The sequence below is a fragment of the Actinosynnema sp. NPDC050436 genome (genome assembly GCF_040655415.1).
GTDB lineage: Bacteria > Actinomycetota > Actinomycetes > Mycobacteriales > Pseudonocardiaceae > Actinosynnema.
Window position 1 is genome coordinate 1 of the sequence record NZ_JBFAJV010000014.1, and the last position, 56,637, is coordinate 56,637.

53 protein-coding genes (1 of these 53 only partly in view) are annotated in these 56,637 nt (G+C 73.0%); 38 read left to right on the top strand and 15 right to left on the bottom strand.

Going from position 1 to position 56,637, the window contains the following annotated elements:
* Positions 1 to 265 precede the first annotated feature (265 nt).
* From AB0I60_RS28670 to priA, 3 genes are read left to right on the top strand one after another with little or no spacing between them, the layout of a single operon-like run.
* Positions 266 to 637 carry a hypothetical protein gene (locus AB0I60_RS28670; RefSeq protein WP_360735043.1) on the top strand — a complete coding sequence of 124 codons (372 nt, stop codon included), beginning with the start codon at positions 266 to 268 and terminating at the stop codon, positions 635 to 637.
* Between the two features lie 9 nt (positions 638 to 646).
* On the top strand, positions 647 to 1,285 hold the full coding sequence (gene hisH, locus AB0I60_RS28675) for an imidazole glycerol phosphate synthase subunit HisH (protein ID WP_360735045.1): 639 nt from the start codon (positions 647 to 649) through the stop codon (positions 1,283 to 1,285).
* A gap of 44 nt (positions 1,286 to 1,329) precedes the next feature.
* Entirely contained in the window at positions 1,330 to 2,061 is a 732-nt protein-coding gene (gene priA, locus AB0I60_RS28680) for a bifunctional 1-(5-phosphoribosyl)-5-((5-phosphoribosylamino)methylideneamino)imidazole-4-carboxamide isomerase/phosphoribosylanthranilate isomerase PriA (RefSeq protein WP_360735047.1), read from the top strand.
* Here the strand turns inward: priA and AB0I60_RS28685 are convergent.
* The 3 genes from AB0I60_RS28685 to AB0I60_RS28695 form a co-directional block, all read right to left on the bottom strand.
* The gene (locus AB0I60_RS28685) at positions 2,027 to 2,749 is read right to left on the bottom strand and encodes a Clp protease N-terminal domain-containing protein (protein WP_360735049.1); all 723 of its coding nucleotides are present in this window, start codon (positions 2,747 to 2,749) and stop codon (positions 2,027 to 2,029) included. The genes priA and AB0I60_RS28685 overlap by 35 nt on opposite strands.
* A 32-nt stretch (positions 2,750 to 2,781) precedes the next feature.
* On the bottom strand, positions 2,782 to 3,165 hold the full coding sequence (locus AB0I60_RS28690; protein WP_360735052.1) for a PPOX class F420-dependent oxidoreductase: 384 nt from the start codon (positions 3,163 to 3,165) through the stop codon (positions 2,782 to 2,784).
* 129 nt (positions 3,166 to 3,294) lie between these two features.
* A complete protein-coding gene (locus AB0I60_RS28695; RefSeq protein ID WP_360735054.1) occupies positions 3,295 to 3,498 on the bottom strand; it encodes a cold-shock protein in 204 nt (67 codons plus the stop codon).
* Between the two features lie 368 nt (positions 3,499 to 3,866).
* Between AB0I60_RS28695 and hisF the strand changes: the two genes are divergently transcribed.
* Genes hisF through hisI form a run of 3 tightly spaced genes read left to right on the top strand, consistent with a single transcriptional unit; the run spans position 3,867 to position 5,358 of the window.
* Entirely contained in the window at positions 3,867 to 4,640 is a 774-nt protein-coding gene (hisF, locus tag AB0I60_RS28700) for an imidazole glycerol phosphate synthase subunit HisF (protein ID WP_360735056.1), read from the top strand.
* 2 nt (positions 4,641 to 4,642) lie between these two features.
* On the top strand, positions 4,643 to 5,008 hold the full coding sequence (locus AB0I60_RS28705) for a hypothetical protein (protein ID WP_360735058.1): 366 nt from the start codon (positions 4,643 to 4,645) through the stop codon (positions 5,006 to 5,008).
* Positions 5,005 to 5,358: a phosphoribosyl-AMP cyclohydrolase gene (gene hisI / locus AB0I60_RS28710; RefSeq protein WP_360735060.1), complete on the top strand. Its 354-nt coding sequence runs from the start codon at positions 5,005 to 5,007 to the stop codon at positions 5,356 to 5,358. Before AB0I60_RS28705 ends, hisI begins: the two co-directional genes overlap by 4 nt.
* A 1-nt stretch (position 5,359) precedes the next feature.
* On the opposite strand, the gene AB0I60_RS28715 is transcribed toward hisI, so the two are convergent.
* On the bottom strand, positions 5,360 to 5,977 hold the full coding sequence (locus AB0I60_RS28715; RefSeq protein ID WP_360735062.1) for a TetR family transcriptional regulator: 618 nt from the start codon (positions 5,975 to 5,977) through the stop codon (positions 5,360 to 5,362).
* Between the two features lie 130 nt (positions 5,978 to 6,107).
* Here AB0I60_RS28715 and AB0I60_RS28720 point away from each other — a divergent pair, with 130 nt between their 5' ends.
* The 8 genes from AB0I60_RS28720 (at position 6,108) to AB0I60_RS28755 (ending at position 13,591) form a co-directional block, all read left to right on the top strand.
* Positions 6,108 to 7,649, top strand: coding sequence for an anthranilate synthase component I (locus tag AB0I60_RS28720; protein WP_360735064.1), 1,542 nt, complete (start codon positions 6,108 to 6,110; stop codon positions 7,647 to 7,649).
* Entirely contained in the window at positions 7,642 to 8,121 is a 480-nt protein-coding gene (locus AB0I60_RS28725) for a Trp biosynthesis-associated membrane protein (protein WP_360735066.1), read from the top strand. Before AB0I60_RS28720 ends, AB0I60_RS28725 begins: the two co-directional genes overlap by 8 nt.
* A 209-nt stretch (positions 8,122 to 8,330) precedes the next feature.
* Positions 8,331 to 9,140, top strand: coding sequence for an indole-3-glycerol phosphate synthase TrpC (gene trpC, locus AB0I60_RS28730; protein WP_360735068.1), 810 nt, complete (start codon positions 8,331 to 8,333; stop codon positions 9,138 to 9,140).
* A gap of 11 nt (positions 9,141 to 9,151) precedes the next feature.
* Positions 9,152 to 10,375 carry a tryptophan synthase subunit beta gene (trpB, locus tag AB0I60_RS28735; RefSeq protein ID WP_360735070.1) on the top strand — a complete coding sequence of 408 codons (1,224 nt, stop codon included), beginning with the start codon at positions 9,152 to 9,154 and terminating at the stop codon, positions 10,373 to 10,375.
* On the top strand, positions 10,372 to 11,157 hold the full coding sequence (gene trpA, locus AB0I60_RS28740) for a tryptophan synthase subunit alpha (RefSeq protein ID WP_360735072.1): 786 nt from the start codon (positions 10,372 to 10,374) through the stop codon (positions 11,155 to 11,157). Before trpB ends, trpA begins: the two co-directional genes overlap by 4 nt.
* A gap of 152 nt (positions 11,158 to 11,309) precedes the next feature.
* Positions 11,310 to 11,873 (top strand): Uma2 family endonuclease, encoded by a 564-nt coding sequence (locus AB0I60_RS28745; RefSeq protein ID WP_360735074.1) that lies wholly within the window; start codon positions 11,310 to 11,312, stop codon positions 11,871 to 11,873.
* A gap of 35 nt (positions 11,874 to 11,908) precedes the next feature.
* Positions 11,909 to 12,916, top strand: a complete 1,008-nt coding sequence (gene lgt / locus AB0I60_RS28750; RefSeq protein ID WP_360735341.1) for a prolipoprotein diacylglyceryl transferase — start codon at positions 11,909 to 11,911, stop codon at positions 12,914 to 12,916.
* A 6-nt stretch (positions 12,917 to 12,922) separates the two neighbouring features.
* Positions 12,923 to 13,591 carry a response regulator transcription factor gene (locus AB0I60_RS28755; RefSeq protein ID WP_360735076.1) on the top strand — a complete coding sequence of 223 codons (669 nt, stop codon included), beginning with the start codon at positions 12,923 to 12,925 and terminating at the stop codon, positions 13,589 to 13,591.
* A 9-nt stretch (positions 13,592 to 13,600) separates the two neighbouring features.
* Here AB0I60_RS28755 and AB0I60_RS28760 read toward each other — a convergent pair whose 3' ends face one another.
* Positions 13,601 to 14,119, bottom strand: a complete 519-nt coding sequence (locus tag AB0I60_RS28760) for a hypothetical protein (protein WP_360735078.1) — start codon at positions 14,117 to 14,119, stop codon at positions 13,601 to 13,603.
* A gap of 192 nt (positions 14,120 to 14,311) precedes the next feature.
* Here AB0I60_RS28760 and AB0I60_RS28765 point away from each other — a divergent pair, with 192 nt between their 5' ends.
* Positions 14,312 to 15,685: a HAMP domain-containing sensor histidine kinase gene (locus tag AB0I60_RS28765; protein WP_360735081.1), complete on the top strand. Its 1,374-nt coding sequence runs from the start codon at positions 14,312 to 14,314 to the stop codon at positions 15,683 to 15,685.
* On the opposite strand, the gene AB0I60_RS28770 is transcribed toward AB0I60_RS28765, so the two are convergent.
* Positions 15,675 to 16,604, bottom strand: a complete 930-nt coding sequence (locus AB0I60_RS28770) for a TAXI family TRAP transporter solute-binding subunit (RefSeq protein WP_360735083.1) — start codon at positions 16,602 to 16,604, stop codon at positions 15,675 to 15,677. The two genes, AB0I60_RS28765 and AB0I60_RS28770, sit on opposite strands and share 11 nt — an antisense overlap.
* A 212-nt stretch (positions 16,605 to 16,816) precedes the next feature.
* Here AB0I60_RS28770 and dctA point away from each other — a divergent pair, with 212 nt between their 5' ends.
* The 3 genes from dctA to AB0I60_RS28785 all read left to right on the top strand — a co-directional run bounded on the left by dctA (position 16,817) and on the right by AB0I60_RS28785 (position 24,693).
* Positions 16,817 to 18,184: a C4-dicarboxylate transporter DctA gene (dctA, locus tag AB0I60_RS28775; RefSeq protein WP_360735085.1), complete on the top strand. Its 1,368-nt coding sequence runs from the start codon at positions 16,817 to 16,819 to the stop codon at positions 18,182 to 18,184.
* Positions 18,185 to 18,650: 466 nt separating this feature from the next.
* Positions 18,651 to 23,195 carry a glutamate synthase large subunit gene (gltB, locus tag AB0I60_RS28780; protein WP_360735087.1) on the top strand — a complete coding sequence of 1,515 codons (4,545 nt, stop codon included), beginning with the start codon at positions 18,651 to 18,653 and terminating at the stop codon, positions 23,193 to 23,195.
* A complete protein-coding gene (locus AB0I60_RS28785) occupies positions 23,188 to 24,693 on the top strand; it encodes a glutamate synthase subunit beta (protein ID WP_360735089.1) in 1,506 nt (501 codons plus the stop codon). The genes gltB and AB0I60_RS28785 overlap by 8 nt, the downstream gene beginning before the upstream one ends.
* Before the next feature lie 37 nt (positions 24,694 to 24,730).
* Here AB0I60_RS28785 and AB0I60_RS28790 read toward each other — a convergent pair whose 3' ends face one another.
* A complete protein-coding gene (locus AB0I60_RS28790; protein ID WP_360735091.1) occupies positions 24,731 to 25,108 on the bottom strand; it encodes a helix-turn-helix domain-containing protein in 378 nt (125 codons plus the stop codon).
* A 96-nt stretch (positions 25,109 to 25,204) separates the two neighbouring features.
* Here AB0I60_RS28790 and AB0I60_RS28795 point away from each other — a divergent pair, with 96 nt between their 5' ends.
* Positions 25,205 to 25,609 carry a RidA family protein gene (locus tag AB0I60_RS28795; RefSeq protein WP_360735093.1) on the top strand — a complete coding sequence of 135 codons (405 nt, stop codon included), beginning with the start codon at positions 25,205 to 25,207 and terminating at the stop codon, positions 25,607 to 25,609.
* Between the two features lie 2 nt (positions 25,610 to 25,611).
* On the opposite strand, the gene AB0I60_RS28800 is transcribed toward AB0I60_RS28795, so the two are convergent.
* A complete protein-coding gene (locus AB0I60_RS28800) occupies positions 25,612 to 25,749 on the bottom strand; it encodes a hypothetical protein (protein ID WP_360735095.1) in 138 nt (45 codons plus the stop codon).
* A 59-nt stretch (positions 25,750 to 25,808) separates the two neighbouring features.
* Here AB0I60_RS28800 and AB0I60_RS28805 point away from each other — a divergent pair, with 59 nt between their 5' ends.
* Both AB0I60_RS28805 and AB0I60_RS28810 read left to right on the top strand, forming a co-directional pair.
* Positions 25,809 to 26,456: a DUF5753 domain-containing protein gene (locus AB0I60_RS28805; RefSeq protein WP_360735097.1), complete on the top strand. Its 648-nt coding sequence runs from the start codon at positions 25,809 to 25,811 to the stop codon at positions 26,454 to 26,456.
* 17 nt (positions 26,457 to 26,473) lie between these two features.
* Complete coding sequence (locus AB0I60_RS28810) at positions 26,474 to 26,659, top strand: DUF397 domain-containing protein (RefSeq protein ID WP_360735099.1); 186 nt, start codon at positions 26,474 to 26,476, stop codon at positions 26,657 to 26,659.
* A 5-nt stretch (positions 26,660 to 26,664) separates the two neighbouring features.
* Here the strand turns inward: AB0I60_RS28810 and AB0I60_RS28815 are convergent, their stop codons facing one another.
* Both AB0I60_RS28815 and AB0I60_RS28820 read right to left on the bottom strand, forming a co-directional pair.
* Positions 26,665 to 27,438 (bottom strand): maleylpyruvate isomerase family mycothiol-dependent enzyme, encoded by a 774-nt coding sequence (locus AB0I60_RS28815; protein WP_360735101.1) that lies wholly within the window; start codon positions 27,436 to 27,438, stop codon positions 26,665 to 26,667.
* Positions 27,439 to 27,543: 105 nt separating this feature from the next.
* Positions 27,544 to 29,493, bottom strand: a complete 1,950-nt coding sequence (locus AB0I60_RS28820) for a helicase-associated domain-containing protein (protein WP_360735103.1) — start codon at positions 29,491 to 29,493, stop codon at positions 27,544 to 27,546.
* Between the two features lie 81 nt (positions 29,494 to 29,574).
* On the opposite strand from AB0I60_RS28820, the gene AB0I60_RS28825 reads away from it, so the two are divergent.
* Positions 29,575 to 30,234 (top strand): DUF2461 domain-containing protein, encoded by a 660-nt coding sequence (locus AB0I60_RS28825; RefSeq protein ID WP_360735105.1) that lies wholly within the window; start codon positions 29,575 to 29,577, stop codon positions 30,232 to 30,234.
* Here the strand turns inward: AB0I60_RS28825 and AB0I60_RS28830 are convergent.
* Positions 30,206 to 30,523: a VanZ family protein gene (locus AB0I60_RS28830; protein ID WP_360735107.1), complete on the bottom strand. Its 318-nt coding sequence runs from the start codon at positions 30,521 to 30,523 to the stop codon at positions 30,206 to 30,208. The genes AB0I60_RS28825 and AB0I60_RS28830 overlap by 29 nt on opposite strands.
* A gap of 105 nt (positions 30,524 to 30,628) precedes the next feature.
* On the opposite strand from AB0I60_RS28830, the gene pyk reads away from it, so the two are divergent.
* Genes pyk through AB0I60_RS28845 form a run of 3 tightly spaced genes read left to right on the top strand, consistent with a single transcriptional unit; the run spans position 30,629 to position 33,597 of the window.
* Positions 30,629 to 32,053 carry a pyruvate kinase gene (gene pyk, locus AB0I60_RS28835; protein ID WP_360735110.1) on the top strand — a complete coding sequence of 475 codons (1,425 nt, stop codon included), beginning with the start codon at positions 30,629 to 30,631 and terminating at the stop codon, positions 32,051 to 32,053.
* A 60-nt stretch (positions 32,054 to 32,113) separates the two neighbouring features.
* The gene (gene tesB, locus AB0I60_RS28840; protein ID WP_360735343.1) at positions 32,114 to 32,989 is read left to right on the top strand and encodes an acyl-CoA thioesterase II; all 876 of its coding nucleotides are present in this window, start codon (positions 32,114 to 32,116) and stop codon (positions 32,987 to 32,989) included.
* A 47-nt stretch (positions 32,990 to 33,036) separates the two neighbouring features.
* Entirely contained in the window at positions 33,037 to 33,597 is a 561-nt protein-coding gene (locus AB0I60_RS28845; protein WP_360735112.1) for a Uma2 family endonuclease, read from the top strand.
* Positions 33,598 to 33,652: 55 nt separating this feature from the next.
* On the opposite strand, the gene AB0I60_RS28850 is transcribed toward AB0I60_RS28845, so the two are convergent.
* The gene (locus AB0I60_RS28850) at positions 33,653 to 35,035 is read right to left on the bottom strand and encodes an aminotransferase class I/II-fold pyridoxal phosphate-dependent enzyme (protein WP_360735114.1); all 1,383 of its coding nucleotides are present in this window, start codon (positions 35,033 to 35,035) and stop codon (positions 33,653 to 33,655) included.
* Between the two features lie 131 nt (positions 35,036 to 35,166).
* Here AB0I60_RS28850 and AB0I60_RS28855 point away from each other — a divergent pair, with 131 nt between their 5' ends.
* Positions 35,167 to 36,351, top strand: a complete 1,185-nt coding sequence (locus AB0I60_RS28855) for a serine hydrolase domain-containing protein (RefSeq protein ID WP_360735116.1) — start codon at positions 35,167 to 35,169, stop codon at positions 36,349 to 36,351.
* Positions 36,352 to 36,434: 83 nt separating this feature from the next.
* On the opposite strand, the gene AB0I60_RS28860 is transcribed toward AB0I60_RS28855, so the two are convergent.
* Positions 36,435 to 36,944 carry an Lrp/AsnC family transcriptional regulator gene (locus AB0I60_RS28860; protein ID WP_360735118.1) on the bottom strand — a complete coding sequence of 170 codons (510 nt, stop codon included), beginning with the start codon at positions 36,942 to 36,944 and terminating at the stop codon, positions 36,435 to 36,437.
* A gap of 59 nt (positions 36,945 to 37,003) precedes the next feature.
* Here AB0I60_RS28860 and AB0I60_RS28865 point away from each other — a divergent pair, with 59 nt between their 5' ends.
* From AB0I60_RS28865 to AB0I60_RS28885, 5 genes are all read left to right on the top strand, one after another.
* Entirely contained in the window at positions 37,004 to 37,600 is a 597-nt protein-coding gene (locus tag AB0I60_RS28865) for a LysE family translocator (protein WP_360735120.1), read from the top strand.
* Positions 37,601 to 37,660: 60 nt separating this feature from the next.
* Entirely contained in the window at positions 37,661 to 38,827 is a 1,167-nt protein-coding gene (locus AB0I60_RS28870; protein ID WP_360735122.1) for an MFS transporter, read from the top strand.
* A gap of 65 nt (positions 38,828 to 38,892) precedes the next feature.
* A complete protein-coding gene (gene gndA, locus AB0I60_RS28875) occupies positions 38,893 to 40,332 on the top strand; it encodes an NADP-dependent phosphogluconate dehydrogenase (RefSeq protein ID WP_360735124.1) in 1,440 nt (479 codons plus the stop codon).
* Positions 40,333 to 40,356: 24 nt separating this feature from the next.
* Positions 40,357 to 40,971 carry a rhomboid-like protein gene (locus AB0I60_RS28880; protein ID WP_360735126.1) on the top strand — a complete coding sequence of 205 codons (615 nt, stop codon included), beginning with the start codon at positions 40,357 to 40,359 and terminating at the stop codon, positions 40,969 to 40,971.
* 354 nt (positions 40,972 to 41,325) lie between these two features.
* On the top strand, positions 41,326 to 43,530 hold the full coding sequence (locus AB0I60_RS28885; protein ID WP_360735128.1) for a bifunctional SulP family inorganic anion transporter/carbonic anhydrase: 2,205 nt from the start codon (positions 41,326 to 41,328) through the stop codon (positions 43,528 to 43,530).
* Between the two features lie 258 nt (positions 43,531 to 43,788).
* Here AB0I60_RS28885 and AB0I60_RS28890 read toward each other — a convergent pair whose 3' ends face one another.
* Entirely contained in the window at positions 43,789 to 44,106 is a 318-nt protein-coding gene (locus AB0I60_RS28890; protein ID WP_360735130.1) for a hypothetical protein, read from the bottom strand.
* Between the two features lie 172 nt (positions 44,107 to 44,278).
* Between AB0I60_RS28890 and AB0I60_RS28895 the strand changes: the two genes are divergently transcribed.
* The 4 genes from AB0I60_RS28895 (at position 44,279) to AB0I60_RS28910 (ending at position 49,720) form a co-directional block, all read left to right on the top strand.
* Positions 44,279 to 45,139, top strand: a complete 861-nt coding sequence (locus AB0I60_RS28895) for a helix-turn-helix transcriptional regulator (RefSeq protein ID WP_360735345.1) — start codon at positions 44,279 to 44,281, stop codon at positions 45,137 to 45,139.
* The gene (locus tag AB0I60_RS28900; protein ID WP_360735132.1) at positions 45,129 to 45,338 is read left to right on the top strand and encodes a DUF397 domain-containing protein; all 210 of its coding nucleotides are present in this window, start codon (positions 45,129 to 45,131) and stop codon (positions 45,336 to 45,338) included. The genes AB0I60_RS28895 and AB0I60_RS28900 overlap by 11 nt, the downstream gene beginning before the upstream one ends.
* A gap of 418 nt (positions 45,339 to 45,756) precedes the next feature.
* Complete coding sequence (locus tag AB0I60_RS28905; protein ID WP_360735134.1) at positions 45,757 to 46,410, top strand: DedA family protein; 654 nt, start codon at positions 45,757 to 45,759, stop codon at positions 46,408 to 46,410.
* A gap of 457 nt (positions 46,411 to 46,867) precedes the next feature.
* Positions 46,868 to 49,720 carry a BTAD domain-containing putative transcriptional regulator gene (locus AB0I60_RS28910; protein ID WP_360735136.1) on the top strand — a complete coding sequence of 951 codons (2,853 nt, stop codon included), beginning with the start codon at positions 46,868 to 46,870 and terminating at the stop codon, positions 49,718 to 49,720.
* Positions 49,721 to 49,774: 54 nt separating this feature from the next.
* Here AB0I60_RS28910 and AB0I60_RS28915 read toward each other — a convergent pair whose 3' ends face one another.
* Entirely contained in the window at positions 49,775 to 50,914 is a 1,140-nt protein-coding gene (locus AB0I60_RS28915) for a glycosyltransferase 87 family protein (RefSeq protein ID WP_360735138.1), read from the bottom strand.
* A gap of 1,134 nt (positions 50,915 to 52,048) precedes the next feature.
* Here AB0I60_RS28915 and AB0I60_RS28920 point away from each other — a divergent pair.
* The 3 genes from AB0I60_RS28920 to AB0I60_RS28930 form a co-directional block, all read left to right on the top strand.
* On the top strand, positions 52,049 to 54,400 hold the full coding sequence (locus AB0I60_RS28920; protein ID WP_360735347.1) for a glycosyl hydrolase family 18 protein: 2,352 nt from the start codon (positions 52,049 to 52,051) through the stop codon (positions 54,398 to 54,400).
* 157 nt (positions 54,401 to 54,557) lie between these two features.
* Complete coding sequence (locus tag AB0I60_RS28925; protein WP_360735140.1) at positions 54,558 to 54,746, top strand: hypothetical protein; 189 nt, start codon at positions 54,558 to 54,560, stop codon at positions 54,744 to 54,746.
* Positions 54,747 to 54,757: 11 nt separating this feature from the next.
* Positions 54,758 to 56,637: the 5' portion of an AAA family ATPase gene (locus AB0I60_RS28930; protein WP_360735142.1), read on the top strand. It continues 1,087 nt past the right edge of the window; 1,880 of the gene's 2,967 nt are visible here — the first part of the coding sequence; the start codon lies at positions 54,758 to 54,760; its stop codon lies beyond the right edge, outside the window.

A 56,637-nucleotide genomic window follows, 5' to 3' on the forward strand; every position in this document is an offset into this window, starting at 1 on the left:
GGTGTGCAAGCGAAGGGCGTGCTTGCACACCCTGGCAAAGCGCGGTTCGCTGCGCGCAGGCCACACGGGGAGAACACGACTCTGCGGGACCCTTGAGCGTGTGGGGGTGTGGTCGGTCGGGGTGGGGTGGGCTGGGGCATGATCTCCGGTCGTGAGCGTGCCGAGAACACTCATCTGGACACACGCGCCTGCCGCTGAGTTGCAGTTGGCGTTGCACCGGGCCGTGGCCGGGCCTGCTGCGCTGGTTCCGGTCGAGTCCGGGACGGTGTTGTTGCCTCCCTGGGGGATCCGGTTCGCCGCCGCGCAGCGGTTCGCCACCCGGGTGCGGGAGGTGGCCGGGGGCAGCGGGCTGTTGGTGCGGTGGGACGACCTGCGCGGTGGGGTGGTCTGGTCGGACGGCGCGGCCAGCGGGTTCAGCGGGTCTGCTCGGCGGTTGGTCGGGGTGGTCGGGTGGTGGCGGCTGAAGGCCGTCGCCGGGGAGGTGCCGTTGCCGGGGGACGTGGCCGAGGTGCGGTCCCTGGTCTCCCAGGGGCGGGCCGACACGTGGGTGCGCGCGTTGCCCGATCGGGCGGGTCTGGCGATCAACACCGTGTTGCCCGTGGTGCCGGTGACGCAGGGTGGGGCTCCGTTGGCCTAGCCTGGTGGCGTGGCACCACGAGTCGTCGTACTGGACTACGGATCAGGCAACCTGCGTTCCGCCGAGCGCGCCCTCCAACGGGTCGGCGCTTCGGTCGAGGTCACCTCGGACCGGCAGGCCGCGCGGGAAGCGGACGGGCTGGTGGTGCCCGGTGTCGGTGCCTACGCCGCGTGCATGGAGGGGCTCAACGCGGTCAAGGGTGGGCGGATCGTCGGCGAGCGGCTGGCCGGTGGCAGGCCCGTCCTGGGGATCTGCGTGGGGATGCAGGTCCTGTTCGACCGGGGTGACGAGCACGGCGTGCTGACCGACGGGTGCGGCGAGTGGCCGGGGACCGTCGAGCGGCTGGCGGCCCCCGTGGTCCCGCACATGGGCTGGAACACGGTCCGGGCCCCGGAGGGGACCAGGCTGTTCGCCGGGCTGTCCGAGGACACCCGCTTCTACTTCGTGCACTCCTACGCGGTCCGGCGCTGGGAGTTGGAGCCCTCCGACCTCATTCGGCCGCCGTTGGTGACGTGGGCCGCGCACGGGGGCGACGACTTCGTGGCGGCCGTGGAGAACGGGCCGTTGTGGGCGACCCAGTTCCACCCCGAGAAGTCCGGCGACGCCGGGGCGCACCTGTTGGAGAACTGGGTGAACAGCTTCCGGTGACGGGGGCGTGCGGTCGGGCGGCCCGGGGCAACTAGGCTGTTCGCGTGACTTTCACGTTGCTGCCGGCCGTTGACGTGGCCGCCGGTCAAGCTGTCCGACTCGTGCAGGGCGAAGCCGGCACGGAGACCTCCTACGGTTCGCCGCTGGACGCCGCCCTGGCGTGGCAGCGCGACGGCGCCGAGTGGGTGCACCTGGTGGACCTCGACGCCGCGTTCGGGCGTGGCAGCAACCGTGAGCTGGTGGCGCGGGTCGTGGGCGAGCTGGACGTGCGGGTGGAGCTGTCCGGTGGCATCCGGGACGACGCTTCGCTGGCCGCCGCGCTCGGCACCGGGTGTGCCCGGGTGAACCTGGGCACGGCGGCGCTGGAGGACCCCGTCTGGTGCGCCAAGGCGATCGCCGAGCACGGTGAGCGGGTCGCGGTCGGGCTGGACGTGCGGATCACCGAGGCCGGGCACCGGCTCGCGGCGCGCGGGTGGACGCAGGACGGCGGCGACCTGTGGGAGGTGCTCGACCGGCTCGACCGGGACGGGTGCGCCCGGTACGTGGTCACCGACGTCGGCAAGGACGGGACGTTGCAGGGGCCGAACGTGGACCTGCTGCGCGAGATCTGCGACCGCACCGACGCGCCGGTCATCGCGTCCGGCGGTGTGTCCAGTGTGGACGACCTGGTGGCGTTGGCCGCGCTGTCCCGGGACGGCGTGGAGGGCGCGATCGTCGGCAAGGCGCTCTACGCGGGGGCGTTCACGCTTCCCCAAGCGCTCGCCGCCGTGCGGTGATCACCCGGGTGAACTCGCCCGTGACGTGAGCTTCGGCTGCGGCCCTGGTGATGCCCGTGGTGGCCATCACCTTGGCCGCGGTCCCGTCCTCCTCGGCCAGCAGGCCGAGCAGGACGTGCTCGGTGCCCACGAACGCGTGACCCAGCCGCAGGGCTTCGCGGGTGGTCAGCTCCAGGGCCTTCTTGTAGTGGGCGCTGAACGGTTGCGGGTCCGGGCGCTCGCGGCTGGTGGTGTCGAGGGCGTTGAGGACCGCCAGCCGGGTGGTGCCCTCGGCTGCTTCCAGCTTGGCGATCGTCTTGGCACCCATGCCGCCGGACTCGTCCAGCAGCCCGAGGAGCAGGTGCTCGGTGCCGACCCGTTCGCTGAACCTGGCGTGGTGGCGGGCCAGGACGACGACCCTCCGGGCGCGGTCGGTGTAGCGGTCCAGGCTCGGTTTGAGGTCGGGGGACGCCTTCGGCACGAACCGCTTCTGCGCGGCCTGCTTGGTGACGCCGATGCTGTCGCCGATGTCGGTCCAGCTCGCGCCCGCCCGACGGGCCTCGTCCACGAAGTGGCCGATCAGGTGGTCGCCCAGCTCGTCCAGCCGCCCGCTCAGCTCGACCGCCGCCGTGAGCCTGTCCAGGACGTCGGCGTGCTCCTGGGCGACGGTGACGATCAGGTCGGTCAGCTGGACCGGCGCGGTAACCACGCGTCAACTGTAGGTTGACGGCCGGCCGGTGGTCAACTTCGGGTTGACGGCACGATCTCGATGCCCACGGACCCGGTCCTGCCGCGCCGCAGGCGGCTGCCGAGGAGGGTGAGGCGGCCGAGCAAGCCGTACTTGCGCGCGATCAGGGAGCGGGTCTCGTCGCTGCCGCGCTCGTCGAGGAGTGCGGCCCTGGCGGTGGTGGCCTCGCCGGTGGGGTTGCCCCGGAAGTCGCACGGGGCGATCGTGACGTCGCCGTTGTTGCGGATGCGCTTCACCTTGCCGGCGTCGGCTGCGGACCACACGTGGATGGTCTCGCCCGCCCGGACCGCCCAGACGGGCGTGGGAACCGGGGTGCCGTTCCTGCGGAAGGTGGTGAGGAGCAGGTACTTCTCGTCGCCGAGGCTGCCGGGGCTCATGATCCCCACGCTAGCCGTCGGAGTGGATCCCGGCCGAGCGGGCGGGGCGGTGTCGGCCGCGTGGGCGCTGCTGCCGGCGGCGGAGTGGGTGGAACCGCCCGTTCCGGAGAACGGGCGGTTCCGTTCGCACTAGAGCGGCGTGACGTTGGTGGCCTGGGGGCCCTTGGCGCCCTGGCCGACGTCGAAGCTCACGCGCTGGTTCTCTTCCAGGCTCCGGTAGCCGTTGCTCTGGATCTCCGAGTAGTGCACGAACACGTCCGCGCCGCCGTCCTCGGGGGAGATGAAGCCGAAGCCCTTCTCCGAGTTGAACCACTTCACAGTGCCCTGGGCCATCTTTTCCCACTTCATATAGATGCCGGCGGCGCTGGTGCGTCGCCGTGGCTGCTTCTAAGCGGGGGATCTTCCCTGAACGGGAGGAATCACACGCTCGAAACGCGGTTCGCGAGCGTGGATGACACGGACACAAAACCTCAAAGCCAAGACCAGTGAACCACGAGTTGGCGGAGTAGTCGAACTGGAGTGGGGAGGGAGGGCGGGAGAGGGGTGGGAGGAGGGGCTGGGCGGGAGGGCGGGGGTGGGGTTGCGGGGCGGGGAGGGTAGGCGGCGGGGAGGGCGGTGGTGTGGGTCGGGTGTGGGTGGGGTGTGGGGGGCTGGGGTGGGGGTTGGGGTGCTGGTGGGTGGGTCCCCGTAGGCTTTCGCCCATGTCGGTCGCGGTGCGCGTGATCCCCTGTCTGGACGTCGACCGGGGGCGGGTGGTGAAGGGGGTCAACTTCACCGATCTGGTGGACGCCGGCGACCCGGTCGAGTTGGCCCGCGCCTACGACGCCGAGGGTGCCGACGAGTTGACCTTCCTGGATGTCACCGCGTCCTCGTCGGAGCGGGAGACGACGTTCGACGTCGTGCGGCGCACCGCCGAGCAGGTGTTCATCCCGCTCACCGTGGGCGGGGGCGTGCGGGCGCCCGAGGACGTCGACAGGTTGTTGCGCGCGGGTGCCGACAAGGTCGGGGTGAACACCGCCGCCATCGGCCGGCCCGAGCTGCTCGGGGAGTTGTCGCGCCGGTTCGGGGCCCAGTGCATCGTGCTGTCGGTCGACGCGCGGCGCGTGCCCGAGGGCGGGCGGCCGACTCCCTCCGGGTTCGAGGTGACCACGCACGGCGGGCGCAAGGGCACCGGGCTGGACGCCGTCGAGTGGGCCGCGCGCGGGCAGGAGCTGGGTGTGGGCGAGATCCTGCTGAACTCCATGGACGCGGACGGCACCAAGGCCGGGTTCGACCTGGAGCTGATCCGGCTGGTGCGCGGGGTGGTCGACGTCCCGCTGATCGCCAGCGGTGGGGCGGGGGCGGTCGAGGACTTCCCGCCCGCTGTCGAGGCCGGTGCGGACGCGGTGCTGGCGGCCAGTGTGTTCCACTTCGGTGCTCTGCGGATCGCCGAGGTCAAGAAGGGCCTGCGGGACGCGGGCGTGGAGGTTCGCTGACGATGCGCGGCACACCCATCGAGGTCCGGTTGGCCGTCCTGGTCGGGGCGGTCGGCGGTCTGCTGTTCGTGGTGGAGGGCCTGATCCGCTGGCAGGGCGACGGCGACCCGTCGTGGATCAAGTTCCCGGTCATCCTGCTGGTGCTGGAGCTGCTGGTCGCGGGCGGCCTGGTGGCCGGGTTGCGGCTGGTCCGGCCGGTCGGCGCGGTGGTGTACGCGCTGGTCGCGCTGGTCCACCTGCTGGCCGTGCTCAACGAGGGGCCCGCCTGGGTGCGGGTGCTGTCGGGGCTGCTGTCCGCGCTGCACGTCTTCGGCGTCGTGCTGCTGAACACGCGGCCGTCCCGCCTGCACTTCGGGGGCGACCGGTGACCGGCGCGCTGGACCCGGCGGTGGCCGCCCGCCTCAAGCGCACGGCCGACGGGCTGGTGTGCGCGGTGGCGCAGCAGCGGGGCACCAACGAGGTGCTGATGGTGGCGTGGATGGACGACGAGGCGCTGCACCGGACGCTGACCACGCGCCGCGCCACGTACTACTCGCGCAGCCGCCGGCAGCTGTGGGTGAAGGGCGAGACGTCCGGGCACACCCAGTACGTGCACGAGGTGCGGCTCGACTGCGACGGTGACGCGCTGCTGCTGGTGGTCGACCAGGTCGGCGGGGCGTGCCACACGGGGGACCGGACGTGCTTCGACGCGACGGTGCTGCTGGCCGGCGAGCCGTAGGTCAGTCGATCTTGCCGGTGAGGTAGCGCTGGAGGTTCGGGGCCACCGCCTTGACCATGGTCTCCACGTCGGTGCCGGCCAGGGGTTCGAAGCGGACCACGTAGCGGACCATGCCCATGCCGAAGATCTGGGTGGCGGCGAGCGTGGCGCGCAGCTCGGGCTGGTCCGCGCCGATCCCGGTCAGCACCCGGTGCAGCAGGTGTTGCACGAAGAACTCGCGCAGCACCGAGGCCACCCGCTCGTGCGAGGTGACGCTGCGCATGAGGGCGGCGAAGTGGCCGCCGCCGGTGGCGTCCCAGATGGCCAGGAAGTTGCGCACGATCCGTTCGCCGACCTGCTCGCGCGGGCCGTCCAGCAGGCGTTCCACCAGCGTGTTCGGGTCGACGGGTACCTGGAGGACGGCCTTGGCGAACAGGCCCTCCTTGCCGCCGAACCAGTGGTTGACCATCGCCGCGTCGACGCCCGCCCTGGACGCGATGGAGCGCACGGTCGCGCCCTCGTAGCCGCGTTCGATGAACGTCTCGCGGGCGGCGGCGAGCAGCGCGGCTTTGGTGTCCTCCCCGCCCGCGCGGCGGCCACGGCGCCTGGTCTGCTGGGTGCTCTCTTCCACGTCGTCCATCATGCGCCACGGCAAGGTTTATTTCAACGTGCGTTGAAATGGTGGTCGCGGGGTGCGGCGGGCGAAGTGTGTCCGCAGGGTCCGGGAGGCGTGCCGGAGACCATATAGGGGGACACGGCACAATGACGGCATGGTGAGCGTCATCGGTGCAGGCGCGGGTCTGGGCGAGGTCAGCCCGACGCGCGAGGAGTTCCGCGAACTCGCCGCGCAGCGGCGGGTCATCCCGGTGGTGCGCCGGCTGCTCGCGGACGCGGAGACCCCCGTCGGGCTCTACCGCAAGCTCGCGGCCGACCGGCCCGGCACGTTCCTGTTCGAGTCGGCCGAGAACGGCCGCTCCTGGTCCCGCTGGTCGTTCGTCGGCGCGCGCAGCGCGGGGGCGCTCACCGCGACCGGCGGCGAGGCGTTCTGGCTCGGGCCGCACCCGGTGGGCCTGCCCGAGGGCGGCGACCCGCTGGTGGCGCTGCGCGAGACGATCGAGGTGCTGCGCACCGACCCGCTGCCCGGCCTGCCGCCGCTGACCGGCGGCATGGTCGGCTACATCGGCTACGACGCGGTGCGCCGGCTGGAGAAGCTGCCGAACCTCGCCGAGGACGACCTCCGGGTTCCCGAACTGGTGATGCTGCTGGCCACCGACCTCGCGGCGCTGGACCACCACGAGGGCACCGTCACGCTGATCGCCAACGCGATCAACTGGGACGACTCCGAGGAGCGGGTGGACGCCGCCTACGACGACGCGGTGGCCCGCCTGGACCTGATGACCCAGGACCTGCAGAGCCCCGCGCCGCCGACCGCCGCGGTGTTCTCCCGGCCCAAGCCGGAGTTCGTGCGCCGGCGGTCGCAGCAGGAGCACTGCGCGGTCGTGGAGAAGGCCAAGGAGGCCATCCGCGCGGGCGAGGCGTTCCAGGTGGTCCTCTCGCAGCGGTTCGAGATGCGGACCTCCGCCGACCCGCTGGACATCTACCGCGTGCTGCGCACGTCCAACCCCAGCCCGTACATGTACCTGCTGCGGCTGGACGACTTCGACATCGTCGGGTGCAGCCCGGAGTCGCTGGTCACCGTGCGCGACGGCAAGGCGACCACGCACCCCATCGCGGGCACCCGCTGGCGCGGCGTGGACGAGGAGGAGGACGCCCTCCTGGAGAAGGACCTGCTCGCCGACCACAAGGAGCGCGCCGAGCACCTGATGCTGGTCGACCTCGGCCGCAACGACCTGGGCCGGGTGTGCAAGCCGGGCTCGGTGACCGTGGTCGACTTCTTCAAGGTCGAGCGGTACAGCCACGTCATGCACATCGTGTCCACGGTCAGCGGTGAGCTGGCCGAGGGGCGCACGGCGTTCGACGCGGTCGCGGCGTGCTTCCCGGCCGGGACGCTGTCCGGGGCACCCAAGCCGCGCGCGATGGAGCTGATCGAGGAGCTGGAGCCGACCCGGCGCGGCCTGTACGGCGGCGTGGTGGGCTACCTGGACTTCGCGGGCGACGCGGACACCGCCATCGCCATCCGGACCGCGCTGGTCCGCGACGGCGTCGCCTACGTGCAGGCCGGCGGCGGGATCGTGGCCGACTCGGACCCGGTCGCCGAGGACAACGAGTGCCTGAACAAGGCGGGCGCGGTGCTGTCGGCGATCGCGACCGCCCAGACCGTGGCACCGGCGGTGGACCCGGCCCGTGTCTGAGGCAGCGCCGGGTCGGCGTCCACTGTGGATCGCGGTGCTGCTGCTCCTGGCCGGGGCGGCGGCGCTGTGGGGGTCCTCGCAGTTCGTCTGGGACGAGGCGCGGAACCTCCGGGGCGGGGACGTGCTGCCCGCTTCGGTGCCGCTGGCACTGCTGTTCCTGGCCGCGATCGCCGCCGTGGTGGCGCTCGGCGGCTGGGTGCGGCGGGTCCTGGGTGTCCTCGTGCTGGCGGCCGGTGTGACGGCGGCGTGGCTCGCGGTGGCGCAGGACGGCGCGCTGCCCGGCCGCGCCACGGCCGTGCTGGGCGGGCTGCTGGCGGTCGCGGCGGGTGTCGTGCTGGTGCTGCGGGGCTCGGCGATGCCGAGGCTCGGCGGCGGCTACCAGACGCCGGGCGCGGCCAAGCGCAGCGCCGATCCCGAGCGGGAGCTGTGGAACGCGCTGGAGCGCGGCGACGACCCCACGGCACGGGACTGACCGGGCGCTGACGGCCGGCTGACGCCGAAGCGGCGCACGTTTGCGCACGTGGACCCGGAAGGGCCCTGGTCATCTGCGCGAACGGGACGACCCGGTGGCCGGACGGGGCCGCCGCCGGGGTTAGCATCCTCGTGGCGGGAAGGGGAGCATGACGTGCGGGAGCTTGCGAGCGGAACGGGTGGACCGACGGACACGGGCGAGGTGCTCGGATGACCGTGCTGGAGTCGATCATCGAGGGCGTCCGCGAGGACCTGGCCGTGCGCGAGGCGGAACTGCCCTTCGACGTGCTCAGGGAGAGGGCCGCGAAGGTCGCGCCGCCGCAGGACGTGATGGCGGTCCTGCGGTCGCCGGGCGTGGGCGTGATCGCCGAGGTCAAGCGGCGCAGCCCGTCCAAGGGCGCGCTGGCGGACATCCCGGAGCCCGCTGAACTGGCCGCGCAGTACGAGCTGGGCGGCGCGCGGGCGATCAGCGTGCTGACCGAGCAGCGGCGGTTCGGCGGGTCGTTGGCGGATTTCGACGCGGTGCGGGCCGCGGTCGGCGTCCCGTTGCTGCGCAAGGACTTCATCGTCAGCCCGTACCAGGTGCACGAGGCGCGGCTGCACGGGGCGGACCTGGTGCTGCTCATCGTGGCGGCGCTGGAGCAGAACGCCCTGGTGTCGTTGCTGGACCGGGTCGAGTCGCTGGGCATGACGGCGCTGGTCGAGGTGCACACGGCCGAGGAGGCCGACCGCGCGCTGGAGGCCGGTGCGAGCGTCATCGGCGTGAACGCGCGCAACCTGCACACGCTGGAAGTGGACAAGGACGTGTTCGGGCGGATCGCGCCCGGCCTGCCCTTCGAGACGATCAAGATCGCCGAGTCCGGGGTGACCGGGCCGGGCGACCTGATGTCGTACGCGGGTGCGGGTGCCGACGCGGTGCTGGTCGGCGAGTCACTCGTGACGAGCGGCGACCCGAAGGTCGCGGTCAACAAGCTGGTGACGGCGGGGTCGCACCCCGCGTGTCCCCGGCCGAGCCGGTAAGGGAGAAGCGCATGTCGCGCGGCCACTTGGCACCCACACCCCACGACCCCGACGAGCGGGGCCACTTCGGGCCGTGGGGCGGCCGGTACATGCCGGAAGCGCTCATCGCGGCGGTGGACGAGCTGGCGGCCTTCTACGAGAAGGCGCGCATCGACCCGGACTTCCTCGACGAGTTCTTCCGGCTGCTGCGCGACTACGCGGGGCGGCCGTCGCTGCTCACCGAGGTGCCGAGGTTCGCCGCGCACGCCGGCGGGGCGCGGGTCTTCCTCAAGCGGGAGGACCTGAACCACACCGGCTCGCACAAGATCAACAACGTGCTGGGCCAGGCGCTGCTCACCAAGCGGATGGGCAAGCAGCGGGTCATCGCGGAGACCGGGGCGGGCCAGCACGGCGTCGCCACGGCCACCGCGTGCGCACTCATGGGCCTGGACTGCGTCGTTTACATGGGCGAGGTCGACACCGAGCGGCAGGCGCTCAACGTGGCCCGGATGCGGCTGCTCGGTGCCGAGGTCATCCCGGTCAAGACCGGCTCGCGCACGCTCAAGGACGCGATCAACGAGGCGTTGCGCGACTGGGTCGCCAACGTCGACGACACGCACTACCTGCTCGGCACGGCGGCCGGCCCGCACCCGTTCCCGGTGCTGGTGCGCGACTTCCACCGGGTGATCGGCATCGAGGCCCGCGCCCAGGTGCTGGAGCAGGCGGGCCGGCTGCCCGACGCGGTCGCGGCGTGCGTGGGCGGCGGGTCGAACGCGATCGGCATCTTCCACGGCTTCATCGACGACCCGTCCGTGCGGCTGGTCGGCCTGGAGCCCGGCGGTGACGGCATCGACACCGACCGGCACGGCGCGACGCTGACCGTGGGCACGCCCGGTTCGCTGCACGGCGCGATGTCGTACGTGATGCAGGACGAGGACGGCCAGATCACCGAGGCGCACTCGATCTCGGCGGGCCTGGACTACCCGGGCGTCGGCCCGGAGCACGCGCACCTCAAGGACACCGGCCGCGCCGAGTACCGCCCGGTGACCGACGCGGAGGCCATGGAGGCGTTCGCGCTGCTGTCGCGGACCGAGGGCATCATCCCGGCGATCGAGTCGGCGCACGCGCTGGCCGGCGCGCTGGTCCTCGGCCGCGAGCTGGGCCCGGACGGGTTGATCGTGGTGAACCTGTCCGGCCGGGGCGACAAGGACATGGACACCGCGATCAAGTGGTTCGGGCTGGGAGTGGAGTCATGAGCAGGGTCGCCGGTGTCTTCGAGGCGTGCCGGGCCGAGTCCCGGGCGGCGCTGATCGGCTACCTGCCCGCCGGGTACCCCACGGTCGAGGGGTCCCGGGACGTGCTGCGCAGCATGGTCGAGTCCGGGTGCGACCTGGTCGAGGTCGGTCTGCCGTACTCCGACCCGGTGATGGACGGGCCGACCATCCAGCGCGCCGCCGAGGAGGCGCTGGGCGGCGGGTTCCGGGTGCGGGACCTGTTCGGCGTGGTCGAGTCGGTCGCGGCGGCCGGCGGCCGGGCCGTGGTGATGACGTACTGGAACCCGGTGCTCAAGTACGGGGTGGACGCGTTCGCGCGCGACCTCGCGGCGGCCGGCGGGCTCGGCCTCATCACGCCCGACCTGGTGCCCGACGAGGCCGACGAGTGGCTGGCCGCGTCCGAGGAGCACGACCTGGACCGGATCTTCCTGGTCGCGCCGTCCTCCACGGAGGAGCGGATCGACCTGACCGCGCGGTCGTCGCGGGGCTTCCTCTACGCGACGTCGGTGATGGGCGTGACCGGGGCGCGCGACGTCGTGTCGTCGGCCGCCCCGGCGCTGGTCGCCCGGGTGCGGGAGCACACGTCCATGCCGGTCGCGGTGGGGCTCGGCGTGCGGTCGGGTGCGCAGGCGGCGGAGCTGGCGGCGTTCGCGGACGGCGTCATCGCCGGGTCGGCGTTCGTGTCTGCGGTGAAGGACGGCACGGTGGCGGCGCTGGCGCGCGAACTGGCCCAGGGCGTGCGCGCGGTGCCCACCCCCGCCTGAAATCCACACCATCGTGTGAACCGACGTCCGGTGCCCTGATCAGGCACCGGAATTGTCGGTGGGGGTCGGGATGCTGGGCTCATGATCAAGCCCGTTCCCGATCCGGCGTGCGACACTGGCGTGCGTCGGGCTGTTCCTGGAGGTGATGTCCGGTGGCGCTGCCCCAAGACGTCGGACCCGAGTACTCGGCCTTCGACCACGAGGGCCCGTGGTCCGTGGAAGACGTCCTCGCCCTGCCCGAGGACCAGCACCAACGAGTCGAAGTCGTCGACGGGACGCTCCTCGTGAGCCCGCTCGGCGTGTACCGGCACCAGCGGTTGCTGTTCCGGATCGCCATGGCCTTGGAGTCGGCCTGCCCCGCCGGGCTGGAGGCCACGAGCGGGATCAACGTCCAGGTGGCCTCGGACAGCCTGCTCATCCCCGACTTCACCGTCAACACGCCCGGTCCGCACGGCCTCGCGGTGCACGTCGAGGACCTGGTGCTGGTCGGCGAGGTGGTCTCGCCCAGCACGCGGTTCAAGGACTACGGGATCAAGCGGCAGCGGTACGCCGAGGCCGGGGTGCCGTTCTACCTGCTCGTGGACCCCAAGGACGACATCGCGGTGGCGACGTTGTTCGAGCTGGAGGACGGCGAGTACGTCGAGGTGGCGCGCAGCGAGGCGGGCGAGCTGAAGCTCGACCGGCCGTTCCCGGTAACAATCGAGCTGTCCGCGTAGGCGGGTTTGGACCACCGGCTACGGTGGGTCCCGTGGTGACGACTTTCCTCACGACGATCCCCAGCCCGGACCGAGGCGTGTGGCAGCTCGGGCCGATCCCGCTGCGGGCCTACGCGCTGTGCATCATCGCCGGCATCATCGTGGCGATCTACTGGGGCGAGCGGCGGTGGGTGGCGCGCGGCGGGGTCAAGGGCGAGGTCACCGACATCGCGGTGTTCGCGGTGCCGTTCGGCCTGGTCGGCGGGCGGCTCTACCACGTCGCCACGGACTGGCACAAGTACTTCGGTGAGGGCAAGAACCCGTGGGAGGCCCTCGCCATCTGGAACGGCGGCCTCGGCATCTGGGGCGCCATCGCGCTCGGGGGCGTCGGGGCGTGGATCGCGTGCCGCCGGCGGGGCATCCCGCTGCCCGCGATGGCCGACGCGCTCGCGCCCGGCATCGTCGCCGCGCAGGCCATCGGCCGGCTGGGCAACTACTTCAACCAGGAGCTGTACGGCGGTCCCACCGACCTGCCGTGGGGCCTGGAGATCTACGAGCGGATCGACCCGGCGACCGGCTTCAAGGACGAGCTGACCGGCGTCGCCATCGACCACACGCCGATCCTGGTCGTGCACCCGACGTTCCTCTACGAGCTGCTGTGGAACCTCGGGGTGGCGCTGCTGATCGTCTGGGCGGACCGGAAGTTCCGGCTGGGCCACGGCCGGGTGTTCGCGCTGTACGTCGCGGGCTACACGGCGGGCCGGTTCTGGATCGAGATCATGCGGACCGACCCGGCGACGATGGTGTTCGGCCTGCGGGTCAACGTGATCACGTCGGTGGTGGTGTTCCTCGGCGCGGTCGTCTACTTCGTGCTGGCCGCGAAGAAGGGCGGACGCGAGGTCATCGTGCGCGGTGACGCTGCCGAGGAGTCGGACGGGGACGGGGACGCGGAGTCCGCCGGCGGTGCGAGCGCCGCTGATCCGGGCACCGCCGGGGCCGGGGACGGCAAGGCCGGGGCGACCAAGGTCCCGGGCATCGAGCCGGCGGCCAAGTCGGACGAGTAGGCCGCCGTGCGCATCCTCGTCGTGGAGGACGACGACCGGGTTGCGCGGGGCCTGCTGACCGCTCTGCGGCACGCCGGCTACGAGGTGCACCGGGCGGCCACGGCGACGGCGGCGCTGACCGCGCCGCCCGCCGACGTGGTGCTGCTCGACCTGGGCCTGCCCGACCGCGACGGGCTGGACGTGCTGCGCGAGCTGCGCCACCGGCCCGGCACCGCCGTCATCACGGTGACGGCGCGCGGCGAGGAGCGCGAGCGCGTGCTCGGGCTGCGGGCGGGCGCGGACGACTACGTGGTCAAGCCGTTCGGCACGGCCGAGCTGCTGGCCCGCATCGAGGCGGTGCTGCGGCGCACCCGGTCGGCCCGCGCCGCCGGGGACCACGGCGACCGGCTCACCCTCGGCGCGCTCACCCTCGACCCGGCGACCCGCGAGGCGGCGGTGGACGGCGCGGCCGTGCCGCTGACCCGCAAGGAGTTCGACCTGCTCGCCCTGCTCGTCGGCCGGGCGGGCACGGTGGTCAGCCGGGACCTGATCGTGGACCAGGTGTGGCAGTCGCACTGGGAAGCCCCGTCGCGCACGCTGGACACGCACATCGCGGCGCTGCGCGGCAAGGTCGGCCACGCGGTGCGCATCGAGACCGTCCGGGGGGTGGGCTACCGGGCGGCGGCCCACCCCTGACGGGTCACCTCACCACTGGTGGGCGACGTCCAGGACGAGCCGGCCGGGCAGCGCGAACACCCGGAACGGCAGCCGCGCCCGCACGCCGAGCCCGACCATCGAGTGGCCCTCGAACGAGTTGGCCCACGCGACCTGCCGGAACGTCGAGTACCCGGTCACGTCGACCAGCTCGGTCCGGTCGGCGAAGGTGTAGGTCGGGTTGCCGTTCTCGTCGTAGGCCGGCGAGTACAGGACCACCTGGAGCTTCCCGGCACCGCGCAGCGGCACCAGGTGCCCGGAGCCGTCCGCGTACACCTGGTCCACGTACTCCACGCGGTACCCGTCGTTGTCACCCCGGAAGTCGAACACCAGCCGGTCGTAGCACTCCTGCCGACCGGCCCGGATGTTCGTCAGGTTGCCCGCAGTGGTGGGTTGTGCCTGCTCGGGCAGCGAGCCCCAGTCGACCGCGCACGCGGCCGGCGCGGCCGATGCCGAAGGCACCGCCACCACGCCGAGCGCCGTTACCACGGCGGCAACCACCAACGCCATGCGACGCAGCATTGTCACCATCCCCCTCTTGCTCTCTTGTCGGCGGGTCCGACGCCCTGTATGACGCCGGTCACACGGCAAGGTTGCGCCCGGTCCGCCCGGTTGTCGCCCGAACCGCCCACGACCACCCGGTTGGCCCTGCGGACGGCGGGGGATGGGGCAGGATGGCGGGTCGGAACCCGACGAGGTGTGATGCTGCGCCGACTGCTCGTCCTGATCGTGCCGCTGCTGGTCGCGCTGGTCGCGGCGCTCGGCGTGCCGCTGGCGTTCGCGGTCGTGCAGCGGGAGAGCCGGGAGACCTACCTCGACCGCCTCGGCGACGCCGGGCGGTTCGCCTCGCTCGCCGAGAACGCCCTGTCCTCGGGCCGGCGGACCGCGCTGCGCGAGGAGCTCGACCGCTACGACCGGCTGTACGGCATCGCCGCCGCCCTGATCAGCACGGACCGGTCGGTGGTCGAGAGCTCGCGGCTGCCGTTCCCGCTGACCGACCCGCACGTCGACGCGGGCCTGGACGCGGCGTTCAGCGGCTACCGGGGCGACGCCGACCAGGAGGTCTGGCCGTGGGAGGACGTCGACCTGGTCGTGGTCGAGCCGGTCGGGCGGGACAGCGAGGTGGTGGCCGCCGTCGTCACCATCTCGCCCACGGGCGGCCTGCGGCGGGCGGTCCTGCGCCAGTGGGGCCTGCTCGCGCTGGTGGGCCTGGTGCCGATGCTGGGCGTGGTGGCGGTGGCGTGGCCGATGTCGCGCTGGGTGCTGCGTCCGGTGCGCCGGCTGGACGACGCGACGGCGGCGGTGGCGAGCGGGCGGTTGGACGCGCGTGCCGACGAGGTCGGCGGTCCGCCCGAGCTGCGCCGCCTGGCCGCCTCGTTCAACGCGATGGTCGACGTGGTGGGGCGCGCGCTGCGCCGCCAGCGGGCGTTCGTGTCCGACGCCTCCCACCAGCTGCGCAACCCGCTGGCCGCCCTGCGGCTGGCGGTGGACAACCTGGCACCGCACGTGGCGGACGAGGCCGGGCGGGAAGCGCAGCGGATCGCCGTGGACGAGGCCGAGGAGATGGGCCGGGTGCTGGACGCGCTGCTCGCGGCCACCCGGCTGGACAGCGCGTCGGCCGCCGAGCCGGTCGAGGTGGACGCGCTGCTGAGCACCCACGTGCCCGGCTGGCGGGCGTTGGCGGGCGGCATCGCGCTGCGCGTGGACGTCCCGGCGGGCCTGCGCGTGCTGGAACCGCCGGGCGGGCTGGGCAGCGTGCTGGACGAGCTGGTCGGCAACGCGATCCGGCTGTCCGGGGCGACCGCGATCCGGGTGTGGGCCGAGTCGGACGGCGACCGGGTGGACTTGCACGTGACCGACGACGGCGCGGGGCTCTCGGCGCGGGAGCGGGCGCTGGCACCGCAGCGGTTCTGGCGCGCGCCGAAGCACCAGAACACCGCCGGCACGGGCCTGGGCCTGGCGATCTGCGCCGAGCTGGTGGCCGGCGCGGGCGGGGAGCTGCGCCTGCTGCCCGTCGAGCCGCACGGGCTGGACGCCGTGGTCGCGCTGGCCGCCCGGCCCCCGGTCAGCGCTTGACCGAGCGGAACCACCGCTCCGCGCCGGGGTGCAGGGGCACCTCGCCGGTGGCGATGCCGGTGCGCACGTTGATCCGGCTCGCCTCGGGGTGGCCGGCGGCGATGCGGGCGGAGTCGGTGAACACGGTCCGCGTCACCACTTCGACCACGGACGCGTCGAGCGCCGAGCGGGCGAGCAGCAGGTTGGGCACCGCGAACGTCCGGCACGGCCCGACGTCCCGGTAGGTGGTGGCCGGGATGGTCACCGGGACGTACGGGCCGGGGTAGGACTCCGCGAGGCGCACGGCCTCGTCGGGCAGGTCGAGCAGCCGGACCGGGAAGGACTCCGGCAGGCCCCGGATCGCGGGCGTGGGGATGCCGGTGAGCGCCAGCATCGCGTCGATCGAGCCCTCGGCGAGCCGCCGGGCGGCGTCGGCGTGGGCCATGCGCAGGGCGTCGACGCGGATGCCGAGCAGGTCCAGCAGGCGGGTCGCGGTGAACTCGGTGCCCGACTCGCGCGGGCCGAACGACACCCGGAGGCCGGCCAGGTCGGCGAGCCGGGTGGTCGCTGCGCGCGCGGGCACCACGACCTGCAGGAAGCTGTCGTACAGCCGGCCGACGGCGCTGATCCCGCCGGGGTCGTCGGCGCTGAGCAGCGCGTCGAAGGTGGGGTCCAGTGAGGACAGTCCCAGGTGGACGGAACCCTCCTGGAGCAGCCGGACGTTCTCGACGGACGCGGCGGTGGGCCGGGCGACGACGCGGGTGCCGGGCAGCCGGCCGGCGAGCGCCCGTGCGAGCGCGCCGCCGACCTCCCGGAACACCGCGCCGTCCGGCCCGGTGGCGAGCACCAGCTCCTCGGGGGCGGGCGGACCGGCCGCCGAGCACGCGGGCACCCCCGCCGCCAGGGCGGCGAGCAGCACCGAACGCCGTGGCACGGGCACGCCCGGAGCCTAGCCCCGGTGCCGGCGGGCGGGAGGCTCCGCCGGCGTCCGGGGGCCGCGGGTGCGCCTGGTGGGCGAGTGGACGGCGGGTTACGTCAGAGGGACCTGAAGTTTCCGGCGGGCGCCTTGTCGCAGGTCCGGGCTGTGCCCAGGATCACCAACCAACCCGTCGGCGGTCGTCGCCGCCGCACCGGCACCCTGGAGGAGACGTGGTGGCCACCGCTCGGTCCCGTGAGCGCAAACCGATCTACAAGCACCTGTACTTCTGGGTCCTGGTGTCGATCGTGCTGGGCGTGGTGGTCGGCTACGCGTTCCCCGCCCAGGCGTCCGGCATGAAGTGGCTCGCGGACTTCTTCGTGGCGCTGGTCAAGGTCGTCATCGCGCCCACCATCTTCTGCACGGTGGTGGTCGGCATCGCCGGTCTCGGCAACCTGGCCAAGGCGGGCGGCCTGGCGTTGCGGACCATCCTCTACTTCACCGCGATGACCACCGTGGCGCTGGTGATCGGCCTGCTCGTGGTCAACGTCGTGCAGCCCGGCCACCACGGGCCCGCCATCCCGATCAACGACGAGGCCGCGTCCAAGACCCTGTCCGAGGCGAAGACCGCCGAGACGGGCGTGACCGGGTTCATCCTGTCGCTGGTGCCGAAGTCGTTCGTCGGCGCGTTCACCGACGGCCAGCTCATCCAGGTGCTGCTGGTGGCGATCCTGGTCGCGGTCGCGGTGGCCGGGATGGGCAAGCGGGGGGAGCGGGTGGTCGCCGCGCTGGACACCGTGGCCAAGGTGATGTTCGGCGTCATCAAGATCGTCATGTACGCCGCCCCGATCGGCGCGTTCGGCGGGATCGCCTACACCATCGGCAAGTTCGGCGGCACGATCTTGGGCAAGCTCGCCTGGCTGATGGGCTCGTTCTACGCCACGTGCCTGCTGTTCGTGCTCGTGGTGCTCGGCGGGGTCGGGCTGTACGCGGGCTTCTCGATCTTCAAGTTCCTGCGCTACATCAAGGACGAGCTGCTGATCGTGCTGGGCACCAGCTCGTCGGAGTCGGTGCTGCCGAGGATGCTGGTGAAGCTGGAGGCGGCGGGCGCGGACAAGTCGGTGGTGGGCCTGACGATCCCGACCGGGTACTCGTTCAACCTCGACGGCACGTGCATCTACCTCACCATGGGCGCGATCTTCATCGCCCAGGCGACCGGTCACGACGTGGGCCTGGGCACCCAGGTCGGCCTGCTGCTGTTCATGCTGCTCGCGTCGAAGGGCGCGGCGGGCGTGACGGGCGCGGGCCTGGTGACGCTGGCGGCGTCGCTGACCGCGTTCGAGGCGAACAGCGCCATCCCGGCGGTGGGCATCGCGCTGATCGTCGGCATCGACCGGTTCATGTCCGAGGCGCGGGCCATCACCAACGTGATCGGCAACGGCGTGGGCACGCTGGTCGTGGCGCGCTGGCAGGGGCAGCTCGACCGCGAGCGGCTCAAGGAGGTCCTGGACAACCCGTCCGATGTGGACGTCGACGAGCTGATGGACCGGCAGCACGTCGACCGCGAGGAGGCCCGCGAGCCGGTCGGCGCGGGCTCCCGGTAGGCCACCCGGCCCACGGGCCCCGCAGCTCCGCCACCGCGCCGGTGGGGCTGCGGGGCCCGCTCCGTGCGCATGTCCGAAGCGTGAGTGCGCTGCTACTTGCAGTGATTACCCGGTCGTCCCGGTGTCCGAATCGGCCTGAGTCGCACGACCGGGTGAAATAGTGCTCGACCTGGGGCGATGGCGACCACGGGCGGTCGATGTCGGCAACCTCTCACGGGTGCACGCCGGGGGCGTCCGTCCGATATGCTCCACACCGCGTGACCAGGTCGGCCCCATCGTCGTTCGGCCCGCCTCAACCGTTACGCGTCAATGACCGGGATCACCCGACGGATGGTGCCTCCCGGTTACGCGGCTGTTAAAGTCGCGTCAACACGCGGGCCATCGTCGTCCCGTGCCCAGCAACCGGATTCCCTGGAACTGGACACGAGGACTCGTCTTCCCAAGGACGACGAAGGAGGTCTGCGCAGTGATCTTCTCCGCCATCCCGTCCGCACGCGGTCTCTACGACCCGCGCGCGGAGCGTGACGCCTGCGGTGTGGCGATGGTCGCCGACATCGAGGGGCGGCGGTCGCACGGCATCGTGGTCGACGCGTTGACCGCGTTGGCCAACCTGGAGCACCGAGGCGCGGCCGGCGCCGAGCCGACCAGCGGCGACGGCGCGGGCATCCTCCTCCAACTGCCCGACGAGTTCCTGCGGTCCGCTGTGGACTTCGCGCTCCCGGACCCCGGCGCGTACGCGGCGGGCATTGCGTTCCTGCCCGCCGCCGACGAGGAGCGCGCCAAGGCGCAAGCGCTTGCGGAGCGGATCGCGGAGGAGGAGGGGCTGCGCGTGCTCGGCTGGCGCGACGTGCCCGTCGACGCCGACGCGGCCGACGTCGGGCCCACCGCCCGGTCGGTCATGCCGCACTTCGCCATGCTCTTCGTGACCGCTGCCGGCGGCACCGCCCCGGTGGCCGGCGTGCACCTCGACCGGATCACCTTCGCGCTGCGCAAGCGGGTCGAGCACGAGACGGCCGCCGCGCAGGTCGGGACGTACTTCCCGTCGCTGTCCGCGCGGACCCTGGTCTACAAGGGCATGTTGACCACCGGTCAGCTCCCCGCGTTCTTCCCCGACCTGCGCGACGAGCGGCTGGCCAGCGCGATCGCCCTGGTGCACTCGCGCTTCTCCACCAACACCTTCCCGTCGTGGCCGCTGGCCCACCCGTTCCGCTACGTCGCGCACAACGGCGAGATCAACACCGTGCGCGGCAACCGGAACCGGATGCGGGCCCGGGAAGCGCTGCTGGCCGGCAACCTGATCCCGGGCGACCTCACCCGGCTGTTCCCGATCTGCCACCCCGAGGGCTCGGACTCGGCGTCGTTCGACGAGGTGCTGGAGCTGCTGCACCTGGGCGGCCGGTCGCTGCCGCACGCGGTGCTGATGATGATCCCCGAGGCGTGGGAGAACCACGCGTCGATGGACCCGAAGCGGCGCGCGTTCTACGAGTTCCACGCGTCGCTGATGGAGCCGTGGGACGGCCCGGCGTGCGTGACCTTCACCGACGGCGCGCTGGTCGGCGCGGTGCTCGACCGCAACGGCCTGCGCCCGGCGCGCTGGTGGCAGACCGCCGACGGCCGCGTGGTGCTGGCCTCCGAGACCGGTGTGCTGGACGTCGCGCCGGAGGACGTGGTCGCCAAGGGCCGCCTCCAGCCCGGCCGGATGTTCCTGGTGGACACCGAGCAGGGCCGGCTGGTGGACGACGACGAGATCAAGTCGGGCCTGGCCGACGACCTGCCCTACGACGAGTGGCTGCACGCGGGCCTGCTGGACCTGGCCGACCTGGCCGACCGCGAGCACGTGGTGCAGAGCCACGAGTCCGTGGTGCGCCGCCAGCTCACCTTCGGCTACACCGAGGAGGAGCTGCGCGTCCTGCTCGGCCCGATGGCCGTGGGCGGCGTGGAACCGCTCGGCTCGATGGGCACCGACACCCCGGTGGCCGCCCTGTCCCAGCGCTCCCGGCTGCTCTACGACTACTTCGTGCAGAGCTTCGCCCAGGTCACCAACCCGCCGCTGGACGCGATCCGCGAGGAGATCGTCACCTCGGTCGCGCGGGTGATGGGCCCGGAGCAGAACCTGCTGGAGCCCGGCCCGGTGAGCTGCCGGCACATCAAGCTCACCTACCCGGTGATCGACAACGACGAGCTGGCCAAGCTCATCCACATCAACGACGACGGCGACCTGCCCGGCTTCGCCTGCACCGTCCTGAGTGGGCTCTACGAGGTGGACGGTGGCGGGGCGGCGCTGGAGCGGGCCGTCGAGCGGGTCCGCCGCGAGGCGTCCGAGGCGATCGCGGCCGGCGCCCGCACGCTCGTGCTCTCGGACCGCGACTCCGACCACCGGCTCGCCCCGATCCCGTCGCTGCTGCTGGTCTCCGCCGTGCACCACCACCTGGTGCGCACCAAGGAGCGGCTGCGCGTCGCGCTGGTCGTGGAGACCGGCGACGCCCGCGAGGTGCACCACATCGCGGCGCTGCTGGGCTACGGCGCGGCGGCGGTCAACCCGTACCTGGCGTTCGAGACCATCGAGGACCTGATCGCGCAGGGCGCGATCACCGGCATCGAGCCGCGCAAGGCGGTCCGCAACTACGTCTCGGCGCTGGTCAAGGGCACCCTGAAGATCATGTCCAAGATGGGCATCTCGACGGTCGGCGCGTACACCGCCGCCCAGGTCTTCGAGGCCGTCGGCCTGTCCCCCGAGCTGCTGGACGAGTACTTCACCGGCACGGTGTCCAAGCTCGGCGGCGCGGGGCTGGACGTGCTGGCCGAGGAGGTCGCGCTGCGCCACCGCCGCGCGCACCCGGACAACCCGACCGACCGCGTGCACCGCCGGCTGGAGGTCGGCGGCGAGTACGCCTACCGCCGCGAGGGCGAGCTGCACCTGTTCTCGCCGGAGACCGTTTTCCTGCTCCAGCACGCCACCAAGACCCGCCGCGAGGACGTCTTCCGCGACTACACCGAGGAGGTCGAGCGGCTGGCCCGCCAGGGCGGCACGCTGCGAGGCCTGTTCTCGTTCCGGACCGACCGCGCGCCGGTCCCGATCGAGGAGGTCGAACCGGTCTCCTCGATCGTCAAGCGGTTCAACACCGGCGCGATGTCCTACGGCTCGATCTCCGCCGAGGCGCACGAGACCCTGGCCATCGCGATGAACCGGCTCGGCGGCCGGTCCAACAGCGGCGAGGGCGGCGAGGACCCGGAGCGCCTGTACGACCCGGAGCGCCGCTCGGCGGTCAAGCAGGTGGCGTCCGGCCGGTTCGGCGTCACCAGCGAGTACCTGGTGAACGCCACCGACATCCAGATCAAGATGGCGCAGGGCGCGAAGCCCGGCGAGGGCGGCCAGCTGCCCGCCTACAAGGTGTACCCGTGGATCGCGCGGACCCGGCACTCGACGCCGGGCGTCGGGCTCATCTCCCCGCCGCCGCACCACGACATCTACTCCATCGAGGACCTGGCCCAGCTCATCCACGACCTGAAGAACGCCAACGAGCAGGCCCGCGTGCACGTCAAGCTGGTCAGCGAGGTCGGCGTCGGCACGGTCGCGGCGGGCGTGGCCAAGGCGCACGCCGACGTCGTGCTGATCTCCGGGCACGACGGCGGGACCGGCGCGTCGCCGCTGAACTCGCTCAAGCACGCCGGCACGCCGTGGGAGGTCGGCCTCGCGGAGACGCAGCAGACGCTGCTGCTCAACGGCCTGCGCGACCGGATCACCGTCCAGGTGGACGGCGCGATGCGCACCGGCCGCGACGTGGTGGTGGCCGCGCTGCTCGGCGCGGAGGAGTTCGGCTTCGCCACCGCGCCGCTGATCGTCGCGGGCTGCGTGATGATGCGGGTCTGCCACCTCGACACCTGCCCGGTGGGCGTGGCCACCCAGAACCCGGAGCTGCGCGCGCGGTACACCGGGCAGGCCGACCACGTGGTGAACTTCTTCGAGTTCATCGCCCAGGAGGTCCGCGAACACCTGGCGGCACTGGGTTTCCGCACGATCGACGAGGCCGTCGGCCACGCGGAGCTGCTGGAGACCAACGCGGCGATCGAGCACTGGAAGGCCGGCGGGCTGGACCTGACGCCGGTGTTCGCCGTGCCGGAAACCCCGTACCGCACGGCGAAGCGCCGCGTCCGCGAGCAGGACCACGGCCTCGCGCGGGCGCTGGACCGCACGCTCATCCAGCTCTCCGAGGCGGCGCTGGAGGACGCGCTGCCGGTGCGGCTGGAACTGCCGCTGCGCAACGTCAACCGCACGGTCGGCACGCTGCTCGGCGCGGAGGTGACCCGCCGGTTCGGCGGCGACGGCCTGCCCGACGACACGATCCACGTGACGTTCACCGGCTCCGCCGGCCAGTCGCTGGGCGCGTTCCTGCCGCGCGGCATCACGCTGGAGATGGTCGGCGACGCCAACGACTACGTCGGCAAGGGCCTGTCCGGCGGCCGGATCGTGGTGCGCCCGCACCCGGACGCGCCGTTCGCCGCCGAACGGCAGGTGATCGCGGGCAACGTGATCGGCTACGGCGCGACCGGCGGCGAGATCTTCCTGCGCGGCCGGGTGGGCGAGCGGTTCTGCGTGCGGAACTCGGGCGCGCTCGCGGTGTCCGAGGGCGTGGGCGACCACGCGTTCGAGTACATGACCGGCGGCCGGGCCGTCGTGCTCGGGCCGACCGGGCGCAACCTGGCGGCCGGCATGTCCGGCGGTATCGCCTACGTGCTGGACCTCGACCCGGCGTCGGTCAACCCGGCGATGGTCGAGTTGCAGCGCCCCGGCGGCGACGACCTGCGGTGGCTGCGCGAGGTCGTCGAGCGCCACCACAAGCTCACCGGATCGGCCGTGGCCGCCTCGCTGCTCGGCGACTGGCCCCGGCGGTCCTCGGCGTTCACCAAGGTCATGCCCGGCGACTACCAGCGCGTGCTGGAGGCGATGAGGCTCGCCCGCGCGGAGGGCAGGGACGTCGACCAGGCGATCATGGAGGCTTCCCGTGGCTGACCCGTACGGTTTCCTCAAGAACACCCGCGCCGACGCGGCCAAGCGCCCGGCGGCGGAGCGGCGCGGCGACTGGGACGAGGTCTACCTCGACCTCGGCGCCGACACCCGCGACCAGCAGGTGCGGACGCAGGCGTCGCGGTGCATGGACTGCGGCATCCCGTTCTGCCACTCGGGTTCCGCCGGCTGCCCGCTGGGAAACCTGATCCCGGAGTGGAACGACCTGGTGCGCCGGGGCGACTGGGGCCAGGCTTCGGACCGCCTGCACGCCACCAACAACTTCCCGGAGTTCACCGGCCGGCTGTGCCCCGCCCCGTGCGAGGCCGCGTGCGTGCTGGCGATCAGCCACGACGCGGGCGGCGCGGTGGCGATCAAGCGGGTCGAGCAGGCCATCGCGGACGTGTCGTGGGAGCAGGGCCTGGTCCAGCCGACGCAGGCGCAGGTCAGCTCCGGCAAGCGGGTCGCCGTGGTGGGCTCCGGCCCGGCCGGGCTCGCGGCGGCGCAGCAGCTCACCCGGGCCGGCCACGAGGTGACCGTCTACGAGCGCGACGACCGGCTCGGCGGCCTGCTCCGCTACGGCATCCCCGAGTTCAAGATGGAGAAGAAGGTCCTGGACCGGCGGCTCGCGCAGCTCCGCAAGGAGGGCACGAAGTTCGTCACCGGCTGCGAGGTCGGCGTCGACCTGACGGTGGAGGAGCTGCGGTCGCGGTTCGACGCCGTGGTGCTCGCCGTGGGCGCGCTGCGCGGGCGCGACGACACCTCGACGCCCGGTCGCGGGCTGGCGGGCGTCCACCTGGCCATGGACCACCTGGTGCCCGCCAACCGCGCGGTCGAGGGCGACGGGCCGGCGGAGGTCGACGCGGCCGGCAAGCACGTGGTGATCATCGGCGGCGGCGACACCGGGGCGGACTGCTACGGCACCGCGACCCGGCAGGGCGCGGCCTCGGTCCTCCAGCTCGACCAGTACCCGCAGCCGCCGTCACGGCGGGACGACGAGCGCTCGCCGTGGCCGGTGTGGCCGTGGGTCCTGCGCACCTACCCGGCGCACGAGGAGGCCGGGGAGCGGAAGTTCGCGGTGGCGGTGGAGGAGTTCGTCGGCGACGAGCACGGGCACGTGCGGCAGGTCCGGCTGCGCAAGGTGCGGGTGGAGAGGGACGCCTCGGGCCGGCGCGCGGTGGTGCCGACGTCGGAGGAGGTCGAGGAGCTGCCGGCCGACCTGGTGCTGCTGGCGATCGGCTTCGAGGGCGTCGAGCACCTGCCGCTGCTGGACGGGCTGGGCATCGAGCTGACCTCGCGCGGCACGATCTCGTGCGGCTCGGACTGGCAGACCCGGTCCCCCGGCGTGTTCGTGTGCGGCGACGCGCACCGGGGCGCGTCGCTGGTGGTGTGGGCGATCGCGGAGGGCCGCTCGGTGGCCAACGCGGTCGACCGGTTCCTGACCGGGTCGTCGGACCTGCCGTCCCCGGTGATCCCCAACCAGCTCCCGCTGGCGGTCGTCTGAGGTCGAGGCCCCGCCGGCGGTCGTTGTGGCGGGGCCCTCAGGCGTCGAAGCGCCTGCGCGCGTCCTCGATGTGCGCGAGGTGGCGCTGGGTCCAGTCGCACATGGTGTCGACCGTCGCGCGCAGCGCCCGTCCCGGCTCGGTGAGCGTGTAGTCGACCCGGGGCGGGACGGTGGCGTGCACGCGGCGGTCGAGCAGGCCGTTGCGCTCCAGCACGCGCAGGTTCTGGGTCAGCATCTTGTGGCTGATGCCCGCGACCTCGTCCCGCAGTTCGGTGAAGCGCAGGGTGCCGCCGCCCAGCGCCTCGATGATCAGCAGCGCCCACTTCGTGGCCACGTCGGAGAAGATCTCGCGCGCCAACGAGTCCGCGCGCCGGAGGTCCGCGTCGGGCGGGCCGTCGAACTGCTTGGTCACCACGGGGTTCCCCAGTCACTGGAAAGTGCGTTCTTCCGCGTCGGCGCTCACTCTCCTACGGTTCCCCGGTAACCACAAGAGAGCACGAGGAGGCGTGGCATGGCCATCACCCTGGTGAACCCCGCCGGACTGCCCGAGGTGGGCGTGTACCGGCAGGTGGCGATCGCGAGCGGGACGAAGCTGGTCTTCGTCGCGGGGCAGGTCGCGTGGGACGCGGACGGCAACCCGGTCGGCGGCGACCTCGCCGCGCAGGTCGAGCGGTGCTACCTGAACGTCGGCACGGCCCTGGCCGCCGCCGGCGGGTCGTTCGACGACGTCGCCAAGCTGACCGCGTACGTGGTCGACTGGACCCCGGACAAGATGCCGCTCCTGCTGGAGGGCATCGCACGAGCGGCAGAGCGACTGGGCACCACCCCGCTCGCGCCGGCCACCCTGGTGGGCGTCGCGGCGCTGGACGTGCCGGAACACCTGGTGGAGGTCGAGGCGATCGCGGTGCTGGACTGACGTCATCGGGCCGGCGCGTCGGTGAGCCGGCGCAGCGCCCGGTCGGTGAGCGAGAGGGTGACCCCCGTGTCGGGACCGCCGAAGCGGACCAGCGTGTCGTCCGGGCCGAGCCGGTCGACATGATCGCGCCAGTCCGGCATCACGCCCGGCGACCTGAATCCTGCTGCTGGCGGGGCTGGGCGTCACCGACCAGGCGCACGTGGAGGCGCTGCTGGAACTGCGCCGCAACAACCACCAGCGCGGCAAGTGGAACGGCGTGCGCAGCGTGTACAACGAGTCGTTCCGCACCATGGTCGACCTGGAGGAGAACTGCGACCTGATCCGGACGGTGGAGAACGAGGTGCCGCCCGGCCTGGTGCAGTGCGAGTCGTTCATCCGCGCGCTCTACGCGCTCAGCGACGACGAACGCGACCTCGACCTGCGGGTGGCGGCGCGGTTGGCGCGGCAGGAGGTGTTCCGCAAGCCCGGTGCGCCGGAGATCGCGTTCGTCGTCTCGGAATCGGCGCTGCGGCGGCAGTACGGGCCGCCCGAGGTGATGCGCGAGCAGATCGACCACATGGTGAAGCTGTCCCGGCTGCCCAACGTGCATTACCAGGTGCTGCCGTTCAAGACCAGGGGGCAGAGCGACCTGATCGTCGACCGGTTCGTGCTGCTCCGCATCCCGTCACCCGGGGTGGCGGGGCCGTTGGAGTTCTTCTACACCGAGAACCAGGCCGAACTCCGCTACCTGGACGAGAAGCCGTTGGTCGCCTTGTTCGACCAGGTCTGGGCCAGGCTGACCGGTGCGGCACTCGGTTTCGAGGAGAGCCGGCGGTTCATGCGTAGGGTTGCCTCCGAGTACAACTGATCGGCGAGGAGGCGGTGGTGTTCCGGAAGTCGAGCTACAGTGGGTCCAACGGCAACAACTGCGTTGAGGTGGCGCGGTCGGTCGGAGTGGTGGGGGTGCGGGACAGCAAGGCTCCGGTGAGCGCGGTGCGGTTTGCGCCGGCCGGGTTCGGGCGGTTCGTGGCAGGGGTCAAGTCCGGGTCGGCCGGCGTTCCGGTGGGCTGACCGGGTCAGCCGAAGCTCACCCGGTCCAGCCAGAAGTCGAGCAGTGCGCGGTCGCCCACCACGTCCAGCGCGGTTGCCTGCTCGCGGCGGTAGACCGTCAGGAGCAGGTCGCGGAGCGGGCCGCGTGCGGCGACCGCCGACTTCTCGTGCGCGTGTCGCCAGGCGATCGCGTCGCCGGTCAGGTCGACCACCCACTCCGCGCCCGGGTGGTCGGTGGCGTGCAGGTGCAGCGTCCGGTCGGGGCCGAGCAGTTCGCGCAGTTCGGGGCGGATCTCGAACATCACCGGCAGGCTGAGCAGTTCCAACCACTCGTCCAGCGCGTCCGCCGCGACCGCCGGGTCCAGCTCGTACCGCGCGCCGACCGCGAGCGCCGCGTCCGCCCGGTGCACCACCAGTTCGTGGGTGAACCGGCGAGCCCAGAACAGCGGCGTGCGGCCCGGCACGACGGTCCACACCGCTGCCGTCTCACCGGCCTCGCCCAGCGCCTCGGACAACGCCCCGGCCGCCGCCACGACCTCCTCGGCCAAGGGGCCGGGCGCGTGGTCCCGGTAGTCGTCCAGGTGGCGCAGGGCGTCGTCGGGCAGCGGGCCGTCGGCCCGGGTCGCCACGATCTCGGCCACCCACCGCAGGCCCGCGCCCACGTGCCGCAGCAGCTGCCCGACCGTCCACTCCGGACAGCTCGGCACCCGGGTCGTCGGGTCGGCCCCGTCCACGTGCTGGGCGAGGAGCCGGGCCTGGGCGACGATCTCGGCCCGGTAGCGGTCGAAGGTCAGAGGCATGGCGACATCATGGCGCAACAGCGGATCTCCCGGTGGTGCAACGGCGAAGCTGCCCGCAGCAGACGGCGGAGAGTCCGCCGTAGCGCTCCGGTTGGGCAGCGGGTGTCACCCCACGGGGCGGACCGAGCGGATGCGGCCCACCGGGAACTCGTGCGCCCCACCGGACTGGTCCTTCGCGGTCAGGGTGCCCGCCGCGTGGTCGACCGGGGTGATGACGTGCCGGTCCGTGGCCCGCGGGCCGCTCGCCACCTCGACCTCCACGCACGTCCCGGTCACCAGCGCCTCGGCCAGCGCCAGCACCTCGGAGTCGCGCAGCACCAGCGACTGGTCGCGCAGCAGCCGGACCGCGCCCATCCGCCGCGACTCCGCGCGCGGCGGCACGAACCGGGGTCTGGGCCGGGCCTGCTCCACCAGCGCCACGGCCAGCCTGCTCAGCTCCTGGTCGGTCAGCGGCGCGCGCCACGGCTGCCACGACCCGACCTTGCGGCTCGGCGGCTCGACCCGGCGGCGCGGCACCCGTTCCAGCACCGACCGGCCGTCCAGCGCGGCGGGCGCGGGCGCGTAGCCGGCGGCGCGCAGCAGGGCCAGGGTCTCGCCGGCGGGCTTCGCGGAGGCCAGCACGGTCGGGGCCAGCCGGTGCAGGTCGAGCGGGACCAGGGCGCGGTGCCGGGCGATCTCGGTCAGCAGCTGAGGGTCGTCCGCGCGCACGCAGCACGCCACCGCCGTCACGGTGACCTGCCCGTGCCGCCGCGCCACCTCGCGGACCAGCCGCTCCAGCGACTGCGGCACGCCGTGCTCCGCGACCTCGGCCAGCCGTGCCAGCACCTCGTCCGGGGTGTGCCCGGCGTCCAGCGCCCGCCGCACGCCGGCCCCGGTGAACCGCCAGCCGCCCTCGGCCGGCTCCGCCACCAGCTCCAGCGCCGCGCGCAGCTCCCGGCCGGGCAGGCCCACCGCCACCGCCGTGAGGTCGGGTCTCAGCTGCGCCTTCTGCGCGGCGGGCGGCACGAAACCGGCCGCCGCCCGCGCCACGTCACCGGCCAGCACGGCCCGGCCCAGCGCGGTCAGCGCACCCAGCGCGACCAGGCCGATCGTCTCGGCCTCGACCAGCGCCGCCTCCGTGGCACCCGGGTCGTGCGCGGCGGGCCGCGACCACGCCAGGTCCGCCACCACCTCGTGGCGGTGCTCGAACGCCTCGTCCTCGGCCAGCTCCGCGTACTGCTCCAGCACGCCCCGCCGGGTCGCGTCGCCGTGCTCGGACGCCTGCCCGCTCAGCGCCGGCCGGGGTTTCGCGGGGGTCCACGTCATGCGCGGCCACGCCCGCGCCAGCTCCGCCAGCCGGTCCGAGGGCGACGCGCCGCGCCAGTCGTCCGACCTGGTCGTCGGCAGCACCCGCCGGTCCTGGTCGGCGACGGCGAGCAGCCGCGCCTCCACGGCCAGCTCCAGCCACAGCCGGGCGCGCGCCTCGTCGGCGCGCAGCCGGCCGGCGATCCGGCGCAGCTCACGCACGCCGACCCCGCTGCGGGTGGCGACGACATCGTTGTCACACAGCTCGACGAGCCGGGTTATACCGTCCACAGTGGACGTTGCCGGGGTGATCGCCGCGCGGTCCGCGAAGTCCTGGTGCTGCGCGGTCCGGCGCGGCGCGCGCGGCGGCGGCGTGATCCGCCGGGGTGGTGCGCCGTCGGCCGGTCGCAGCCCGCTCGCCGCGCGCAGCCGGTCGCCGGCGGGCCACACCAGGGCGTGCGCGCGCAACCTGGCCAGCGCCCGTTTCAGCTCGGCACGGGACGACTTCCCGTTGCAGTGCAGGCTTTCCGCGACGGTGTCCGTGCTCGCGTCCTCGCCCAATCGGACCACCGCGTCCAGCACGTCGCGGCACGCGCGGTCCAGGCCGTCCACGGCGCGCTTGACCGAGGCCGGAGCGGTCAGCTCGTCGGCCAGCCCGCGCAGCGAGTCCGGATGGGAGTCCGCCGCGTCCTTGCGCAGCGCGAGGATGTCCCGGATGTCTTGAGCGTCGAGTTCGTGCAGCCAACTGGCCAGCGCCGATTTCCTACTCACGCGCCGATTATGCACCGTCCGTCACCGGTCGGTGATTCCACGCGACCGCGCCCGGCGGCGGGCGGACGTAAGCTGTCCGCCGTGGAATTCACCGGCTTCGGCGAGTACGCCATCGACTTCTTCGACGGGCTGGAGAGCGACAACTCGAAGGCATACTGGGACGACCACAAGCACACCTACCAGTCCGACGTGCGCGCGCCGATGGAGGCGCTGCTCGCCGTGCTGGAGCCGGAGTTCGGCAAGGGCAAGGTGTTCCGTCCCTACCGGGACGTCCGGTTCAGCAAGGACAAGACGCCGTACAAGACCTACTGCGGCGGGGTGGTCGAGCTGGGCCGGGGCAGCGGCGCGCACTACGTCCAGGTCAGCCCGGAGGGGTTGTTCGTCGGCGGCGGCTCGTTCGCCATGGCTTCGGACCAGACGGCCAGGTACCGGGAGTCGGTCCTCGACGACGTGCGCGGCAAGGCGTTGGAGAAGGTGCTCAAGAAGCTCACCGGACGGGGCTGGGAGGTGCGCGGGGCGCAGCTCAAGCGCGCGCCGCGCGGGGTCGACCCGGCGCACCCCCGGATCGACCTGCTCAAGCGCAAGCGGCTCTACGCGGCGCGCGTGTGGCCGCCGGACGACGTGCTGCACGAGCCCGGGTGCCTGGAGCGGGTGCGCGCGGCGTGGCGCGAGGTCACCCCGCTGGTGGACTGGTGCGCCGACCACATCGGGGTCAGCGCGGTCGGCTACCGGCGTACGTGAACCGGGCCACCAGCCAGCCCAGGGCCACGCCGGCCACGTCGACCAGGCCGTCGAGCACGTCGCCGCCGCGCCCCAGGGGCATGATCAGCCACTGGAGCACCTCGGACACCACCGCGTAGGCCACCAGGCCCGCCAGCAGCGGGACCCGGGGCAGCCGCGCCCACAGGCCGGTGGCCGCGAGCAGGGCGAACAGCAGCACGTGGACCACCTTGTCGGTGCCCGGCGGCGAGTCCGGGACACCTGACTGGGGGGTGAACAGGATGATGACGCTGAGCAACACGGCGGTCACGAACGGAAGGATTCTGCGGCCCACGTGACCGATTGTGCCTGTTCCGGCAGGTTACTCCCCGGTACATCCTGATCGGTCCAGTGAAGGGGACTAGGCTCTCCGAACGTGAGTCGACGCGCGAAGATCGTCTGTACGCTGGGCCCCGCCACCGCGACCGAGGACAAGGTCAACGAGTTGGTGGCGGCCGGTATGGACGTGGCCCGGATGAACTTCAGCCACGGCAGCCATGCCGACCACAAGCAGGTCTACGACCTCGTCCGCGCCGCGTCGGACGCCACCGGCCGCGCGGTGGGCGTCCTCGCCGACCTCCAGGGCCCCAAGATCCGGCTCGGCCGGTTCGCCCACGGCCCCGTCGAGTGGCGCACCGGTGACGTCGTCCGGGTGACCGTCGAGGACGTCGAGGGCACGCACGACCGGGTCTCGACCACCTACAAGGAGCTGTCCAAGGACGCCAAGGTCGGCGACCGCCTGCTGGTGGACGACGGCAAGGTCGGCCTGATCGTCACCGACGTCGAGGGCCCCGACGTGGTGTGCGAGGTCACCGAGGGCGGCCCGGTCAGCAACAACAAGGGCCTCTCGCTGCCGGGCATGGACGTCTCCGTCCCGGCGCTGTCCGAAAAGGACATCGAGGACCTGGAGTTCGCGCTCAACCTCGGCGTGGACTTCATCGCGCTGTCGTTCGTGCGCTCGCCCGCCGACATCGACCTGGTGCACCAGGTCATGGACCGCGTCGGCCACGGCCGCCGCCCGGTCATCGCCAAGATCGAGAAGCCCGAGGCGGTCGACAACCTCGAAGCCATCGTGCTGGCGTTCGACGGCGTCATGGTCGCCCGGGGCGACCTGGGCGTGGAGCTGCCGCTGGAGCACGTGCCGCTGGTGCAGAAGCGGGCGATCCAGATCGCCCGGGAGAACGCCAAGCCGGTGATCGTGGCCACCCAGATGCTCGACTCGATGATCCAGAACTCGCGGCCCACCCGCGCCGAGACCTCGGACGTCGCCAACGCCGTGCTCGACGGCGCGGACGCGCTGATGCTCTCCGGCGAGACGTCGGTCGGCCGGTACGCGATCGAGTCGGTCAAGACCATGGGCCGGATCATCGAGGCGGTGGAGACCGAGTCCACGCAGGTCCCGCCGCTGACCCACGTGCCGCGCACCAAGCGCGGCGTCATCTCCTACGCGGCCCGCGACATCGGCGAGCGGCTGAACGCCAAGGCCCTCGTCGCGTTCACCCAGTCGGGCGACACGGTGCGCCGGCTGGCCCGGCTGCACACCCACCTGCCGCTGCTGGCGTTCACGCCGGAGCAGAGCGTGCGCAGTCAGCTTGCTCTCACGTGGGGCACGGAGACGTTCCTGGTGCCTAAGGTGGACTCGACGGACGAGATGGTCCGCCAGGTCGACCAGTCGATGTTGCACATCGGGCGGTACCAGCCCGGTGACCTGGTCGTCGTCGTGGCGGGCTCCCCGCCCGGCACCATCGGCTCCACCAACCTCATCCGGGTGCACCGGCTCGGAGAGGACGACCACGCTTAGGGGTAGGACGTGACAGAGGCCGCCCGTGCCGCCGCTGCCGCCGGTTACGCGGACCTCCCGCTGGACTCCGACGGCGTCCCGCACGGCCAGCCCGTGCTGGACCGCCTGGTGGCCCTGCTGGACCTGGAGCGCATCGAGGAGAACATCTTCCGGGGCGTGTCGCCCGCCGAGTCGCCGATGAGGGTGTTCGGCGGCCAGGTGGCGGGCCAGGCCCTGGTGGCGGCCGGCCGGACCGTGCCGCCGGAGCGCCGGGTGCACTCGCTGCACTCGTACTTCATCCGGGGCGGTGACCCGACCGTCCCGATCGTGTACGAGGTGGACCGCGTCCGCGACGGCCGCTCGTTCACGACCCGGCGCGTGGTGGCCGTCCAGCACGGCAAGGCGATCTTCACGCTGTCGGCGTCGTTCCAGCACGACGAGCCCGGCATGGACCACTTCGAGGCGATGCCCGACGTGCCCGCCCCGGAGACCCTGCCGACCTACGCCGAGTCGGCGGCCGGGTACCTGGAGAAGGTCGGGATGGCGAAGCTGCCCCGGCCGATCGACATCCGGTACGTGACCGAGCCGCCGTGGCGGGCGCGGGAGGACGGGCCGGGCGAGGCGCGCAGCCAGGTGTGGATGCGCGCGGGCGGCAAGCTGCCGGACGACGACCTGCTGCACGTGTGCGTGCTGACCTACGCGTCGGACCTGACGCTGCTGGACTCGGTCCTCGTGCGCCACGGCGTGTACTGGGGCACGGACAAGGTCCTCGGTGCGAGCCTGGACCACGCCCTGTGGTTCCACCGCCGGTTCCGCGCCGACGAGTGGTTCCTGTACGACTGCGAGTCGCCCTCGGCGTCGGGCGCACGGGGGTTGGCGACGGGCCGCTTCTACGCCCAGGACGGCCGCCTGGTGGCCACCGTGGTGCAGGAGGGCCTGCTGCGCGTCCTGCCGTGACGCCGGCTGTCCGGTTCGAGGTCGGTGGCGGAGGAGGGGTGGCCCGCGTGAGCGCGTCGGCGTGGCCGGACCACCTCCTCACGCTCGCCGAGTGGGACGAGCTGCCGGAGTTCGAGTCCCACCACGTCGAGCTGGTCGAGGGAATCCTGCTCGTGACACCCGGGCGTGCTTCCAGGCACCAGATGGCGGTCAAGCGCCTGGGGACCTCGCTCGACGCCCAGTTGCCGCAGTCCGTGATCGCGGTGCCCGAGGTCGACGTCCTGGTCGATCCCGTCCCGCCGGTCACCGTGCGCGCGCCGGACCTGGTGGTGGTGCAGACCGCCCTGGCTCTGGAGTACCCGACGCGCTACGACGCCGATGACGTCCTGGTGGCCGTCGAGGTGGTCTCGCCGGGCACCGGTCGGACGGATCGGATCGTCAAGCCCGTCGAGTACGCCGACGCGGGCATCCCGCACTACTGGCTGGTCGAGCTGGACGACCCGATCACGCTCACCGCGTTCACCCTGGTCGACGGCGACTGCGAACACGTCGCCGGCGGTACCGGCGAGGTCTCGGTGCCGAGTCCGTTCCCGGTCGCGCTCGACCTCCCCACCCTGCTGACCCGCTGATCACGGCGCCGGCCGCCGCACGACGAGCAGCGGCCGGGCCGGTGCCGGCGGGGGGCTACGCCGTGCGCAGCGCATCCCACATCGCGCGGACGTGGTGTTCGCGGGTGGCTTCCGCGCCGATCGCCACGCGGACCGCGAACCGGCCGCCGACGACGGTGTGGGTGAGGAACGCGCTGCCCTCCGCGTTGACCGCGTCCATCGCCGCCCGGGTGGCGTCGTCGCCGTCCCGGTGCGCGATCGTCACCAGGGACAGCGACCGGGGCACGACCAGCTCCCACGACTCGTCCGCCGCCACCCACGACTCCAGCAGCGCGGCCAGTTCAACGTGCCCGCGCAGGTGCGCCCGCACGCCTTCCAGCCCGTACCAGCGCAGCGTCGACCACAGCTTCAGCGCCCGGAACCGGCGGCCCAGCGGGACTTGCCAGTCGCGGTAGTCGACCACCGCGCCCGACTCGGTGGCGCTGTTGCGCAGGTACTCCGGCAGGATGGTCAGCGCGTCCACCAGCACGTCCGGGTGCGCGGTCCAGAACAGGGACAGGTCGAACGCGGTCAGCATCCACTTGTGGGCGTTGGCGCAGAACGAGTCCGCGTGCTCCAGGCCGTCGAACAGGTGCCGCTGCTCGGGGCACAGCGCGGCCGGGCCGGCCCACGCCGCGTCCACGTGCAGCCAGATCCCGTGCCGCGCGCACACCTCCGCGATGTCGCGCACCGGGTCGACCGCGCCGGTGCCCGTGGTGCCGATGGTGGCGCACACCAGGACCGGCCGCCGTCCGGCGTCCACATCGGACTGGACCTGTTCGGCCAGTGCGCGGGCGTCCATCGCCAGGGTGTCCGGGGACACGGCGACGGACCGGACCGCGTCCTCGCCCAGGCCGGCCAGGCGGGCGGCGCGCTCGATGGACGAGTGCGTCTGGCTCGACACGTACACCGTTTCGTCACCGTCCACACCGGACTGCCGCCACGTGGCGGAACCCCGGTGCAGCGCGGCGAGCACGGCCACCAGCGCCGCGCTGGACGCGGTGTCCTGGATGACCCCGCCGCCGGTGAAGCGCTCCGGCAGGCCCATCGCGCCGACCAGTTCGTCCATCAGGTGCTGCTCCACCTCGGTGCACGCGGGCGAGGTGGACCAGAGCATCCCCTGCACGCCCAGGCCGGACGACAGGAGGTCGCCCAGCACGGACGGCAGCGACGCGTTGGACGGGAAGTACGCGTAGAAGCCGGGGTGCTGCCAGTGGGTCGTGCCCGGCACCACCACGCGGTCGAGGTCGGCGAGCAGTCCGGCGAAGCCCTCGCCGTGCTCGGGGATCGGGGCGAGCTGTGACCTCACCCAGCCGGGCTCGACCTGGGAGCGCACCGGCAGGTCGCCCACCCGCTCCCGGTAGTCGGCGATCCAGTCGATCACCTCGTGGCCGATCCGGCGGAACTCGTCAGGCTGCATACCCCGCACGCTAACGCGCGTTCCGGCCTGCCGGTCGCGTCGATGACAGCGATGCCGGTCACCAGTGCGTGAAACCCGACGCGGGTTCCGGGCGTCGGACCGGGGAGGTTCGGACGGCCGAGGGGGACAGGGTGGGCGAGGGGAACGCTTCGGGCAAGGGGAAGCGGCGGGCGGCGGCGGTGTTGGCCGGTCTGCTGGTGCTGGTGCTCCCGGCGTGCTCGCGGGGAGGGATCGAGGAGCCGAGCCCGGCCGAGGTCGCACTCGGGCAGCGGCTCAACGACTACCACGAGCAGTTGAAGCGGGACGGGTTCCAGGGAGTCGTGGAGATCCGCCGCGACGGCGAGCGGCTGCTGTCCGAGGCGTACGGGATGGCCGACACCGCCGCGTCGCGCCGCAACGCGGTCGACACGCCGTTCCGGGTCGGCGCGCTGACCGAGCAGGTGACCGCGCTCGCCGTGCTCGCGCTCCAGGCCGACCGCAGGCTCCAGGTGGCCGACCCGGTGTGCCGCTACCTGCCCGGCTGCCCTCCCGCGTGGCAGGCGATCACGGTGAAGGACCTGCTGCTGCACACCTCGGGCCTGCCCGACTACCTCGCGCTGGGCGCCGAGGAGCAGGCCGAGTTGGACGCGCGGCGGCTGTCGCACCTGGCGTTCGTCGGGCACCTGCAGGGCAAGCCGGTCGAACGGCCCCCGGGCAGGTGGCAGCGCAGCGGCACCGACTACGTCGTGCTGGGGGCGCTGATCGAGTACCTGACGTCCAAGCCGTACGGCGAGCACGTGACGGCCACCATCCTGCGCGGGCTGGGCATGAACGACACCGCGGCCGACTGGGAGCGGACCAACCCCGCCACCCGCGCGACGGGGCACGTCGGCGACCGCGCCGCCGACCCCGTGCCGCTGACCCGGTACGCGGACCGCGCGCTGGTCACCACCGCCGCCGACCTCGGCCGCTGGAACGCGTTCCTGCTCACCGGCCTGCCGCCGGGCGCCCCGGTCGAGGCGCGGGTGCGGCTGGTGGACGAGCACAGCGGCCCGGCCACGGGCGAGGGCGACACCCGGCAGGGCCACGGCGCGCTGTTCCGGGGTCTGGCGGGCTGGGCGGAGGTGCACGCGATGGGGGCCGTGGCGGGGTTCGAGGCGTTCAGCGGGGTCCGGACGAAGGCCGGGGTGTCGGTGGTCGTCCTGACGAACGCGACGAGCCCGACCAACGCGACGAGCCCGACAGCTCAGGCGAGCCCGTCGAGCGCTGCGGGCAGCTACGGGACGAAGGCCGCCGAGATGGGGGTGCGCCTGCTCGCCATCGCCTCGCCCTCCTGACCCCGGCCCACCGTGCGCCTCGCCCACCCGGCCCACCGTGCGCCTCGCCCTCCTGACCGCGCGAGCGCCTCGGGCGGGAGGGCTCAGGGCACGCGGCGGCGGCGGTGGGTGGGGCGCTGGTCGTGCGGCGGGGTGAGGGCGCGGGTCTCCACGCGTTCCAGCACCACCGAGCTGGTCAGGTTGCGCACCTCGGTGCGCGACGCGATCTTGTCCACCAGGAACGCCTGGAGGTGCGTGCTGTCCGCGACCGCGATGTGCACCAGGAAGTCCGCTTGGCCGCTGACGTGGAACAGCGAGCGGGTCTCCGGCTGGGCCATCACGTACGCGCGGAACGCGGCCACCACCGGACGGGTGTGCGGCCGGACGTTGACCGACACCACGGCCTCCAGCGGCAGGCCGGTCAGCCTCGGGTCCACCACGGCGTGGAACCCCGTGATCACACCGAGTTCGCGCAGCCGGCGGACCCGTTGCAGGCACGTCGACGGGGCCAGCCCGACCAGGTCGGCGAGGGTCCGGTTGGGCAGCGTGGCGTCGTTCTGCAACTCCTCCAGAATCCGCCAGTCAACCGAATCGAGTTCGGCTACGTCCGTCACAACCGAACACTGTACTGAAGTGGTGGTGGCGATCCGAACCCGGAACCGAGGATCCCGCCGTGCACATCGCCTGGACCTCCTTCCTGCTCGCGCTCGTGGTGATCACGATCGTCCCCGGCCCGGACTTCGTCCTGGTCACCGGGAACGCCGTGCGCGGCGTGCGGCTGGGCGCGCTGACCGCCCTGGGCGTGATGACCGGGCTCGTGGTGCACGGGCTGCTCGCCACGCTCGGCCTGTCCGCGCTCGTGGCCGCCGCCCCGGCGGCGCTGTGGGCGGTGAAGGCGGTCGGCGCGGTCTACCTGCTGTACCTGGGCGTCATGACGCTGCGCTCCCGCCGCACGACCATCGCGGCGGCCCCGCCGTCGCAGAAGTCGGTGTTCCTGCGCGGCCTGCTGTGCGACCTGCTCAACCCCAAGGTGATGCTGACGTTCCTCAGCCTCATCCCGCAGGCGATGGACCCGGGCGCACCGCCGCTGCCGCAGGCGGCCCTGCTGTCGGCCGTGACGGTCGGCGTGTTCGCCGCGTTCTGGACGTGCGTGGTGCCGCTCGCGGGACGGCTCGCCCGCCTGCTGAGCCGGCCGAAGGTGCAACCGGTGTTCGAGCGGCTCTGCGGCACCGCCCTGATCGGCATGGCGGCGTCCGTCCTCGCCGCCTGAGCACGTGACCGTCGCGTTTCCGCCAGACGGGGGTGGCGGCCGGCTGGTGGGCTGACCGCCGTGTCCACTCCAGCACCCGCGACAGCCCGCAGCCGGTCCTGGCCCGCCGTCGGCGCGGTCACCACCGGGATCTTCGCCCTCGTCACCACCGAGTTGTTGCCGGCCGGCCTGCTCGGGCCGATGGCCGCCGAGTTCGGCGTGTCCACCGGCACGGCCGGACTGATGATGACCGCGCCGGGGGTCGTGGCGGCCGTCGCCGCGCCCGTCGTGACCGCCACCGCCGGGCGGCGGGACCGGCGGGCGGTGCTGTGCGGCCTGACCCTCCTGCTCGCCGTGGCGGACTTCCTGGCCGCGCTCGCGCCCGCGTTCTGGGTGGTCGTGGTGTCGCGCGTGCTGGTGGGGCTGGTGATCGGCGCGTTCTGGTCGGTCGCGGCCGGGCTCGCGGGCCGGCTGGTCGCGCCCGAGCGGGTCCGCGCGGCCACCGCCGTCGTGTTCTCGGCGGTGCCGCTGGGCTCGGTGCTGGGCGTGCCGGCCGGGACGTTCCTCGGCGACCTGTGGGGGTGGCGGGCGGCGTTCACCGCGATGGGCGTGCTGGCGCTCGGCGTGCTGGCGGCGCTGCCGGCGTTCCTGCCACCGCTGCCCGCCCAACGCGCGACCCGGCTCGGCGTGCTGCGCGACCTGCTGCGGCGCAGGGGTGTCCGGACCGGACTGCTGGTCACCTTCCTGATCGTGCTCGCGCACTTCGCCACCTACACCTACGTCACACCGTTCCTGCGCGAGGTCACCGGCGCGGGCCCCGCCGCGATCACCGCGTTCCTGCTCGTCTACGGCGGTGCCGGGCTGGTCGGGAACTTCCTGGCGGGTGCGCGGGCGCACCGCGCGAGCACGTTCGCCTCGGCGATCGCGCTCACGGCGTGCGCGACCCTGCTGTTGCCCCTCCTCGGACGGTCGGACGTCGGGGCGGTTGCGCTGCTCGTCGCGTGGGGCCTGGCCTACGGCGCGGTGCCGGTGTGCTCGCAAGCGTGGTTCGCGCGGGCCGCGCCGGACGCGCCCGAGGCGGCCTCCGTGGTGTTCACGTCGTCCTTCCAGGCCACGTTGTCGCTGGGCGCGTTGGCGGGCGGCGTGGTGGTGGACGCCACGTCGCCGTCCACCACCATGCTGCTCGGGGGCCTGGTCGCCGCCGCGACGGCCGCCGTCCTGTGCCGACGCTCGACCGCCACCGGGTGAACGGCCCGACCCACGACCCCCGGAGAGGGCGTGCGCACCCGGTCGGATTTGGGCAGGCTGTGCAGATGACCACCTCCGAGGCACCCGCGCGGATCGCCGTCACCGGGCTCGCCGTCATGGGCAGCAACCTGGCGCGCAACCTCGCCCGGCACGGCTTCCGCGTAGCCGTCCACAACCGCACCTCCGCCCGCACCAAGGCGCTGGTGGACGAGCACGGGCACGAGGGCGACTTCGTGCCCGCTGAAACCCTGGAAGAGCTCGTGGCGAGCCTCCGAGCGCCGCGCCAGATCATCATCATGGTCAAGGCCGGCGCACCCACCGACGCGGTGATCGACGAGTTGGTGCCGCTGCTCGAACCCGGTGACACGGTGATCGACGGCGGCAACGCGCACTTCGCCGACACCCGCCGGCGCGAGGCCGCGCTGCGCGAAGCGGGCCTGCACTTCGTCGGCGCCGGCATCTCCGGCGGCGAGGAGGGCGCGCTCAACGGGCCGTCGATCATGCCCGGCGGGTCCGCCGAGTCCTACGAGCACCTCGGCCCGGTGCTGGAGGCCATCGCGGCCCAGGTCGACGGCGTGCCGTGCTGCGTCCACGTCGGACCGGACGGCGCCGGGCACTTCGTGAAGATGGTGCACAACGGCATCGAGTACGCCGACATGCAGCTCATCGCCGAGGCGTACGACCTGCTGCGCCGGGTCGGCGGCCAGACGCCCGCGCAGGTCGCCGAGGTGTTCCGGGGCTGGAACTCCGGCGACCTGGAGTCCTACCTGGTCGAGATCACCGCCGAGGTGCTCGGCCACGTCGACCCCGACACCGGGGCGGCGCTGGTCGACGTCATCGCGGACGAGGCGGAGCAGAAGGGCACCGGCCGCTGGACCGTGCAGGAGGCGCTGGAGCTGGGCGTCCCGGTGACCGGCATCGCCGAGGCGGTGTTCGCCCGCTCGCTGTCCGGCCGGGTCGACCAGCGCGCCGCCGCGCGGGCCGCGCTCGGGGCCTCCGAGGTGGTGCCCGCGCCGGACGACTCGCTGGTCGAGGACGTGCGCCAGGCGCTGTACGCGTCGAAGGTGGTGGCCTACGCGCAGGGCTTCGACCAGATGCGCGCGGCGAGCGCCGAGTACGGCTGGGACCTCGACCTGGGCGCGATGGCCACGATCTGGCGCGGCGGCTGCATCATCCGGGCCCGGTTCCTCGACCGCATCCGGGAAGCCTACGACCGGGCGCCGGAGCTGGCCTCGCTGCTGGTGGACGACTACTTCCGGGACGCCGTTGCGAACGCCGAGGCGGCCTGGCGGCGGGTCGTGGTCAAGGCCGTCGAGGCCGGTGTGCCCGCGCCGGGCTTCGTGTCCGCGCTGTCCTACTACGACGGGCTGCGCTCGGAGCGGCTGCCCGCGTCGCTGATCCAGGGTTTGCGCGACTTCTTCGGCGCGCACACCTACCGGCGCACCGATCGGGTGGGGACTTTTCACACTCGCTGGTCAGGTGACCGGTCCCAGGTGGACGCCTGACCGCTCCGGCACGACCATGGCCGCGTGCGTGACCGGTTCCGGCGCTACCCCGTCACGGCGGGCTACCTGCTCGCCGTGACGGGGCTCGCCCTGCTCATGAGGTTCGTCTTCGCCGACGGGATGACGGCCCAGGTCCGGGAGTCGTTGAGCACGAACCCGGCGAACCTGGCCGACCACCCGGTGAACGCCCTGCTGGGCAGCGCGTTCGTGCTGGACCCCGGCGACGGCGTGGTGTTCACGCTCGTCGCGCTGGTCGCCTCGGCGCTGTGCCTGGGCCGCTTCGAGCGCGAGGTCGGCCCGTGGCGCGCGGCGGGCGTGGCGACCCTCGGCCACGTCGGCGCGACCCTGGTGACCGCCGCCGTGATCGCCTCCGGCGCGTACGCCGCCGACCTGACCCGCGCCACCGACCTCGGCGTCACCTACGTCGCCTTCACCGCCGCCGGCGCGGTCACCGCGTTCGCCCCGGTGGTCCTGCGCGGGCCGTGGCTGGCCCTGCTGGTCGCGTGCCCGCTGCTGTCCGCCGAGTGGCTCGACGGGGTGCCCGAGCACGGCGCGATCGGCCACGTAGCCGCCGCGTTCATAGGATCGGGTTGCGGCGCGTTCGCCGTTCACCGGGTGTACGCCTCGGCCGGCCGCTGACCTCGTCACCTGGGGTGACGTTCGGGCGAAAGATCAACACGTCCGGGTGGAACCGCTGTCAGGCGTGCCACCTTCCCCCCATCATGGTGGGGACGCGAGCTGTGCGACGCGGGCTGTGCCGACACGTCCCCTGTGCCGACACGGAGGTGCCACCGTGGCGACCCCTTACCACCGCGCCGAGGCCGAGCCGGGACTCGATGCCTCCAGGCCGCGCCGCCTGCTGCCCTTAGGGCGCTAGCCCGACCCCACCCGCTCCACCCCACAACCCGCACCCCGCGCCGGCCGGCGCTGGGGCGGTGCCCCCATGGCACGAGAAGACACCGTGGCCGGGCCACGGCAGTGAAGGGAATGGCGATGAACCGCCCGCGCTCCAACAAGTCCCACGCCGGCGAGCACACCACGGCCGGCCCCCCGGGCGGCCTGGCGTCCGTGCTGCGCTTCGACCTGCCCGCGTCGGTCGTGGTGTTCCTGATCGCCGTCCCGCTGTCGCTCGGCTTCGCCGCCGCGAGCGGTGCCCCGCTGATGGCCGGGCTGATCTCGGCGGCCGTCGGCGGGATCGTGGTCGGCCTGCTCGGCGGGGCGCCGCTGCTGGTCAGCGGACCCGCCGCCGGCATGGTGCTGATCCTCGGCGGGATAATCGCCCAGTACGGCTGGGCGGCCACCGCGATGATCACCGTCGGGGCCGGCCTGGTGCAGGTGCTGGCCGGGCTGGCGAAGGTCGGCCGGATCGCGCTGTCGCTCTCGCCCGCCGTGGTGCACGGCCTGCTGGCGGGCATCGGCGTGACCATCGTCGTCGGCCAGTCGGTGGTGGTGCTGGGCGGCCTGCCCGGTGCCGCCGTGCTCACCAACCTGGGCAGGCTGTCGGGTCCCGTCGACCTCGCCGCGCTGCTGGTCGGCGCGGTCGCCGTGGCGGTGATGCTGCTGTGGCCGCGCGTGCCGCGCTCGTCCCGCGTCCCCGCGCCGCTGGCGGCGGTGCTGGTGGCGACGGTCGCGGGCAGCGGGCTGGACGTCGCCCGGGTGGACCTGCCCTCCGGGTCGCTGGACTCGATCGTGCTGCCGAGGATGCCCGAGGGGACGGTCCTGGGCATCGCGTTCGCGGTGTTCACCGTGGCCCTGGTGACCGCCGTCGAGTCGCTGCTGTCGGCGGTGGCGGTGGACAAGCTGCACGACGGGCCGCGCGCCGACCTGGACCGCGAGCTGGTTGCCCAGGGCGTCGCCAACGCGGTCGCCGGCGCGCTCGGCGGCCTGCCGGTCAACGGCGGCATCGCGCGCGGGTCGACCAACGTCGCCGCCGGGGCGCGCAGCCGCGCGTCGACCGTGCTGCACGGCGTGTGGATCGCGGTGTTCGCGCTGGCCCTGGGCTCGCTGCTGGAGCAGATCCCGCTCGCCGCGCTGGCCGGGGTGCTGCTGGTGGTCGGCGCGCGGCTGGTCAGCCCGCACCGGATGAGGACCCTCTGGCGGCACGGCGAGTTCACCGCCTACGCGGTCACCGCGCTGGGCGTGGTGGCGCTGGGCCTGGTCGAGGGCGTGCTGCTCGGCGTCGCGGCGGCGGCCCTGCGGTCGCTGTGCCGGCTGACGCACAGCACCGTGCGGGTCGTCGAGGAGCCGGACGGCTGGCGGGTGGTGATCCGGGGCTCGCTGGTGTTCCTCGGCGTCGGCAGGCTGGTGCGCGACCTGCGCGCGATCCCGCTGGGCCGGCGGGTGGTGCTGGAGCTGCACATCGACTTCCTGGACCACGGCGCGTTCGAGGCGATCGACGACTGGCGGACCGGGTACGTCCGGCTGGGCGGGCAGGTCGAGGTGGACGAGGTGCACGACACCTGGTTCTCCAAGGCCACCCGGGGCATCCCGGCGCTGCGCAAGACCCCGCTGTCGCCGCTGCCGCGCTGGTTCGCGCCCTGGTCGCACTGGCAGCGCCGGCGGGCCGTCGCGCTGCCCCGGCCGCGCGAGGACGCGGACCCGATGCTCCGGGGGATGCACGAGTTCGAGCGCTCGGCCGCGCCGCTGGTCCGGCCGTTCCTGGCGGAGCTGGCCGTGCGCGGGCAGAGCCCCCGGCAGCTCTTCATCACCTGCGCGGACTCGCGGGTGGTGCCGAACCTGATCACCACCAGCGGACCGGGCGACCTGTTCTGCGTGCGCAACATCGGCAACCTGGTGCCGGTGCACGGCGACGACTCGGTGGGCGCGGCGGTCGAGTACGCCGTGGAGGTGCTCGCCGTGGACACCATCGCGGTGTGCGGGCACTCGGACTGCGGCGCGATGAAGGCGCTGGTCGACGGCTCGGCGCGGCCGGGTTCGCAGCTCTGGTCGTGGCTGCGGGCGGCAGAGTCGAGCCTGATCCGGTTCCACGCGCCGGGCGCGGCGGAGCTGCCGGTGGTGGAGCGGCTGGCGGTGGCGAACGTCGCCCAGCAGCTCGACAACCTGCGCGCGCACCCGAGCGTCCGGGAGGCGGTGGCGGCCGGCTCGCTGCGGCTGGTCGGGATGTACTTCGACATCTCCGAGGCCCGCGTCTACCTGGTCGACCCGGAGCGCGACGGGCTGGAGCCGGTGCGCGCCTGAACCCGGGGTGCGGGCCGCGCGGTGGGCTTGGCGGCACGGTTGTCCGGTGGCGGGCACTGCGGCAGGTCCGGGTCGGTGTCCCGGCGGTGACACCGGGAGCGGGTCCTGCCGGGGGTCCGAGGCGGAACCGGCCCCGGTCGGGGGTGCGAGGTCGGTTCCGCCCCGGTGCGGCCGGGCGGCGCGGATGGGGGCTCGATCATCGGGGGGAGTCGCGCCGCCCGGCGCGGAGCGGGAACCGTCCCGCTCGTCGGTGGGGTGCTACACCGCGCTGCGCAGGTGCCGGCGCCGGCCGGGCGATTCCGCCGCCACGGTCAGCGCGAGCTGCGCGCCCAGGTACGCCCGGCACGGCGAGGGCAGCCGGCGGGTCCAGCGGCTGCTGCGGCAGGTCGGGCACCGGCCGTGCTCGTCGGGGGCGTGCTCGCCCAGCAGCGCCCGCAGCGCCGCGACCACGCGCGGCAGCTCGGAGCGGGCGAGTTCCACCGCGGTCTCCTCGTCGCCGGTGGACGCCAGGCGCACCAGCGTCGCCAGGTGTTCGTGCAGCGACTTGTCGAGCTGGCTGAAGACCGTGACGGACATCTTCAGCGCTCCTTCCCGAAACCTCGGCGGCATCTCGCGGTTGTGCCCCAGCAGCGTGCGACCGTCCACTGGCCGACTGCAAGTTGCAGTACACGAATGGATGACGGCTCTTTGCCTGTCCGGCGAACGCCCACAGACTCTGTTAGAAGACCCCGAGGAGGTGTGTCGATCGATGACCCGTGGCACCGGTCCGACGCTGCGCAAGCGCCGGCTCGTCGGCGAGCTGCGCCGGTTGCGCGAAGCCGCAGAACTGACCATCGAGGAGGTCGGCGAGCGGCTGGAGTGCTCCGCGTCCAAGATCAGCCGGATCGAGACGGGTCGGGTCGGCGTCACCCCGCGCGACGTCCGGGACATGCTCGCCGCCTACGGGGCGGACGCGGCGACCCTGGACGAACTGGTCCAGCTCGCCCGCGAGGCCCGGCGCAAGGCGTGGTGGGACGAGTTCGGCGACCTGGTGCCCAGCCGGTACGTCGGGTTCGAGGCCGACGCCGAGTCGGTGCGCACCTACCAGGGCCTGATGGTCCCCGGCCTGCTCCAGGTCGAGGGCTACACCAGGGCGCTGATCGCCGGCGTCCTGCCCGGCGCTCCGCCCGACGAGGTCGACCGGCGGGTGCGGCTGCGCACCGCGCGGCAGGCGCTGCTGGTCGAGGACGACCCGCTCGACCTGCACGTGGTGATCGACGAGGCCGCGCTGCGCAGGCGGGTGGGTGGTACCGCCGTGATGAGTGGCCAATTGCGGCGACTGAATGAAGTCGGAAAGCAGAAGAATGTCACTCTTCAGGTGACACCATTCGCCCATGGCGGTCATCCGGCGATGGACGGTCCGTTCGTTATCCTGAGCTTCGCCCAAAAGACCGATGCGGACGTGGTATACCTCGAAAGCGGGCGCGGTGACGTCTACTTGGAACAGCCGTCCGATGTTGCGAGGTATTCCGACATGTTCGCGCGACTGGCCGAGGCGTCCTTGGACCCGACCGCTTCGGCGGCGTTGATCGAAGGGGTGTCGCGCGAGCTTCTCGCCGATGGGGAGTGAGCAGCCCATGCCGCAGGAGTGGCGCAAGAGCAGGCGCTCGTCCGCCTCCGGACCGGACTGCGTGGAGATCGCGCTGATCCGTTCGGGTGCGGCCGTGCGCGATTCGAAGAACAGGTCCGGCGCGGCGCTGGGCTTCGGCACCACGCCGTGGTCCCGATTCCTCGGATTCGCCAAGGCGGGCGCCTACGACGGGTGCTGAGCCGGTCACCGCCCGCACCCCCGCCGGGGTCCGGGCCGCACGGGGGCGGGTCCGCCGGACCCGCCCCCGACATTCGCCCCGGTCTCCAGGGGTGCCCGTTCGCCGTTGCGCCGGGAGTCCGGTCGCGGGCAGCGCCCCGGTCCATCAGGGGTGCCCGTTCGCCGCTGCGTCCGGTGGCCGGTGGTGGGCAGCGCCCCGGTCCCGGCAGCCGCCCGCCGCACCGGGGTTCGCCCTGACTTCCGCCGGACCCCGGTACGACCAAGGTCTGACGCCCGTGCGACCCCGGTCCGATGCGCTCGTGCCGCCCGTCCGGTGGAATCGTCGGCGCGAGGTGGTCACCGCCGCCGACCCGGCAACGGGGACGTGGCACCATCCCGCACGGATCACGGCGACACGGATCTTCACCTGGGGGATGGACATGGCGTTCCTGACCGACGCGCTGGAGGGCCTGGCCGGTCTGCCGCAACCGGCGGTGCTGGCGGTGACCGGCGGGCTGACGCTGGCGGAGTGCACGATCGGCGTGGGCTTCATCGCGCCCGGTGAGAGCGCCCTGCTGCTGGCCGCCACGACGGTGACCAGCGTGCCCCGGTTCCTGGTCATGTGGCTGATCGTCTCGGTGTGCGCGGTCGCGGGGGACAGCATCGGCTACTTCCTGGGCCGCCGGTACGGCGACCGGATGCGGGAGAGCAAGGTCGTGCGCAAGCTCGGGCAGCAGCACTGGGACAGCGCGGGCGACCTGCTGCGGCGGCGCGGCGCGTGGGCGGTGTTCGTGGCCCGGTTCATGCCCGTGGTGCGGACCCTGGTGCCCGCGTCGGCCGGCGCGTCGAAGCTGGAGTACCGGCGGTTCCTGCCCGCGTCGATCGCGGGCGCGGTGTGCTGGTCGGCGCTGCACATCGGGATCGGCTCGGCCGCCGGGGCGTCGGCGAAGATGATCGAGTCGACCTTCAACGGCGCGATGTGGGTCCTGATGGGCATCGCGGTGGTCGTCGGCGTGGTGGTCTTCCTGCGCCGCCGCAAGAAGAACGCGGCCGTCGCCGCCGTCGCGGAGAAGCCGGTCGAAGAGGTGGTGTGACCGCGTAGCCGTCGGGCGCGACCGTCGGTCGCCGGGGGTGCGGGCTGCCGCACCCCCCGGCGCGCTGACAGGTGCGCACGGTCGAAGGGGCCGTGTTCGGGGGTTCGGGTCCCGAACGCGGCCCCTTCGACCGGGGGGAGGGCAGAGGAGAAGGGCCATCCCCTACCGGATGACCCTTCCCCGTGGAGACGGGGACGAGGGCGGGCCGGCGTTCCGCCGCCGCGGGCTGGATGCCCCTTGCACGCCGGCCTGCCCTCGTCGATCAGGGAGCAGCGGGTGTTCCGCTGTCTGGTCCAACCTCCCCCACCGGGGTTCGCCCTGTGTGGTTGGCCGGACACGCTTAGCGTAAGAATGCGGCTACAGCGCGACTGGAGCCGGACTGAAGTGATCTAGCCGGCACCGGTGCCGCGTCGGGTAGTTTCGGGTGGCCAAAGCCCCTTCGGCGGAGGAACGGTCGGTGGAGTACGACGGCGGGGAGCCCTTGCGGTTCGAGGTGCTCGGCCTTCTGCGGGTGCGGCGCGGCGACCGGGAGGTCGATCTCGGTGCCGCCAAACAGCGCGCGGTCCTCGCGGTGCTCCTGCTCGCCCGCAACACCCCGGTCAGCCGGGACCACATCATCGAGGCGGTGTGGGGTGACGCGACGCCCACCAGCGCCGTCAACCTGGTGCAGACCTACGTGGCGGGCCTGCGCCGCGCCCTGGAACCCAGCCGGGCCCGCCGCGCGCCCGCCGAGCTGCTCACCTCCGTGGGCGACGGCTACCTGCTGCGGCTGGACCCGGCCGCCGTCGACCTCGACGCGTTCGAGCGGGGTGTCGTCGCCGCCGCCCGGCTGCGGGCCGCCGGTGACCTGGAGGCCGCCGCCGGCGCGCTGGACGAGGTGCTGGCGCTGTGGCGCGGGGAACCCCTGGGCGGCGTGGCCGGGCTGTTCGCCGAGGTCGAGCGCGGCCGGCTGGCCGAACGGCGGCTGGCCGTGCTGGAGGAGCGCGCCGAGTTGCTGCTGCTGATCGGCCGGGGCGCGGAGCTGGTGCAGGAGCTGACCGCGCTGGCCGCCGAGCACCCCCTGCGGGAGCGCGGGCACGGCCTGCTGATGCGGGCGCTGTGCCAGGCGGGCCGGCAGGCCGAGGCGCTGGGCGCCTACCGGGAGGCCCGGCGGGTGCTGATCGAGGAGCTGGGCGTCGAGCCCGGCCCCGAGCTGCGCCGGCTCCAGCAGGCCGTGCTCGCCGGCGAGGACCCGGAGCCCGAGCGGCCCACCCGCCCGATGGCGATCCCGGGGCCGGCCGCCGAACCGGCCCTGCCGACCACGCCCGCCCAGCTGCCCCGCGCACCGGTCGCGCTGATCGGCCGGGACGCCGACGTGGCCCGGTTGGACGGCCTGCACGGCGCGTCCCCGTCCGGCGGGCTGGTCCTGGTGGTCACCGGTCCGGCGGGCGTCGGCAAGACCGCGCTGGCCCTGCACTGGGCGCACCGGGTGCGCGAGGAGTTCGCGGACGGCCAGCTCTACGTCGACCTGCACGGCTACGACCCCAACCAGGAGCCGCTGGGCGCGGGCGAGGTGCTCAACCGGTTCCTGCGCACGCTGGGCGTCCCGTCCGGGGACATCCCGGAGACCGTGGAGGAGCGCTCCGCGCTGTTCCGGACGCTGGTCGCGGACCGGCGCATGGTCGTGATGCTGGACAACGCGCGCGGCTCCACCGAGCTGATGCCGCTGCTGCCCGGCTCGCCGTCGTGCGTGGTCGTCACGTCCCGGCGGCGGCTGGTCGGGCTGGTCGCGCACGCCGAGGCGCGGATGGTCGAGCTGGACATGCTGGGCACGGACGCGGCCGTCGAGGTGCTCGGCCGGGTCGCCGGGCGGGACGGCAGCGAGGTCGGCGCGATGCGGCGGCTGGCCGTGCTGTGCGACGGCCTGCCGCTGGCGCTGCGGATCGCCGCCGCGCGGCTGGCGGTGTCGCCGTCGCTGCGGGTGGCCGAGCTGGTGGCGGAGCTGGACGACGAGCACGGCCGGCTGGCCGCGCTGGGCCTGGAGGACGAGGACTCGACCGTGCGGGCGGCGCTGGACGCCTCGCGGCGCGCGCTCTCGCCGCTGCCGGCCCGGCTGCTCGCGCTGCTCGGGCTGCACCCCGGCGCGGACGTCACGGCGTACGTGGTCGCGGCGATGGCCAAGGTCCGGGTGTCCGAGGCGCAACGCGCGCTCGACGCGCTGACGGCGGCGAACCTGCTGTCGGTCGGCGAGCCCGGCCGGTACGGGGCGCACGACCTGGTGCGCGTCTACACCCGGACGCTGGCGGGCGAGCTGGGGCCCGAGGAGCGGCACGAGGCGACCAGCCGGATGCTGGACTTCTACCTGCACTGCGCGGACCTGGCCGACGGCCTGCTGCCGGTCGGCCGGGGCAGCGTCCGGGTAGCGCCGGAGCTGGTGCCGGAGGAGGTGCCGAGGCTGACCGGCGCCGGCGACGCGACCGCGTGGCTGGACGCCGAGCAGGGCAACCTGATCGCGGCGGCGGAGCTGGCCGGCGAGGGCACCGAACGGCTGTGGCTGGTGCACGCGTGGCAGCTGCCCTACACGCTGTCGCGGTTCTTCTGGCTGCGCACCGACCGGGCCACCTGGCTGCGGTCCACCGAGCTGGCCATGCGCGCCGCGACGTCGCTGGGCGACCCCGAGGCGCGGTTCGTGACGCTGTTCAACCTCGGCGTGGCGCTGGCCCAGTTCGACCGGTGGGACGAGGCGCTGGTCCGGATGCGCGAGGCGCTGGAGGTCGCGCGGGCGGGCGGGGACGTCAACGCGCAGGCGCGCGCGTTGACGACGGTCGCGGACATGCTCCAGACGCTGGGCCGGATGGAGGAGGCGGAGAAGTTCTACCGGGAGGCGCTGGAGGTCAGCCGCGCCGCCGGGTCGCGCTGGGCGGAGGCGGCGGCGCACCACAACCTCGGGCCGCTGTACCTGGCGATGCGCCGCTACGAGGACGCGAAGACGTGGCTGCGCGCGGCCGTGCGGATCTACCAGGAGGTGGGGGAGCAGTGCGGGGAGTCGACCTGCCACACCGACCTGGCCGCCGTGCTGCTGGAGTCCGGCGAGCTGACCGAGGCGGTGGCCTCGGCGCGCACCGCCCTGTCGGTGGCCTCGGCGGCGATGAGCCCGTACCACCAGGCCCTGGCGCACGACCGCCTGGCGTCGGTGTTCGACCGGCAGTCGATGGCCGGTGCGATCGCGCACTGGCAGCGGGCGCTGGCCCTGCTCACCGAGCTGAACGCGCCGGAGGCCGACGCCGTCCGGGCCCGCCTGGCCCGCGCCCGCGCGGCGTCGGTCGGCTGAGCCGGGCCACCCCGCGCCCAGGGGGTGGACCGGCAGTCAGGTCGTCAACCGCGATCACGCCGTGCGGTCGGCGTCGACCGCAGCCGTGGTGGGGTGGCGCACGAGTTCGGGTCGTGCGCCGGCGCGTCGTCGGAGATGCACCACCAGCACGGCCGCGCCGGCCCACACGTAGGCGTTGCCGATCACGTGCTGCCACCACGCCCAGGGGTGCGCGGGGTCCGGCTCGTTGGGCAGGAACCACATCGGCGCGACCAGGAACAGCGCCACCAGCACCCCGCTCCGCCGGCCGACCCGGCTGAGGAGGAGCAGTCCGGGGACCACCCACACCCAGTGGTGTGCCCAGGACACCGGCGAGATGAGCAGGCCGCCGACCGCGACCGCGATCAGCGCGGTCAACCGGTCGTCCCCCGCTCGCCGCACCACCCACCACACCAGCACGACGACCCCCAGGCCGAGCAGCGCCCAGGTCGCGGTCTCCACGGCCTGGGGGAACCACAACCGGTGCAGGAAGCCGCGCAGCGACTGGTTGCCCACGTAGGCGAGCCCACCGACGCGGCCCGGGTCGAGCAACGACTCGAACCAGTACCGCTTGCTGTCGGTGGGGGCGAGGGCGAAGCCGGCGAGGCCGAGTGCCGCGAACGTGGCGAGCGCCGTGACGACCGGTTTGAACTGCTTGCGCGGTAGGAAGAACAGCACGAACACCAACGGCGTCAGCTTGACGGCCGCGGCGATCCCGATCAGCAGTCCACGTGGCCACCGCGTCTTCGGCACCAGGCAGTCGAGCGCGACCAGGCCCATCAGCAGCAGGTTGACCTGACCGAGGTCCAGCGTGCTTCGGACCGGTTCGAGGAGGAGCCCGCCGCAGGCCAGCGCCATGCCGACCGTCGTCGCCCGCTCGCGGTTCGGGTGCACGTGGCGCGCGCAGACCACGCAGGCCACGGTGAACAGGGCCAGGGACGAGAGCGTCCACACCAACACCACGGCCGGCCACGGTGGCACAGTCAGCAGGCTGAACAACGCCGCGGTCAGCGGCGGGTAGGTGAACGGCAACGCCGGGCCGTCGAGCGGTTTCGCAAAATCATCGATGTAGAGGCGGAAGTCGCCTAACCAGGCTTGGCCGCCCACTCGGTAGACCTGCAAGTCCGCCAGCGAGGACCCGGACCGGGCCAGCACGACGAGTGTGGCCGCCGCCATCGCTAAAAGCCACCACCAGGGCGGGGTGGGCGATTGGTGCTTATCTTCATGCCCGAGCACTGCGATCAACTCCCCCATAGTAATTGCGGGACCATGGTAGTCAGTGGCCGTCCGACTACCGACACCTGCCTGGCGCGTTCGACCCGGAAAGGGGCGGTAAGGAATGCGTTGGCCGCACTGCGCAACGGTGTGCGGGGTCGACCGCTCCAGAAAGTCTCCAGTTGATACGCCGATTTTGTCGGCGTCTACGCTGGGGAGCCGTGCCACGGTCGTTTCGCGTGCTCTGCGGGTAGTAGGCAGCGGAGTGCTCCTCCCGGGAACCACAGGAGTACGCGGGCCGCGTCGCAGAGCCGGTACCGCCGCGAAGATCATGCCCGGCGAGGCCGCGATCATCGCTGTGGTCGTGCGCAGTGCGCCCACGTGCTTGCTCTTTGGCCTCGACGATCTGTGTGTCGATCGGCAGTGATGTAAAAGTGCGGCGGTCGATGCCTGGGCAGTCGAGAATGTTCACGCCGATCAACGCGAAACGACCCCGTATCGGTCTGCGCTCGGGCGGGCCGGTTGACGCTGCTCACTTTGTCCCCCCAAGCAGCCGGTTCGATTCCTCCTCCGGCAGGTACGAGTGAATCGGCTTCCACGGGTCGGGTCGCCGGTGTAGCACTATTCGGTCAGATGGGTCGGCAGAAACACGCTCGGCCGATTCGGGTAATGAACGAGCATCCAAAGTTGCCCCGCGAATAGAGGTGGAAATGGGCCGTCCGCCGGTACCCGCGCGCGGAGGTCGATGCCGGGTCCGATCCGGCGGGGACGCGGCGGCGTGAGCGGGTTCGGGATCCGAAGGAGGGCCGTGGGGTCGGGTGCCGGCGGTCGGCAACGCCCCGGTGCGGTGGCCGGACCGCCGATCGGTGTGGGCCGTTGGGCGTGCGCTGCGCCGTTCAGGTGCGGGCGATTCGTGTGGTGCGCAGGGGTTTCCGGCGTGGCAAGCGCTTCCCCACGGCGTTGTCGGGCGACCTGATCGGTTGAGTGGTCCAGACCTATTGACAGAAAGGTCTGGACCTATTTACGTTTCGTTCGCTCCACTCTGCGTCGAGGCCGCCGCCTGGTGCAGGAGGTCGGCTAGTGTCCAGAAGGTTGATGCCGCTGATGGCGTTGTTCGCCACAGTGGCGGGACTCGTCATCGCTGTCGCGTCCCCGTCCACGTCGAACGCCGCGGGTGGTGAGGAGTGCCGCCCCGACGGCCTCTACCAGACGCCCGGGGTCTCCGTCCCCTACTGCTCGGTCTACGACACCAGTGGCCGCGAGTCGCTGGGAGCCGACCACTCCCGCCGGGTGATCGGCTACTTCACGAGCTGGCGCACCGGCAAGAACGGGGCGCCCGCGTACCTCGCCTCGGACATCCCGTGGACCAAGGTCACGCACCTCAACTACGCGTTCGCCCACATCGACGCCGCCAACAAGGTGTCGGTCGGCCCGGACGGCCCCGACAACGCCTCCACCGGCATGACCTGGCCGGGCGTGGACCTCGACCCGACCCTGCCCTACAAGGGTCACTTCAACCTGCTCAACAAGTACAAGAAGCAGTACCCGAACGTGAAGACGCTCATCTCGGTGGGCGGCTGGGCGGAGACCGGCGGGTTCCTGAACCCCGACGGCACCCGCACCGCGTCCGGCGGCTTCTACAAGATGGCCCAGTCGCAGGCGGCGATCGACACCTTCTCCGACTCCGCCGTCGAGTTCATCCGCAAGTACGGCTTCAACGGCGTCGACATCGACTACGAGTACGCCACCTCCAACAAGTACGCGGGCAACCCGGACGACTACTGGATCTCCGACGCCAACCGCGGCACGTTGTGGAAGGGCTACGAGGCCCTGATGAAGACGCTGCGCGAGAAGCTGGACCGGGCTTCCGCCGCCGACGGCAAGCACTACATGCTGACCGCCGCCGTGCCCGCGTCGGGCTGGCTGCTGCGCGGCCAGGAGGCGTACCAGGTCACCCGCTACCTGGACTACGTCAACATGATGACCTACGACCTGCACGGCGCGTGGAACCACTTCGTCGGCCCGAACGCCGCCCTGTTCGACGACGGCAAGGACGGCGAGCTCGCGGCGGGCGGCGTCTACGGCGCGTACGACGGCACCGGGTACCTGAACGCGGACTGGGCCTACCACTACTTCCGGGGCGCGATGCAGGCCGGCCGGATCAACGTCGGCGTGCCGTTCTACACGCGCGGCTGGAACAACGTCACCGGCGGCACGAACGGCTTGTGGGGCAAGGCGCCGCTGGCCGACCAGAAGAAGTGCCCGCCGGGCACCGGCGGCAACGTCGGGTCGACCACGCCGTGCGGCTCGGGCGCGATCGGCATCGACAACCTGTGGCACGACCTGGACAAGGCCGGTGCCGAGGTGCCCGCGGGCGCGAACCCGATGTGGCACGCCAAGAACCTGGAGAACGAGATCACGCCGGACTACCTGGAGCAGTACGGCCTGGACCCGAAGAACGACCCGACCGACCGCATCTCGGGCACCTACGTCCGGTACTACGACAACACCATGGCCGCCCCGTGGCTGTGGAACGCGGAGAAGAAGGTCTTCCTGTCCACCGAGGACGAGCAGTCCCTCGCCGCCAAGGCGAAGTGGGTGGCGGACAAGGGCCTCGGCGGCGTGATGATCTGGGAGCTGGCGGGCGACTACAAGTTCGACAGCGCCAAGAACCAGTACACCATCGGCGACACCCTGATCACCAAGCTCAACGAGGGCCTGCGCGGCGCGGCCCCGTACGGCAACCAGAAGGCCAACGGGACGCCCCCGTCCCAGGTGATCAACGTGTCCGCGACCGTCTCCGGCTTCGCGCTGGGCGACAACAACTACCCGATCAACCCGAAGCTGAAGATCACCAACAACTCGACGTCCACCCTCCCCGGTGGCACGAAGATCGAGTTCGACTACGGGACCAGCGCGCCGGGCACCATGTCCGACCAGTCCGGCTTCGGCCTGCGGGTGACCCAGAAGGGCCACTCCGGACCGAACGTGGGCGGCCTCAAGGGCGACTTCCAGCACGTCGAGCTGACGCTGCCGTCCTGGCAGTCGCTGGCACCGGGCGCGTCGGTGGACGTGGCGCTGAGCTACCAGCTCCCGATCGCGTCGCCGTCCAACTTCAAGATCACCTTCGGCGGGCAGACCTACGCGATCGCGTCGGACCACCCGCGCGGCGGCGGCGTGATCCCGACGTCGACCTCCACGTCCACGTCGACCTCCACCTCCACCTCCACCTCCACCTCCACGTCGACCAGCACGACCACGACGACGACCACCACGACCAACCCCAACACCTGCACGATCGCCGCGTGGGACCGCGCCAAGGTCTACAACGGCGGCAACCAGGTCTCCCACAACGGCAAGAAGTGGCAGGCCAAGTGGTGGACGCAGGGCGAAGAGCCCGGCAGCACCGGCCAGTGGGGCGTCTGGAGCGACCTGGGGGCCTGCTGAGGCCCGCCTGAGGCATCCCTTACCCGCCGTCTGCCACCCCTTACGGCGGCGGGTAAGGGCACCAGGTCCGGCAAGCCACGTGAACACCCGATGCCCGACCCCGGGCCTCAGGACGACTCTTCTCCTCATCGGAAGCAACACGAGGAGGAGAGTCGTCATGGAGTGGACGCCCGAAGCGATCAAGGCGGAAGTCGACTACCGGCAGGCGGCGCTGCGCGCTGACGCCGCCCACGCCCGCGTGACCCGGCGGGCGCAGGCGCCGAAGCGCTCGTGGTGGCAGCGGCTGCGCCACCGGACGGGCCCGGAGGTCCCGCTTCCCCGAAATGGTCACCGCGACGCCGCCTGAGGTGTGCGAACATGCCACCCGTGGCACGTCTCGGTACCGGAATCCCCTTGGTGGCGCGTGGCCGGGAGATCGCCAGGCTGCGCGCCGCCCTCGCCGAAGCCGCCCTCGGCCGGGCGGGCGCGGTCCTGCTCGCCGGTGACGCGGGCGTCGGCAAGACGCGGCTGGTGGACGAGCTGGCCGCCGAGGCGGACGCGCTCGTGCTGACCGGCCGGTGCCTGGACGTCGGCGAGACCGGCCTGCCGTACCTGCCGTTCACCGAAGCGCTCGGGCAGGTGCGGGAAGCCGGCCTGCTCGACCTCGACGCCCGGCCCGCGCTCGGCCGGCTGCTGCCCGAGCTGGCGCTGCCCGCGTCGCAGGACAGCGGGCTGTCCGGGCTCCCCTCGCACCTGGTCGGCCGCCGGCCGGAGCAGGACGTCGGCCAGTTGCAGCTGTTCGACGCGGTGCACGGCATCCTCGGCGAGCTGGCCGAGACCCGGCCGGTGCTGCTGGTCCTGGAGGACCTGCACTGGGCCGACGCGTCCACCCGCTACCTGCTGTCCTTCCTGGTCTCCCGGCTGCGCGCGCAGCGGCTGCTGGTCGTGGGCACCTACCGCTCGGACGACCTGCACCGCAGCCACCCCCTGCGCCCCCTGCTCACCGAGCTGGTGCGGCTGCCCGCCGTGCAGCGCCTGGACCTCACGCCGTTCAGCGCGATCGACGCGCGCTCGTTCGTGGCGGCGCTGGCCGACGACCTGCCCGACGACCTCGTGCTGGAGGTCGCCGAGCGCTCGGACGGCAACCCGTTCTTCGCCGAGGAGCTGATCGCCGTCGCCACCTGCGGCTCCGGCATCCCGTGGACGCTGTCGGAGGTGCTGCTGGCGCGCATCGAGCGGTTGACGCCGGCTGCGCAGCACGCGGTGCGGGTCGCGTCGGTCGGCGGGCGCTCGGTGCGCCACGACCTCCTGCGGCACGTCGCCGCCGTGGACGACGCGGCATTGGACGCCGCGCTGCGCGAGGCCGTGCAGCACCACGTGCTGCTGGTCGACGACGACGAGGTGTTCGCCTTCCGGCACGCGCTGCTGCGCGAGGCCGTCTACGGCGACCTGCTGCCGGGCGAACGGGTGCGGCTGCACTCCGCGTACGCCTCGCGGGTCGCCGAGCGGTCCGGCCGGGGCTCGGCCGCCGCGCTCGCCCACCACTCGCTGGAGAGCCACGACCTGGCCCGCGCGCTGAGCGCGTCGGTCGACGCCGCGCAGGAGGCGCAGGCGGCCGGTGCGCCCGCCGAGGCGCTGCGGCACCTGGAGCAGGCGCTGAAGCTGTGGCAGGCGGTACCGGCGGCGGACCGGCCGGCCGGGGTCACCGAGCTGTCGCTGCTGCGCCGCGCGTCGTGGGTGGCCGGGACCGCCGGGCAGCCGGAGCGGGCCATCGCGTTCGCGCGCAGCGGCACCGCGCTGGTCGACCAGGAGGCGCCGGAGGAGGCCGCCGAGATGTGGCGCCGGTTCGCGCAGGCGTTGCAGGTGGTCGACGGCACCGAGGCGGAGAAGTCCGTCGCCATCGAGGAGGCGTGGAAGCTGGTCCGCGACCGCCCGGCCAGCAGCGCCAAGGCGTGGGTGCTGGCGGTGTGGGCGGCGCAGCTGCGGCACGACCGCGCGTACGCCGAGGCGCGGGAGCGGGCCGAGCACGCCGTCCGCGACGGGCGGGCCACCGGCGCGGACGCGGCCGTGGCCGACGCCCTGGCGACCTTGGGCCTGCTGGACGAGGCGGCGTCGGACGTGGCGTCGGCGCGCGCGCACCTGGAAGAGGCCGTGGCGTTCGCGACCGAGGTCGACGCGGTCAACACCGAGCTGCGCGCCCGGTACTTCCTCGGCCTGCACCACTACGACCTGGGCGAGCTGACCGACGCGGCCCGGGT

Coding starts and splice junctions, on each gene's coding strand:
- AB0I60_RS28690 (WP_360735052.1), bottom strand. CDS start 3,165: ATGAGCCCCGGCAGCCTCGGCGACGAGAAGTACCTGCTCCTCACCACC.
- AB0I60_RS28695 (WP_360735054.1), bottom strand. CDS start 3,498: ATGGCCCAGGGCACTGTGAAGTGGTTCAACTCGGAGAAGGGCTTCGGC.
- hisF (WP_360735056.1), top strand. CDS start 3,867: ATGTCGGTCGCGGTGCGCGTGATCCCCTGTCTGGACGTCGACCGGGGG.
- AB0I60_RS28705 (WP_360735058.1), top strand. CDS start 4,643: ATGCGCGGCACACCCATCGAGGTCCGGTTGGCCGTCCTGGTCGGGGCG.
- AB0I60_RS28715 (WP_360735062.1), bottom strand. CDS start 5,977: ATGGACGACGTGGAAGAGAGCACCCAGCAGACCAGGCGCCGTGGCCGC.
- AB0I60_RS28720 (WP_360735064.1), top strand. CDS start 6,108: ATGGTGAGCGTCATCGGTGCAGGCGCGGGTCTGGGCGAGGTCAGCCCG.
- trpC (WP_360735068.1), top strand. CDS start 8,331: ATGACCGTGCTGGAGTCGATCATCGAGGGCGTCCGCGAGGACCTGGCC.
- trpB (WP_360735070.1), top strand. CDS start 9,152: ATGTCGCGCGGCCACTTGGCACCCACACCCCACGACCCCGACGAGCGG.
- trpA (WP_360735072.1), top strand. CDS start 10,372: ATGAGCAGGGTCGCCGGTGTCTTCGAGGCGTGCCGGGCCGAGTCCCGG.
- AB0I60_RS28760 (WP_360735078.1), bottom strand. CDS start 14,119: ATGGCGTTGGTGGTTGCCGCCGTGGTAACGGCGCTCGGCGTGGTGGCG.
- AB0I60_RS28765 (WP_360735081.1), top strand. CDS start 14,312: ATGCTGCGCCGACTGCTCGTCCTGATCGTGCCGCTGCTGGTCGCGCTG.
- AB0I60_RS28795 (WP_360735093.1), top strand. CDS start 25,205: ATGGCCATCACCCTGGTGAACCCCGCCGGACTGCCCGAGGTGGGCGTG.
- AB0I60_RS28800 (WP_360735095.1), bottom strand. CDS start 25,749: ATGCCGGACTGGCGCGATCATGTCGACCGGCTCGGCCCGGACGACACG.
- AB0I60_RS28815 (WP_360735101.1), bottom strand. CDS start 27,438: ATGCCTCTGACCTTCGACCGCTACCGGGCCGAGATCGTCGCCCAGGCC.
- AB0I60_RS28850 (WP_360735114.1), bottom strand. CDS start 35,035: ATGCAGCCTGACGAGTTCCGCCGGATCGGCCACGAGGTGATCGACTGG.
- gndA (WP_360735124.1), top strand. CDS start 38,893: ATGACCACCTCCGAGGCACCCGCGCGGATCGCCGTCACCGGGCTCGCC.
- AB0I60_RS28885 (WP_360735128.1), top strand. CDS start 41,326: ATGAACCGCCCGCGCTCCAACAAGTCCCACGCCGGCGAGCACACCACG.
- AB0I60_RS28890 (WP_360735130.1), bottom strand. CDS start 44,106: ATGTCCGTCACGGTCTTCAGCCAGCTCGACAAGTCGCTGCACGAACAC.
- AB0I60_RS28895 (WP_360735345.1), top strand. CDS start 44,279: ATGACCCGTGGCACCGGTCCGACGCTGCGCAAGCGCCGGCTCGTCGGC.
- AB0I60_RS28900 (WP_360735132.1), top strand. CDS start 45,129: ATGGGGAGTGAGCAGCCCATGCCGCAGGAGTGGCGCAAGAGCAGGCGC.
- AB0I60_RS28905 (WP_360735134.1), top strand. CDS start 45,757: ATGGCGTTCCTGACCGACGCGCTGGAGGGCCTGGCCGGTCTGCCGCAA.
- AB0I60_RS28915 (WP_360735138.1), bottom strand. CDS start 50,914: ATGGCGGCGGCCACACTCGTCGTGCTGGCCCGGTCCGGGTCCTCGCTG.
- AB0I60_RS28920 (WP_360735347.1), top strand. CDS start 52,049: ATGCCGCTGATGGCGTTGTTCGCCACAGTGGCGGGACTCGTCATCGCT.
- AB0I60_RS28925 (WP_360735140.1), top strand. CDS start 54,558: ATGGAGTGGACGCCCGAAGCGATCAAGGCGGAAGTCGACTACCGGCAG.